This is a genomic window from Acidovorax sp. A1169, assembly GCF_030704685.1.
In the GTDB taxonomy this organism is placed as follows: domain Bacteria; phylum Pseudomonadota; class Gammaproteobacteria; order Burkholderiales; family Burkholderiaceae_C; genus Acidovorax.
The window spans coordinates 278014-333221 of the sequence record NZ_JAUZDX010000004.1 but is presented as its reverse complement, the minus strand read 5'-3'; the positions used below and the strand labels follow the sequence as shown (position 1 = coordinate 333221).

51 protein-coding genes, 2 tRNA genes and 1 pseudogene (2 of these 54 only partly in view) are annotated in these 55208 nt (G+C 67.7%); 24 read left to right on the top strand and 30 right to left on the bottom strand.

From position 1 onward, the window contains the following. The 6 genes from QYL93_RS09980 to QYL93_RS09955 all read right to left on the bottom strand — a co-directional run. Positions 1–719, bottom strand: partial view of an ABC transporter ATP-binding protein gene (locus QYL93_RS09980; protein ID WP_305743503.1) — the 5' portion only. It extends 10 nt beyond the left edge of the window; 719 of the gene's 729 nt are visible here — the first part of the coding sequence; it begins with the start codon at positions 717–719; its stop codon lies off the left edge, out of view. A gap of 1 nt (position 720) precedes the next feature. Then, positions 721–1500 (bottom strand): ABC transporter ATP-binding protein, encoded by a 780-nt coding sequence (locus tag QYL93_RS09975; RefSeq protein WP_305743502.1) that lies wholly within the window; start codon positions 1498–1500, stop codon positions 721–723. Then, positions 1493–2485 carry a branched-chain amino acid ABC transporter permease gene (locus tag QYL93_RS09970; protein ID WP_305743501.1) on the bottom strand — a complete coding sequence of 331 codons (993 nt, stop codon included), beginning with the start codon at positions 2483–2485 and terminating at the stop codon, positions 1493–1495. Before QYL93_RS09970 ends, QYL93_RS09975 begins: the two co-directional genes overlap by 8 nt. Before the next feature lie 46 nt (positions 2486–2531). Continuing rightward, entirely contained in the window at positions 2532–3395 is an 864-nt protein-coding gene (locus tag QYL93_RS09965) for a branched-chain amino acid ABC transporter permease (protein ID WP_305743500.1), read from the bottom strand. 30 nt (positions 3396–3425) lie between these two features. Next, the gene (locus QYL93_RS09960; RefSeq protein ID WP_305743499.1) at positions 3426–4064 is read right to left on the bottom strand and encodes a LysE family translocator; all 639 of its coding nucleotides are present in this window, start codon (positions 4062–4064) and stop codon (positions 3426–3428) included. A gap of 145 nt (positions 4065–4209) precedes the next feature. Continuing rightward, on the bottom strand, positions 4210–5397 hold the full coding sequence (locus QYL93_RS09955) for an ABC transporter substrate-binding protein (RefSeq protein ID WP_305743498.1): 1188 nt from the start codon (positions 5395–5397) through the stop codon (positions 4210–4212). 385 nt (positions 5398–5782) lie between these two features. On the opposite strand from QYL93_RS09955, the pseudogene QYL93_RS09950 reads away from it, so the two are divergent. The 6 genes and pseudogenes from QYL93_RS09950 to QYL93_RS09925 all read left to right on the top strand — a co-directional run. After that, positions 5783–5878, top strand: a pseudogene (locus QYL93_RS09950) (CBS domain-containing protein); the annotation flags it as partial. A 427-nt stretch (positions 5879–6305) separates the two neighbouring features. Continuing rightward, positions 6306–6554, top strand: a complete 249-nt coding sequence (infA, locus tag QYL93_RS09945; RefSeq protein ID WP_007856902.1) for a translation initiation factor IF-1 — start codon at positions 6306–6308, stop codon at positions 6552–6554. Positions 6555–6793: 239 nt separating this feature from the next. After that, positions 6794–6870, top strand: a tRNA-Pro gene (locus QYL93_RS09940). A gap of 403 nt (positions 6871–7273) precedes the next feature. After that, on the top strand, positions 7274–8104 hold the full coding sequence (imuA, locus tag QYL93_RS09935) for a translesion DNA synthesis-associated protein ImuA (RefSeq protein WP_305743497.1): 831 nt from the start codon (positions 7274–7276) through the stop codon (positions 8102–8104). Then, on the top strand, positions 8064–9596 hold the full coding sequence (locus QYL93_RS09930) for a DNA polymerase Y family protein (protein WP_305743496.1): 1533 nt from the start codon (positions 8064–8066) through the stop codon (positions 9594–9596). Before imuA ends, QYL93_RS09930 begins: the two co-directional genes overlap by 41 nt. A gap of 12 nt (positions 9597–9608) precedes the next feature. Continuing rightward, positions 9609–12872 carry an error-prone DNA polymerase gene (locus QYL93_RS09925; protein ID WP_305743495.1) on the top strand — a complete coding sequence of 1088 codons (3264 nt, stop codon included), beginning with the start codon at positions 9609–9611 and terminating at the stop codon, positions 12870–12872. 9 nt (positions 12873–12881) lie between these two features. Here QYL93_RS09925 and QYL93_RS09920 read toward each other — a convergent pair whose 3' ends face one another. The 3 genes from QYL93_RS09920 to QYL93_RS09910 all read right to left on the bottom strand — a co-directional run bounded on the left by QYL93_RS09920 (position 12882) and on the right by QYL93_RS09910 (position 16979). Continuing rightward, a complete protein-coding gene (locus tag QYL93_RS09920; RefSeq protein WP_305743494.1) occupies positions 12882–13397 on the bottom strand; it encodes a M23 family metallopeptidase in 516 nt (171 codons plus the stop codon). A gap of 96 nt (positions 13398–13493) precedes the next feature. Continuing rightward, positions 13494–15872, bottom strand: coding sequence for an AsmA family protein (locus tag QYL93_RS09915; protein ID WP_305743493.1), 2379 nt, complete (start codon positions 15870–15872; stop codon positions 13494–13496). Between the two features lie 135 nt (positions 15873–16007). Then, on the bottom strand, positions 16008–16979 hold the full coding sequence (locus QYL93_RS09910) for a YafY family protein (RefSeq protein ID WP_305743492.1): 972 nt from the start codon (positions 16977–16979) through the stop codon (positions 16008–16010). A 102-nt stretch (positions 16980–17081) separates the two neighbouring features. Between QYL93_RS09910 and QYL93_RS09905 the strand changes: the two genes are divergently transcribed. Both QYL93_RS09905 and QYL93_RS09900 read left to right on the top strand, forming a co-directional pair. Continuing rightward, positions 17082–17741, top strand: coding sequence for a LysE family translocator (locus QYL93_RS09905; RefSeq protein ID WP_305743491.1), 660 nt, complete (start codon positions 17082–17084; stop codon positions 17739–17741). Between the two features lie 51 nt (positions 17742–17792). After that, positions 17793–18704 carry an RluA family pseudouridine synthase gene (locus QYL93_RS09900; protein WP_305743490.1) on the top strand — a complete coding sequence of 304 codons (912 nt, stop codon included), beginning with the start codon at positions 17793–17795 and terminating at the stop codon, positions 18702–18704. Here QYL93_RS09900 and QYL93_RS09895 read toward each other — a convergent pair whose 3' ends face one another. From QYL93_RS09895 to QYL93_RS09885, 3 genes are read right to left on the bottom strand one after another with little or no spacing between them, the layout of a single operon-like run. Then, positions 18705–19385 carry a GntR family transcriptional regulator gene (locus tag QYL93_RS09895; protein ID WP_007856893.1) on the bottom strand — a complete coding sequence of 227 codons (681 nt, stop codon included), beginning with the start codon at positions 19383–19385 and terminating at the stop codon, positions 18705–18707. A gap of 50 nt (positions 19386–19435) precedes the next feature. Continuing rightward, positions 19436–20200 (bottom strand): glutathione S-transferase family protein, encoded by a 765-nt coding sequence (locus tag QYL93_RS09890; RefSeq protein WP_305743489.1) that lies wholly within the window; start codon positions 20198–20200, stop codon positions 19436–19438. Between the two features lie 14 nt (positions 20201–20214). Beyond that, positions 20215–21198 (bottom strand): quinone oxidoreductase, encoded by a 984-nt coding sequence (locus QYL93_RS09885; protein WP_305743488.1) that lies wholly within the window; start codon positions 21196–21198, stop codon positions 20215–20217. 131 nt (positions 21199–21329) lie between these two features. Here QYL93_RS09885 and QYL93_RS09880 point away from each other — a divergent pair, with 131 nt between their 5' ends. Genes QYL93_RS09880 through QYL93_RS09845 form a run of 8 tightly spaced genes read left to right on the top strand, consistent with a single transcriptional unit; the run spans position 21330 to position 29636 of the window. Continuing rightward, positions 21330–22373: an ABC transporter substrate-binding protein gene (locus QYL93_RS09880; RefSeq protein WP_305743487.1), complete on the top strand. Its 1044-nt coding sequence runs from the start codon at positions 21330–21332 to the stop codon at positions 22371–22373. Continuing rightward, positions 22366–24087: an iron ABC transporter permease gene (locus QYL93_RS09875; protein WP_305743486.1), complete on the top strand. Its 1722-nt coding sequence runs from the start codon at positions 22366–22368 to the stop codon at positions 24085–24087. The genes QYL93_RS09880 and QYL93_RS09875 overlap by 8 nt, the downstream gene beginning before the upstream one ends. 21 nt (positions 24088–24108) lie before the next feature. Continuing rightward, entirely contained in the window at positions 24109–25170 is a 1062-nt protein-coding gene (locus QYL93_RS09870; protein WP_305743485.1) for an ABC transporter ATP-binding protein, read from the top strand. Positions 25171–25193: 23 nt separating this feature from the next. Then, positions 25194–26390 (top strand): CaiB/BaiF CoA-transferase family protein, encoded by a 1197-nt coding sequence (locus tag QYL93_RS09865; RefSeq protein WP_305743484.1) that lies wholly within the window; start codon positions 25194–25196, stop codon positions 26388–26390. Then, positions 26387–27193, top strand: coding sequence for an enoyl-CoA hydratase (locus QYL93_RS09860; protein ID WP_305743483.1), 807 nt, complete (start codon positions 26387–26389; stop codon positions 27191–27193). Before QYL93_RS09865 ends, QYL93_RS09860 begins: the two co-directional genes overlap by 4 nt. A gap of 7 nt (positions 27194–27200) precedes the next feature. Then, the gene (locus tag QYL93_RS09855) at positions 27201–27950 is read left to right on the top strand and encodes an enoyl-CoA hydratase/isomerase family protein (protein WP_305743482.1); all 750 of its coding nucleotides are present in this window, start codon (positions 27201–27203) and stop codon (positions 27948–27950) included. 28 nt (positions 27951–27978) lie between these two features. Next, positions 27979–28941, top strand: coding sequence for a tripartite tricarboxylate transporter substrate binding protein (locus QYL93_RS09850; RefSeq protein ID WP_305743481.1), 963 nt, complete (start codon positions 27979–27981; stop codon positions 28939–28941). A 2-nt stretch (positions 28942–28943) separates the two neighbouring features. After that, complete coding sequence (locus tag QYL93_RS09845) at positions 28944–29636, top strand: glutathione S-transferase C-terminal domain-containing protein (RefSeq protein ID WP_305743480.1); 693 nt, start codon at positions 28944–28946, stop codon at positions 29634–29636. A gap of 10 nt (positions 29637–29646) precedes the next feature. Here QYL93_RS09845 and QYL93_RS09840 read toward each other — a convergent pair whose 3' ends face one another. Then, on the bottom strand, positions 29647–29859 hold the full coding sequence (locus QYL93_RS09840) for a hypothetical protein (RefSeq protein ID WP_305743479.1): 213 nt from the start codon (positions 29857–29859) through the stop codon (positions 29647–29649). Positions 29860–30058: 199 nt separating this feature from the next. Between QYL93_RS09840 and QYL93_RS09835 the strand changes: the two genes are divergently transcribed. The 7 genes from QYL93_RS09835 to QYL93_RS09805 all read left to right on the top strand — a co-directional run bounded on the left by QYL93_RS09835 (position 30059) and on the right by QYL93_RS09805 (position 37077). Then, on the top strand, positions 30059–32089 hold the full coding sequence (locus QYL93_RS09835) for a Cache 3/Cache 2 fusion domain-containing protein (protein ID WP_305743478.1): 2031 nt from the start codon (positions 30059–30061) through the stop codon (positions 32087–32089). Positions 32090–32215: 126 nt separating this feature from the next. Next, on the top strand, positions 32216–32797 hold the full coding sequence (locus tag QYL93_RS09830; RefSeq protein ID WP_305743477.1) for a DJ-1/PfpI family protein: 582 nt from the start codon (positions 32216–32218) through the stop codon (positions 32795–32797). A gap of 63 nt (positions 32798–32860) precedes the next feature. Further along, positions 32861–33226, top strand: coding sequence for a ribbon-helix-helix domain-containing protein (locus QYL93_RS09825; protein WP_305743476.1), 366 nt, complete (start codon positions 32861–32863; stop codon positions 33224–33226). Positions 33227–33259: 33 nt separating this feature from the next. After that, positions 33260–33333 (top strand) — tRNA-Gly (locus QYL93_RS09820). Between the two features lie 289 nt (positions 33334–33622). After that, on the top strand, positions 33623–34516 hold the full coding sequence (locus QYL93_RS09815; RefSeq protein WP_305743534.1) for a sulfurtransferase: 894 nt from the start codon (positions 33623–33625) through the stop codon (positions 34514–34516). Between the two features lie 77 nt (positions 34517–34593). Further along, on the top strand, positions 34594–35817 hold the full coding sequence (locus QYL93_RS09810) for a YeeE/YedE family protein (protein ID WP_305743475.1): 1224 nt from the start codon (positions 34594–34596) through the stop codon (positions 35815–35817). A 105-nt stretch (positions 35818–35922) separates the two neighbouring features. Beyond that, complete coding sequence (locus tag QYL93_RS09805) at positions 35923–37077, top strand: ROK family protein (RefSeq protein WP_305743474.1); 1155 nt, start codon at positions 35923–35925, stop codon at positions 37075–37077. Between the two features lie 3 nt (positions 37078–37080). Here the strand turns inward: QYL93_RS09805 and QYL93_RS09800 are convergent, their stop codons facing one another. The 8 genes from QYL93_RS09800 to gabT all read right to left on the bottom strand — a co-directional run bounded on the left by QYL93_RS09800 (position 37081) and on the right by gabT (position 45355). Next, positions 37081–37434: a hypothetical protein gene (locus QYL93_RS09800; protein ID WP_305743473.1), complete on the bottom strand. Its 354-nt coding sequence runs from the start codon at positions 37432–37434 to the stop codon at positions 37081–37083. 137 nt (positions 37435–37571) lie between these two features. Continuing rightward, positions 37572–37928, bottom strand: a complete 357-nt coding sequence (locus QYL93_RS09795; protein ID WP_305743472.1) for a hypothetical protein — start codon at positions 37926–37928, stop codon at positions 37572–37574. 150 nt (positions 37929–38078) lie between these two features. Then, on the bottom strand, positions 38079–39557 hold the full coding sequence (locus tag QYL93_RS09790) for an NAD-dependent succinate-semialdehyde dehydrogenase (RefSeq protein ID WP_305743471.1): 1479 nt from the start codon (positions 39555–39557) through the stop codon (positions 38079–38081). A gap of 119 nt (positions 39558–39676) precedes the next feature. Then, positions 39677–40495 (bottom strand): ABC transporter permease, encoded by an 819-nt coding sequence (locus tag QYL93_RS09785; RefSeq protein WP_305743470.1) that lies wholly within the window; start codon positions 40493–40495, stop codon positions 39677–39679. 51 nt (positions 40496–40546) lie between these two features. After that, a complete protein-coding gene (locus QYL93_RS09780) occupies positions 40547–41812 on the bottom strand; it encodes an ABC transporter permease (protein ID WP_305743469.1) in 1266 nt (421 codons plus the stop codon). 24 nt (positions 41813–41836) lie between these two features. Beyond that, positions 41837–42868 (bottom strand): ABC transporter substrate-binding protein, encoded by a 1032-nt coding sequence (locus QYL93_RS09775; RefSeq protein ID WP_305743468.1) that lies wholly within the window; start codon positions 42866–42868, stop codon positions 41837–41839. A 60-nt stretch (positions 42869–42928) separates the two neighbouring features. Next, complete coding sequence (locus QYL93_RS09770) at positions 42929–44026, bottom strand: ABC transporter ATP-binding protein (protein ID WP_305743467.1); 1098 nt, start codon at positions 44024–44026, stop codon at positions 42929–42931. A 36-nt stretch (positions 44027–44062) separates the two neighbouring features. Then, positions 44063–45355 (bottom strand): 4-aminobutyrate--2-oxoglutarate transaminase, encoded by a 1293-nt coding sequence (gabT, locus tag QYL93_RS09765; protein WP_305743466.1) that lies wholly within the window; start codon positions 45353–45355, stop codon positions 44063–44065. A gap of 193 nt (positions 45356–45548) precedes the next feature. Here gabT and QYL93_RS09760 point away from each other — a divergent pair, with 193 nt between their 5' ends. After that, positions 45549–46967 carry a PLP-dependent aminotransferase family protein gene (locus QYL93_RS09760; protein WP_305743465.1) on the top strand — a complete coding sequence of 473 codons (1419 nt, stop codon included), beginning with the start codon at positions 45549–45551 and terminating at the stop codon, positions 46965–46967. A gap of 11 nt (positions 46968–46978) precedes the next feature. Here the strand turns inward: QYL93_RS09760 and QYL93_RS09755 are convergent, their stop codons facing one another. The 9 genes from QYL93_RS09755 to QYL93_RS09715 form a co-directional block, all read right to left on the bottom strand. Continuing rightward, a complete protein-coding gene (locus QYL93_RS09755) occupies positions 46979–47659 on the bottom strand; it encodes a GntR family transcriptional regulator (protein ID WP_057203777.1) in 681 nt (226 codons plus the stop codon). A 68-nt stretch (positions 47660–47727) separates the two neighbouring features. Continuing rightward, positions 47728–48726: a TRAP transporter substrate-binding protein gene (locus tag QYL93_RS09750; RefSeq protein WP_305743464.1), complete on the bottom strand. Its 999-nt coding sequence runs from the start codon at positions 48724–48726 to the stop codon at positions 47728–47730. Positions 48727–48788: 62 nt separating this feature from the next. Next, complete coding sequence (locus QYL93_RS09745) at positions 48789–50057, bottom strand: TRAP transporter large permease (protein ID WP_305743463.1); 1269 nt, start codon at positions 50055–50057, stop codon at positions 48789–48791. Between the two features lie 20 nt (positions 50058–50077). Beyond that, positions 50078–50713, bottom strand: coding sequence for a TRAP transporter small permease (locus QYL93_RS09740; RefSeq protein WP_305743462.1), 636 nt, complete (start codon positions 50711–50713; stop codon positions 50078–50080). 142 nt (positions 50714–50855) lie between these two features. Next, entirely contained in the window at positions 50856–52172 is a 1317-nt protein-coding gene (locus QYL93_RS09735) for an FAD/NAD(P)-binding oxidoreductase (RefSeq protein WP_305743461.1), read from the bottom strand. Further along, the gene (locus tag QYL93_RS09730; protein WP_305743460.1) at positions 52169–52432 is read right to left on the bottom strand and encodes a (2Fe-2S)-binding protein; all 264 of its coding nucleotides are present in this window, start codon (positions 52430–52432) and stop codon (positions 52169–52171) included. The genes QYL93_RS09735 and QYL93_RS09730 overlap by 4 nt, the downstream gene beginning before the upstream one ends. After that, positions 52429–53547, bottom strand: a complete 1119-nt coding sequence (locus QYL93_RS09725) for an FAD-binding oxidoreductase (RefSeq protein WP_305743459.1) — start codon at positions 53545–53547, stop codon at positions 52429–52431. The genes QYL93_RS09730 and QYL93_RS09725 overlap by 4 nt, the downstream gene beginning before the upstream one ends. Positions 53548–53561: 14 nt before the next feature. Next, complete coding sequence (locus QYL93_RS09720; RefSeq protein WP_305743533.1) at positions 53562–54500, bottom strand: 4-hydroxyproline epimerase; 939 nt, start codon at positions 54498–54500, stop codon at positions 53562–53564. Positions 54501–54581: 81 nt separating this feature from the next. Continuing rightward, positions 54582–55208: the 3' portion of a branched-chain amino acid ABC transporter substrate-binding protein gene (locus tag QYL93_RS09715; protein WP_305743532.1), read on the bottom strand. It continues 489 nt past the right edge of the window; 627 of the gene's 1116 nt are visible here — the last part of the coding sequence; its start codon lies off the right edge, out of view; it ends in the stop codon at positions 54582–54584.

The window sequence follows — 55208 nt, the reverse complement described above, 5'->3', positions numbered from 1 at the left end:
AGGTGCTGCTCCAGCAGTTGCGGCTGGGAACACAGGGTCTCTGAGCTGCCTTCGAACACCACCTGGCCCTTGACCAGGATGACGTTGCGATCGGTGATCTGGGTGACGTGCTTCCAGTTCTTGTCGACGATCACGCTGCTGATGCCGCTGGCCTTGATGAGGCTGCAGATGCGCCAGATCTCGCGCGCGATCAGCGGCGCCAGGCCTTCGGTGGCCTCGTCGAGGATGAGCACGTCGGGGTTCGTCATCAGTGCGCGGCCGATGGTCAGCATCTGCTGCTCGCCGCCGCTGAGCTGCTGGCCGCCATGGCCCAGGCGTTCCTTGAGGCGCGGAAAGGTCTCCAGCACGCGCTCGTAGGTCCAGTCGCGCTGGCCGCGCGTGCCGGCGCGGGCTGCCATCTGCAGGTTTTCGACCACGCTCAGGTTGCCGAAAATGCCGCGCCCCTCGGGCACGTAGGCGATCCCCAGGCGCGCCACCTCGTAGGGTGGTCGGCCCGTGGTGTCGCGCCCGGCCACGGCCACGCTGCCCGAGCGTGGCTTCACCAGGCCCATGAGCGACTTGAGCAAGGTGCTCTTGCCCATGCCGTTGCGACCCATGAGGCCGATGGTCTCGGCCTGGCCCACGGTGAAGTCCACCCCGTGCAGGATGTGGCTGGCGCCGTAGAAGGTGTTGAGGCCGCGGGCCTCGATCAGGGGAGTGTTTTGCTGCTGCTGTGCCATGTCAGTGTTCCTCACCCAGGTAGGCGGCCTGCACGTTGGCGTCGGCGCGCACTTCGGGCGGCGTGCCGCTGGCAATGGCTTCGCCGTTGACCATCACCGTGAGGTGGTCGGCCAGGGCGAACACGGCGTCCATGTCGTGCTCCACCAGCATCATCGCGTGACCGGGCTTGATGCGCAGCAGCAGCTGCACCATGCGCTCGGCCTCGGCCACGCCCATGCCGGCCAGGGGCTCGTCGAGCAGCAGCACCTGGGGCTCGGTGGCCAGGGTCATGGCGATCTCCAGCTGGCGCTGCTCGCCATGGCTCATGGTGCCGGCCACGGCATCGCGCCGCGCCTGCAGGCCTGCCAGTTCGATGGCCCGGTCCACGCGTTCACTGCTGGCGCGGTTGTGCGCGCCCTGGTCGCGTGTGTCGCGCCACCAGCGCAGCGGGTTCCAGGGCTGCTGCGGATCGCGCGACTGGGCGGCCAGGCGCACGTTCTCGTGCACGGTGAAGGGCAGAAAGATGTTGGTCTTTTGGTAGCTGCGGCCCAGGCCCTGGCGCGAGATGCGCTCGGGCGCCCAGCCGGTCACCTCGGTGGCGCCCAGCCGTATCTGGCCGGCCGTAGGGGGCAGGTCGCCCGAGAGCAGGTTGGTCAGCGTGGACTTGCCCGCGCCGTTGGGCCCGATCACCGCATGGATGCGGCCGCGCCACAGGTCCACCGAGACGCCGTTGACGGCGGCCAGGCCGCCGAAGCGCTTGGTGATCTTGTGGGCCGACAGCAGTACGTCGTGCTCAGCCATGGTCCGTGCCTCCCTTGGCGGCGCGCAGGCGCACCAGCATGCCCAGCAGCCCGCGCGGCGCCACCAGCACCACCAGCACGATGAAGCTGCCCATCAGCAACTGCCAGTGCTTGGTGATGTCCTTGAACACATGCAGCAGGTACTCGAAGGCGAAGGCGCCGACGATGGCCCCTGCGAAATTGCCCATGCCGCCCAGGATGACCATCATGATGGCGTGCGCGCTCATGTGAAAGCCCATGAGCTCGGGGTTCACATAGCCCGTCTGCGCGCCCCACAGGTAGCCCGCCAGGCCCGCCAGGGCGCCGGCCACGGTGAAGGCCGTGAGCTTGTAGCCCTGGGTGGAAAAGCCCATGGCACGCATGCGGTGCTCGTTGACGCGGATGCCCGCCAAGGCCCGGCCCAGCGGGCTCCATAGCAGCCGGCGCAGCCCCGCGTAGACCAGCACCACAAGCGTCAGTGTGAAGTAGTAGAAGGTGCGGCGCCCTTCGAGGTCGAACGGCAGCCAGCCGAACAACGAGGCATCGGGGCGCAGGTTGATGTAGCTGCCGTCCGAGCCGCCCAGGATCTTGTTGTCGAAGAACAGGTAGAACACCATCTGCGCGAACGCCATGGTCACCATGATGAAGTAGATGCCGTGCGTGCGCACCACGAAGAAGCCGATGAACAGCGCCACCAGGGCCGAGCCCGCCACGGCCGCCGGCAGCGACCACCATAGGCTCACCGGCGCATCGGCCGGGGTCAGGAAGGCCAGCGCATAGCCGGCCACGCCGAAGTAGGCCGCGTGGCCCAGCGAGACCAGGCCGGTCACGCCCTGCAGCAGATCGAGGCTCATCGCGAAGATGGCCATGATCATCATGCGCGTGACCATCTGCACATAGAAGTCGCTGCCCACGAACGGAAACGCCAGCAGCGCGACGAGGCCCAGCACGAGCACGAACTGCACGCTGCGCGGCAGCACCTCCAGGTTGGTGCGGGGAGCGCTCATGCGGGCCTCCGGGGGGCTGGCAGGGCAAGGATCACAGGAACGACTGTCATTGTTTGAAAAGACCTTCGGGTTTCCACAGCAGCACGGCCGCCATCAGCATGTAGACCAGCATGCCGGCCACGGAGGGCAGCAGCACCTTGCCGAAGGTGTCCACCAGGCCCACCAGCAGCGCCGAGATCAGGGCCCCGCGCACCGAGCCGATTCCGCCGATGACCACCACCACGAAGCACATGATGAGCACCGAGGAGCCCATGTTCGGGTAGACGCTGGATACCGGCGCGGCCACCATGCCGGCCATGGCCGCCAGGCCCACCCCCAGCGCGAACACGATGGCATGGATGAGCTTGATGTTCACGCCCAGCGACTCGGCCATGTCGCGGTTGAAGGCACCGGCGCGGATCTTCATGCCCAGGCGGGTCTTGGAGATCAAGAGGTACAGGCCGATGGCCAGCACGATGCACACACCCGAGATGAACAGACGGTACACCGGGTAGGAGAGGGTGTCGGTGAGCGGAATCGACCAGTCCAGCAGTTGGGGGATGGCCACGCCGTGCACGTCGTCGCCCCAGAGGATGGATCGCAGCTCCTCGAAGATGTAGATCAGGCCGAAGGTGAGCAGCACCTGGTCCAGGTGGTCGCGCTGGTAGAAGTGGCGAAACAGCAGCCACTCAAGTGCCAGCCCGAAGGCCACGGCCAGCACCGCGCCGCCCAGGATGGCCAGCGTGAGGCTGCCGAAGTACCCCGACAGCGAGTACGCCAGGTAGGCACCCAGCATGTAGAAACTGCCGTGCGCAAGGTTCACCACGCCCATGATCCCGAAGATCAGCGTGAGGCCGGCGGCCAGCATGAACAGCAAGAGGCCGTACTGCACGCCGTTGAGCAACTGGATCAGGAAGGTGGCGAAGTCCATGGGGGCGTGCGGTCAGGGTTGGGTCGGTCTCTAGGCTGCTCGGCGCGTGGCCAGCAGCAGGGTGCCCATCAGGGCGAACAGGCCGCCCGAGATGCGGTTGAACCAGCGCATGCGGTTGCCCGAGCGCAGTGCCGGGGCCAGGCGCGCCACGCCCAGCGCGCACAGCGTGAGCACCGTGAACTCGAAGGCCACGAAGGTGGCGGCCAGGACCGCGAACTGCGGCGCGAAGGACAGCGTGGGGTTCAGGAACTGCGGAAAGAAGGCCGTGAAGAACAGGATGGCCTTGGGGTTGCTGCCGCCCACGATCAGGCCCTGCACGAACAGCCGGTGGGCAGGCACTGCGGGTGCTGCGGTGGCGCCCTCGGGCATCTGGTCGAACACGGTGCTCTGGCTGCGGAAGGTCTTGATGCCGAGCCAGATCAGATAGGCAGCGCCCGCTGCCTTGAGCACCCAGAAAGCGGTCTCGGAGGCGGCCAGCAGCGCGTCCAGGCCCAGGGCCGACAGCAGCATGGTGCCCAGCACCGCGGTGACGCTGCCCCCTGCGGCTGCCATGGCCTTGCGCGGGCCGTGCTGCAGCGAGGTGGTCATGCACATCAGCATGGTCGGGCCGGGCGAGAGCACCAGCAGAGCCACGGCGGCCAGGTAGAGCAGGTAGGTACTGAGGGTCATGGAAGAGGGTGATCCAAGGGGGTGGCCGCAAGGTCCGGGCGCACGAAGGACTGGCCCGCCACATCGGCAGGCAAAGTCATTGTGTCAAATCCCGCAGGCCAGGGCTGCGCAGGCAGTTGCCTGCCGCACAGCGGCCAGTGGCGTGTTACGCCATGCGGCAGCCGGCGCCGCTGTCGGACAGGGCTTTCGCTGCCACACCGACCACCTTGTTTTCCTTGTTCTCGACCACGCGCAGGTAGATGTCTTGCACGGGGTTGTGCGCCTTGCTCATGGTCCACTTGCCGCGCGGGCTGTCGATCACGGCGCCCTCCAGCGCCTTGTACAGGGCAGGCTTGGCCGCCAGGTCGCCCTTGACGGCGTTGGCACCCTGCACCAGCAGCAGGCCGGTGTCATAGCCCTGCACGGCATACACGTCGGGCTGGCTGCGGAAGGCCTTGGCGTATTCCAGGCGGAACTGCTTGTTGCGCGGCGTGTCCAGCGAGTCGCTGTAGTGCATGGTGGTGATGATGCCATCGGCCGCAGGGCCGGCCGCATCGAGCACGCCTTCGGTCAGGAAGCCCGAGCCATACAGCGGAATCTTGTCCTTGAGGCCGGCCGCCGCATAGTCCTTGATGAACTTGGCGGCACCGCCACCGGCGAAGAAGCAGGCCACGGCATCGGGCTTGAGGGCCGCGATCTCGGTCAGCAGCGCCTGGAACTCCACGTTCGGGAACGGCAGGCCCAGCTCCTTGACGATGGTGCCGCCGGCTGCGGTGTAGCTCTGCTTGAAGCCTTCGAAGGCCTCCTCGCCTGCGGCGTACTTCCAGGTGATCCACACGGCCTTCTTGTGGCCCTTGTCCACCATCGCCTTGCCCAGGGCCAGCGTGGGCTGGGAGTTGCTGAACGAGGTGCGGAACACGTTGGGCGCGCACAGCCCGCGGGTGGCGGCATGCACGCCGGCATTGGGGATCAGGTTGAGCACGCCGGTGTCGCGCGCCACCTTCTGGATGCCCATCTGCACGCCCGAGTGCACGGTGCCGATCAGCACGTCCACCTTGTCGCGCTGCACCAGCTTGCTGGCGTTTTCGACGCCCTTGCTGGGCTCGGACTCATCGTCCACCTTGAACCATTCGATCTCGCGCCCGCCGAGCTTGCCGCCCTGCTGGTCGATGGCCATGCGCACGCCGTTCTCGATGGCCACGCCCAGCTGGGCGAAGGTGCCCGTATAGGGGAGCATGAAACCCACGCGCACCTTGCCGCTCTGGGCGCGCACGATGGAGGGCAGCAGCAGGCCGGTGGATGCGGCGCCGACGAGGGCTGCGCTGCGGCTGATGACAAGGCGGCGAGTGGTCATGGGGAGTGTCTCCTTTGTTTAGGCTTAAAGTAATTTAACCCCAAGCCCCTGTGTGAAAACCTATGGCTTACCCGTACCGGCACTGACTGCTGGCGTCCTTCACAGGTTCACGGGTATGTTCCGGGAGGGCTTGTTTCGGGCCCTCTATGGCGACAACGAGTGTGAAGTAAACTGCATCCAATGCGGTGTACATGCAGTATAGAGCATGTTTTCTGGGCCGTGTACAGCGGTTTGAGGGGGAACGATAGGTAGTTTCGAGCATAGTGCCCACCTTGGCAGCAGCGAGCGCCATTTCTGGTCGGCCGCGCTGGCATCGATGGTCGCGAGCGCCTGCGCTTCAGGTGCTGGACGTGAGCCGCACCGACCTGAGAGGCATGCTGCGGCTGGCGGGCACCACCACATCCCTATCGTCGTCGAGGGCGGGCACCTGGTGGGCATCATCACCCAGACCGATCTGGTGCGTACCCTGGCGGGTGGCTGAGCAGGGCCAGGATCCTGCTGGGTGAAGTGGCTCTGGGGTCCTCTGGGGAGGCTCTGGCGCCGTCCCGCGACACTGCTGCGCCCGTGACATAGGCAAGCCCCGGTACATCGCGGTACAATCTACAGGCTATGCACAGCGCTCTGCCTGTCCATTGATACGGATTTGCCTTTAACCGTGAGCGATAGTTGGTTCGCCTTGCCGTGCTACAGCACGGTCTGCGGCTCCCGCCTAGCGATACGATCAAATGTAAATCCGTATGAAGCCGTCTCCCCGGCCCTCTGCCTGATCTGCGCCCCGGGTGCAGCGACTCCCACCGCCTGCAACGCACCGTGTGTCGAGCCCGACCACGCTGCATCGGCCGTGGTGGATGCCCCAGCGTTCAGGCGCCGATCACCAGATTTTTTGATTTTTGAAAAGACAAGAGAACATGGCCAAAGAAGAACTGATTGAAATGCAAGGCTCCGTGACCGAAGTGCTGCCCGACTCGCGCTTTCGCGTGACGCTGGACAACGGTCACCAGCTGATTGCCTACACCGGCGGCAAGATGCGCAAGCACCACATCCGCATTCTGGCGGGCGACAAGGTCTCCCTGGAAATGTCGCCTTACGACCTCTCCAAGGGCCGCATCACCTTCCGCCACCTGGCCGGCCGCGGCCCAGGTCCGTCGAGCCGCTGATTGCTGGCCACCACGCGGCCACGATGTGGTCGCGCGCTGTTGCCTGCTTGCTGGTTCTCCGTGGTGTCTTCCCCGTTGGTTGGTTGATTGAGTTTCCCCCGTCGCCGCAGTTTGCATCGCCCTGGATGCATGACAGCACTGCCGATGGAACCCTGGTCCGGTGCAGTCGCTGCAAAAAATTCAAAAAAAGCGCGCATTTGGTCAGAACCCGAAATTTCCCGGGTTAGAATACGAGCTGTCGGAGCGTAGCGCAGCCTGGTAGCGCATCTGCTTTGGGAGCAGAGGGTCGCGAGTTCGAATCCCGCCGCTCCGACCATTATTGGCAAGGCCTGCAGAAGCAATTCTGCAGGCCTTTTGTCATTTCCGGGTCGTCATTGGCACGCGAGTGTGTTCGCGCTGACCCTGCCAGCGATGGTGCAACTGCTTGCCATCGCTGATCTCCCCGCATCATCCTTTTCCCCGAGTTTTCTGCCGTTGTGGGTCATGAAGCCCGCGCAGCCTGGACCAGCGCTCTGGCGGGTGCCAATGACCTGCAGGAATGCTCTGAAAAGCCACCACGCGACCCGGAATCGGGTACGATAACTGGATGAAAACACAGTATCTGACTTTCATCCCGGGCTCCATGCACAGGCATGCCCTGACCAGGGCCCTGGTGCGTCCGCAGCGGTTTTCCGCCGTCGCCTGACCTCTGCGCATGTCCCCACTCGTTTGCCCCTCCCATGTCCGCTGTCCCCCTCCGTTCTCTGGCTGCCAGCGCAGCACCACGTCTGGCAGGCGTGTGGCTGGCCGACCAGTTGGGCACAGCGGCCATGGCACGGGTGCAGGCCACGGGGCATGCGGGGCTCGATGCGCAGTTGCCGGGCGGGGGCTGGCCCGTGGGTGCCATGACCGAGGTGCTGCAGCCGGCGGCGGGCCTGCATGTATGGCAACTGGTTCTGCCAGCCCTGGCCCAGGCCACGGCTGCGCGGCCGGGGGCCGTGGTGCTGGTGGCGCCGCCCTATGAACCGTTTGCACCGGCCCTGCGTGCGGGTGGTTTGGATGCGGCGCGGCTGTGCCGTGTGCAGACCGTTTCGGCCGCGCAGGCCCTGTGGGCGGCCGAGCAGGCCCTGCGCTGCCGCGATGTGCAGGCGGTGCTGGCCTGGCTGCCGCAAGCTGCCCCTGAATCGCTGAGGCGGCTGCAGCTGGCGGCTGCGCAGATGGGGCAACTGCTGTGGGTGTTCCGCCCGGCCAGGGCGCGCCAGCAGGCCTCGCCCGCGCCGCTGCGGCTGTGGGTCGAGGCCGTCGATGGCTCGGGTGGCGCGCAGATACAGGTGCAGGTGCTCAAGCGCCGTGGGCCGCCCATGGAGCAGCCCCTGGCGCTGCCTGCCAGCCAGGCGGCCCTGGCTCGGGTGCTGGCGGCGTCGGCAGCGCGCGGGGAGGGGCGGCGTGCCCCACAGCAGCCAGCACGGCCTGCCGTAGTGCTGCCATTGGCGGCGTGGCGGGATCGCCTGCCAGGAGGGGGTGTGCAGCATGCACTGGATCGCATGGCCGTTGCCGCCAACCCCCACTGACAGCGACGTCAGCCCTGGCGTGGCATTGCCGTCGGCCACAGCAACAGCCACAGCCGGGCCGCGCCAGCCCTTGCCGCAGGCCCCGCATGAGCACTGGTGGGCGCTGCAGTTCACGCCGCGCGTGGCGAAGGTGGAGAGCGAAGCTTTGTTGCTGGAGGTCTCGGGCACCGAACGCCTGTGGGGCGGGCGCGAGGCATTGCTGGCGCAATTGCAGCTGCGCAGCCCCCCATGGCCCGCCGATCCGCCGGCGGCAACGGGTAACCCATCGCAAGGACCTGTGCAGCAGGAATGCCCTGCCGCCAGATGCCCAACCCCTTTTGCCGAGGCGTCCACCTCGCTGCAGGCCCTGGCCTTGCTTCGTCTGCAACTGGCAGGCCAGCCTATGCCTCGGCTCTTGCCCGATGGCCTGCCGTTGCACACCCTGACGGCGCTGCACCCGCACCTGCCGAGCCTGGCGCGCATGGGCTGCCGCACCTGGGGCGCCTTGCGCGCATTGCCGCGCGACGGCGTGGCCCGGCGCCTGGGCGCGGCCGTGCTGCTGGCGCTGGACCGGGCTTATGGCGACATCGCCCACAACCACGCCTGGGTGGAGTTGCCCGAGCGCTTCGAGCTGACGGCCGAGCTGCCCGCGCTGGCCACCTCGGCCGATGCGCTGCTGTGGTCCGCCAGCCGCCTGCTCTCGGCCCTGCAGGCCTGGCTGCAGGCACGCCAGCAGGGTGTGCTGGCACTCGAGCTGGCCTGGCGGCACGACCTGCGCCGGGTCGATGGCGTGGCCATCGCACCCTGGCATGCACTGCCCGTGCGCACGGCCCAGCCCACGCACGAGCTGGCCCACCTGCGCCGCCTGCTGACCGAAAACCTGGCGCGCACGCCCCTGGCTGCGCCGGCCAACCAGATCACGCTGCGCGCGCTGGAGACTGCGCCCTTGCCCCATGCCAGCACCAGCCTGCTGCCGCCCGACGGATCATCGGCTGCGGATGGGGAGGGCGAGGCCTGGCACCAACTGGTCGAGCGCCTGTCGGCCCGCCTGGGGGCTGGCCAGGTGCAGTCCGTTACCCTGCTCGCAGACCACCGGCCCGAATGCATGCAGCGCTGGCAGCCCATGGCGGCCAGCGCGCCGGGGGGCGCGCTGGCCAAAGTGCTGCAGGGCGAGCATGCGCCCGAGGCCGTGCTGTGGCCCACCTGGCTGCTGCGCACGCCACAGCGCCTGGCCATGCAGGGCCACCGGCCGTGCTACCAGGGGCCGCTGGGCCTGCTGGCCGGGCCGCACCGCTTCGATGCCGCCTGGTGGGAGGAGGGGAGCTGTGCCCAACAAGCGGATCGGGTTGATGACGGCCAAGGTTTGCAAGGCCGCAGCGGACTGGTGCAGCGCGACTACTTCGTGGCCCTGAGCCCTGCGGCCGGACGCGTCTGGATCTTTCGTGAACGGTTGGCGCATGCGCCTACCGGGGCGTCGCGCGACCGCTGGTTCCTGCAGGGCCTGTATGCGTGATGGAAATGCACCATGACCCACATCCTTCCTGATCGTCCACCGGCCAGTCCCGCCGCACCACTGGTCTTGCCGGACTATGCCGAACTGCACTGCATCTCCAACTTCAGCTTCCAGCGCGGCGCCTCGCAGCCCCAGGACTTGGTGGAACGCGCGGCCGAGCTGGGCTACCGTGCCCTGGCGCTGACCGACGAATGCTCGGTGGCCGGCGTGGTGCGGGCCCATGGCCCGGCCAAGGAACTGGGCCTGCAGTTCATACCGGGCAGCGAGTTCGCCTACCCCGGGTTCCGGCTGGTGGCGCTGCCGCGCAACATCGAGGGCTGGGGCAACCTGTGCGAGTTCATCAGCGCCGCACGTCGCACCGCGCCCAAGGGCGCCTACGAACTGGGGCCGGTGTCCGAGGTGGCACAGCTGCAGGACTGCGAGCTGTTGCTCATCCCCGACCGCAGCGTGCAGCATGCAATGGACACCGCTGCACTGCTGGCCTGCGTGGAACAGGCGCAGGCCAGCTTTGGCCAGCGCTTCTGGCTGGGCGTAGAGCTGCTGCTCGGGCCCGACGACGACCTGTGGCTGGCCACCTTGCAGCAGGTGTCGCGCCAGACCGCCGTGCCCCTGGTGGCGGCAGGCGACGTGCACATGCACCTGCGCTCGCACAAGCCGCTGCAGGACGTGATCACCGCCGTGCGCCAGGGCTGCACCGTGGCCGAATGCGGCTTTGCCCTGCAGCCCAACGCAGAACGGCATCTGCGCCAGCGCGTGCGCCTGGCCGGTATCTATCCGCCGGAGTTGCTCTCGGCCACGCTGCAGATCGCGGCGCGCTGCACCTTCAGCCTCGACGAGATCAAGTACCAGTACCCCTTGGAGGCCGTGCCTGAGGGGATGGCGCCGGCTGAAGGCTTGGCCTGGCTGACCTGGGAGGGCGCGCGAGGCCGCTACCCGCAGGGCGTGCCGGACAAGGTGGTGGCGCAAATATTGCGCGAGCTCGCGCTGATCGCCGACTGCAAGTACGAGATGTACTTTCTCACCGTGCACGACATCGTGCGCTTTGCGCGCAGCAAGGGCATCCTGTGCCAAGGCCGGGGCTCTGCCGCCAACTCGGCCGTCTGCTATTGCCTGGGCATCACCGAAGTGGACCCCGAGCGCACCAAGCTGCTGTTCGAACGCTTCATCAGCAAGGAGCGCAAGGAGCCGCCCGACATCGACGTGGACTTCGAGCACAACCGGCGCGAGCAAGTCATCCAATATGTCTACACCAAGTACGGCCGCGACCGCGCCGCCATCGCTGCCGTGGTCACCAGCTACCGCACCCGCAGCGTGCTGCGCGACGTGGGCAAGGCGCTGGGCGTGCCTGCGCAACTGGTCGATGCCTTTGCCAAGGACCACCACTGGTTCGATGAGGAATTCGCGGCGCACCGCCTGCAGGAGATGGCGCAGGACATGGGCGAGCACCTCGGCCTGCACACGGCCGAGCTGTGGCTGCAGCTGTCGGCCCAGCTTAAGGGCTTTCCGCGCCATCTGAGCCAGCATGTGGGCGGCTTTGTGCTCACGCAGGGGCTGCTCACGCGCATCGTGCCGGTAGAGAACGCCGCCATGGTCGACCGCTCCATCATCCAGTGGGACAAGGACGACCTCGACGACATGGGCCTCATGAAGGTGGATGTGCTGGCCCTGGGCATGCTCAGCGCGCTGCGCCGCTGCCTGGACCTGCGTGCCGATCTGCGCGGCGAGCGCTGGTCGCTGGCCCAGGTGCCGGCCGAAGACCCTGCCACCTACGACATGATCTGCGCCGCCGACACCGTGGGCGTGTTCCAGATTGAAAGCCGCGCCCAGATGAGCATGCTGCCGCGCCTGCGGCCAAAGGTGTTCTACGACCTGGTGGTGGAGGTTGCCATCGTGCGGCCGGGGCCCATCCAGGGCGGCATGGTGCATCCCTACCTGCAGGCACGCGAAAAGCAGCGCAAGGGCGAGCCCTTGAAGCTGGAGAGTAAAGAGCTCGGTGAGGCATTGGAGCGCACGCTGGGCATTCCCATCTTCCAGGAGCAGGTGATGCAGATCGCGATGATCGCCGCCAAATTTTCCGCATCGGAGGCCGATGCGCTGCGCCGGTCCATGGCCGCATGGAAACGCACGGGCGGGGTGCACCATTTCGAGAAGCGGCTGATCGACGGCATGGTGGACAACGGGTACAAGCTGGATTTCGCCCAGCGCGTCTTCAAGCAGATGCTGGGCTTTGGCGAGTACGGCTTTCCCGAAAGCCATGCCTTCAGCTTTGCCCTGCTGGCCTACAGCAGCAGCTGGCTCAAATGCCATGAGCCTGCGTGCTTTCTGGCGGCGCTGCTCAACTCGCTGCCCATGGGCTTTTACACCGCTTCGCAACTGGTACAGGACGCGCGGCGCCATGGCGTGCGCGTGCTGCCCATCGATGTGACCTGCAGCGACTGGGAGTGCACGCTGGAGGGCACGCCCGAAATGCTGCAACCCGCCAAGGGCCTGCCCGCACCACCGCTGCCCCAGCCCGCAGTGCGCCTGGGCCTGCGCCTGGTGAGCAGCCTGGAGACAGCGGCGGCGGAACGCTTGGTCGAGGCCCGTGTGCAGGGCGGCCCCTTTGCCAGCACCGAAGACCTGGCCCTGCGCGCGCGCCTGAACCACCAGGACATGCAGGTGCTGGCTGCGGCCGACGCGCTGGCCCGCTTGTCGGGCCACCGGCGCCAGCAGATGTGGGACGCCTGCGCCCAGCACACCGCACCGGCCCTATTGCGCGACGTGCCCGTGCACGAGGCCCCGCTGCAGCTGCCCGAGGCGCCTGAAGGCGAGGAGATTCTGTTCGACTATGCGGCCACCGGCCTCACCTTGCGCCGCCACCCGCTCTCGCTGCTGCGCAACCGGCTTGCGCGCTGGCGCCTGCTCACGGCGCTGCAGCTGCGCAACGTGCCCGATGGCCGGCTGGTGCGCGCCTGCGGCATCGTCACCGTGCGCCAGCGGCCGGGTTCGGCCAAGGGCACCATGTTCGTCACGCTGGAGGACGAAACCGGCCCCGTCAACGTCATCGTCTGGCCGGCCATGGTGGAGCAGTGGCGCGACGCCATCCTGCGCTCACGCCTGCTGGCCGTGCAGGGGGTGTGGCAGTGCAGCCGGCATGGGGAGGATGAAGAAAGAGGGAAAGACGTCGCAGGCGAAGCCTTCGTGGTGCGCCACTTGGTGGCCCAGCGCTTCAAGGACCTGACGCCGCTGCTGGGCCGCATGGCGAACGCACTCGATGGCAGCCGGGACTTTCATTGAGCGCTGCGGCTACGGCTCTTTCAGGTAAGCCCCTGGGTCAATGAAGAAGGCTTTCTTGTACCCCTGGGTCGCCCCATCGATCTTCCACGGCGCAGGCAGCAGCCGCACGATGGAATAGTGCAGGTGCGGCGGCTTGCCCTGGGCATTGCCGCTGGCCCCCAAGGTGCCGATAGGGCTGCCCGACGCCACCGGCGCCAGCGCATGGGTGCTGATGCGGTCCAGGTGGGCGAAGTAATGAAGCCGCCAGCGGGGGCCGAGCACCAGCACCACCTTGCCGCCCTTGGCGATCTCGCCGGTGAAGAGCACGATGCCATCCGTGGTGCTGAGCACCGGCGTGCCCGCCTTGCCGAAGATGTCGATGCCCTTGTGCACGCCCGAAGTGCCCCAGGGCTCGAACCAGAACGACTGGGCATTCCAGTCCTTCGTGGAGGCTCCGGCCACGGGAATGCGGATGCGTTCAGGGGCGATCAGGCCAATGAACAACAGCCCGAGCAGGGCCAGGCCCACGGATTGGAGAGTCTTCATGCAGAGGGATGTGCACCGCATCGACCATGCAGCGCCCCGGTGAGCAAAAGGGAGGATTATTCCCGCACTGCGCCTGTCCAGACACCGTATGCGGGCTCAGCGCGCTGGCCGCTGCCGGCTGGCGGCATCCCGTGCGGGCTGCGATGCCGTACCTGAAGCGCCCTCGGCACCCGGCTTCACAGGCTCCTTGGCCAGGTCCAGCAGCGGCTTGCAGTAGGTGTCGTCATCGGCGGCTGGTACGGTGACCGGTATCAGCGCCAGGGCCACCGGTGCCGCTACCGCCGCCACCACCGCAGCGCCCGCGCGCAGCAGCAGCGGTCCGGGTTCCACCCCTACATCGGGGTTGCCAAAGGTGCCCTTGACATAAAGCGGCGTGCGCAGCGAGAAGAACTTCCACTCCAGCGATTCGGGCTTGATGCGCAGGTTCATGGCTTCCGTACCCAGGTCAATGGTGCCGGTGGCCTCGATCACTGCATCGTCGGTGCTCATCTTCACCACGCGCGTCTGCGCCAGGCCATCGACCACGGTGAAGTCGGCCACCGCACAGCGCAGGCGTACCTCCTTGTCATCGCCGAACAGCTTGCCCACGATGATGCTGCCCACGTTCAGGGAAGCCAGGTCCAGCATCTGCTTGCTCAGCGTGCCCTCGCGCACATACAGGCGCGCCTCTCCCGTGCCCTTGCCCAGGAGGTCGGCCACGTTGTTGCCGCTGCTGCGCAGTGCCACGGCGCCATCCATGCGACCAAAGCTTTTTTTCATCAGTTCCACCTTGGGGAACAGTGCGGACAGCTGAAGTCCTTCGACCTTGCCGCGTATCTGTGCCTTGAGGGGGGGCGTGCGGCCATCGATGATGACCTCTGATTCGATCTTGCCCTTGGCCACGCCAAAGGTCAGCGGCGCGAGCCTGAGTTGCGCGTTGTCCATCACCGCCCGCAAACTCAGGTCTTCCAGCGGCAGGCTTTCGGATCGGATGATGTGCTCTCCCTTGAACGCGATGTCCATGTCCATGGCACTCCAGCGCTCGGCCGCAAAGTTGGCGTCCGGCAGCACCTTGCCATCGGTCTTGCCACGGTGGGTGTTGCTGGCCTTGGCGGTACCCAACGCCGGTCCCAGGTCCGCCAGGCGCAACTGGCTGGATGTGACTCTGCCCATGAGTTTGGGTCGCGGCTTGCCCGAGGTGTATTTCAGGTCGCCCTGCAGATCGCTCTGGCCCACCTTGCCCCGAAAGTCGCTGTAGCTCCACACGGCGCGTTCGGGTTCCAGGCTGCCGGTCAGGCGCCCGCGCGTTTCGAACGGCGGCGTGCTGGGCAGCACCAGGCCCGTTACCTCGTACAGGTCGGCCATGCTGTAGGCCTTGAGCATCACGTCGAAGTCCATGCCCGACAGCGCCCCGGGGTTGGCCAGAATGCCTTCTGCCGACAGCGCCGCGCTGCCTGCGGTGGCTTCGATCTGCAGCGGGTAGTTGACCACCTTGTCGCGCAGGCTGATCACCTGGCCGGCCCGGCCGCTGCCCTCAACCTGTGCCTTGGCAATGCGGCCCTGCAGCTTGAATTGCAGACCATAGGGCACGGACGTGCCGCCGCTCGCGCTGCTCTGGCTGGCCACCACATCGCGCGACGCCGCAGCTTCGGCCGAGGAAGCCGCCGCCGACGCGGGAAGGATGGATGCCTTGGCCGCCTTCGCGCTGCCTGCCTGTGCAGGATCCACCGGCTCCGTGGTGTTCACCTGGGCCTGCAGGTCCACGTCCTTCTGGGCATCGGCATAGGCCAGCAGCCCCTGGTTGACCACCAGCCGGCCCACGTCGAAGGTCCAGGGGCTCTTGGGGTCGTCTTCGTCCTTGTGCTTGAAGGTCCAGTTGTTGCTGCCGTCCTTGGTGCGGGCCAGGGCGATCTCCGGGTCGGTGAGGGCCACGGTGTCGATGGCCAGGTGGCGCGAGAGCAGCGGCAGCAGGCTGATGGAAGCGCTGACGCTGCCGATGTGGGCCATGGTCGCGGTGCCGGGCAGGGTGGCCGGGGGCGGCGCTGTGGATGCCGATCCCTCCGATGCAGCACTGGCAGGGGCTCGTGCCGCAGTGGTGCTTGCCCCCTTGTCCTTGCCTTTATTCTTGTCATCGCCACTGAACGGGGGCTCGAACCCTGCCGGGTTGTCCATCACCAGGCGCTCGGCCTTCACCGTTACGCCAGGCACCCAGCGGCGCCAGCCTTCTTCCAGCGGCTGCGGCCAGCGCCAGGCGGCCGACAGGTCGCCTTCGATCTCGAAGCGCCGGCCCGCGGCCTCGCTGACCTTTTCATTGACCAAAGGCTTGTAGCGGTTCCAGTCCATCAGCGACATCACCACGCCGACAAGGACGGCCAGGCCCACGAGCAGGCCTGCCAGCACAAGCACCCACTTCACCGCCCGGTGCAAGGGCATGCGGGCAAGGCGGCCGGCCGGCGGAGGCGGGTTGGGCATGTCGGTCGATGGCGTGGCGGGCATGGGGGCAGGTGTCATCCAAAAGCGCGAAGATCGGAGCACTTGCTGCAGGCCAGCGGCCTGTTGGGTGCGATTGGGGCGATGCTAGCCCGCAACTGCCTTGCCAGGGCACCCGCGTAACCAACTGCAGCCCTTGTCCTACAGCCCTGGCGCGGCGCTGCCAGCCCCTGCCTTGCGCAGCAAGGCATGGGCGCATTCGGCCAGCGCATCGCGCAGGGCCGGCGGGTGCAGCACTTCAAAATCGAAGGACAGGCGTGCCAGTTGCCGTGCATACCAGGCGAGGTCGTCGACCTGGCTGTGCAGCAGCACGCCACCTGCCTGCGGCGCAAACAGGCCGATGGCATCGAACAGCTCTTCACGCGCCGTGGCCAGGTCGGTGTGCAGCAGCACCTGCACGCTGAACGCGCGTGGCAGCGACGCCACGCCCAGCGCCAGGTGGCGCACAGCATCGAAATCCTCGGGCACGCCAAACGATGCGGGTAGCGGCTGCACGCCCTGCATGCGGTCGAGCCGGAACGAGCGCAGCCCGCCGCGCAGATGGCAATGCCCCACGGCATACCAGCGCCCGCCGCGCCAGGCCAGGCCATAGGTGTCGAAGGCGCGCTCGGTCAGCTCGCCCTGGGGCGTGCGGTAGGCCAGTTGCACGCGCTGGCGCGCATGGGCCGCTGCACTCAGGGTGAACAAAGCCTGGTTGTCGGCTGGCACGTCGGGGTGCGCCAGGTCCAGCTGCACTGTGTCGCTCAAGGCGCGAATGCGGCGGCGCAGCGGCTCGGGCATCACGCGCTCGAGCTTGGCGCGGGCGCTTTCCACGGCCGGCGCCGCCTCGGCCAGGCCCAGGCGGCGCGCGGCCAGCAGGCCCACCGACAGGGCCAGCGCCTCGTCGTCGGTGAACACCATGGGCGGCAGTTTGAAGCCTGGCATCAACCGGTAGGCGCCATATCGCCCGCGCTCAGCCACCACCGGTATGCCCAGGTCTTCGAGTTTGCGGATGTAGCGGCGCAGGGTGCGGCCATCCACCTCCAGCCGCTGGGCCAGCTCGGTACCGCTCATGGCGCCGCGCGCCTGGAGCAGCTCCAGCACGCTGAGCACGCGGGTGGTGGGAGAGGTCATGGGGCGATCATGCAACCGAATCAGGGCCGATTGTGTCCTGATTCATCCCTACATTGGCCCACAGGCGGCTCCGCATCCGGGGCTGGATGGGAGGGTTTGGCAATGGACTGGGCAATCGATTCTCTGGCGCTGCAGCACACGGCGCACCTGTGGCTGTTCTTCGTGGTGCTGCTCGGCGTGGTGGCGCTGCCGGGGCTGGACATGGCCTTCGTCATGGCCAGCTCGCTGGTGGGCGGGCGCCGCGCCGGCCTGGGTGCCGTGGCAGGCATCGTGGCCGGGGGCGCCTGCCACACGGCCATGGGGGCGCTGGGAGTGGGGGTGGTGCTCAGGCTGTTCCCGACCGCCTTCAACGCGCTGCTGTTGGCGGGCGCAGCCTACGTGGCCTGGATGGGGTTGGCGCTGCTGTGCAGCCGCTCGGCCTTCGATGGCGCGGTGCACACCCGCCAGCGTCCGCTGGCGGCCACCTTCGGCAAGGCGGTGCTTACCTGCCTGATGAACCCCAAGGCCTATGTCTTCATGCTGGCCGTGTTTCCGCAGTTCCTGCGGCCCGAGCACGGCCCCATCTGGGCCCAGGCCCTGGTGATGGGGCTCATCATCGCCGCCACCCAGGCCGGGGTTTACGGCGTGGTGGCGCTCGGTGCGGCCCAGGCCCAGCGCAGCCTGCAAGGCAACCCGCAGGCCAGCGTGTGGACGGCGCGGGCCGTGGGTGCCTTGCTGCTGGTGGCCTCGGCGTGGACGGCATGGGAAGGCTGGCGGCTGTAGCCTGCCAACAGCCGGGCCGCGCGGGGTGGATGCCTTCTAGAATGCGCCACCATGCACAGCCTCCACCATCCCTTTGCCCCGCCCATGCGCGACGGCGTGGGCGCCAGTTGCGTGGTGCTGCCCACCCACGGGCAGGGCAGCATGCTCGACTTCCTGGCCCAGCGCCTGCCCGCGGTGGACCGCGCCGCATGGCAGGCCCGCATGCAGGCCGGCGACGTGGTGGACGAGCGTGGTGCCCTGGTCGAACCCGCCCGCCCCTTCGAAGGCGGGCTGCGTGTGTACTACTACCGGCACCTCGACGACGAGCCCGAGGTGCCATTCACCGAAACCGTGCTCTACCAGGACGAGCATCTGCTGGTGGCCGACAAGCCGCACTTCATGCCCGTCACGCCCTCGGGCCGCTACCTGCAGCACACGCTGCTGGTGCGCCTCAAGCGCCGCCTGGGCCTGCCCGAGCTGTCGCCCCTGCACCGCATCGACCGCGACACGGCCGGGCTGGTGCTGTTCTCGGTGCAGCAGCGCACGCGCGGCGCCTACCAGGCGCTGTTCCGTGACCGCACCATCACCAAGCACTACGAGGCCGTGGCACCCTGGCGCGGGGACCTGGACTTTCCGCGAGAGCACCGAAGCCGCATGGAAGAGAGCCCCCAGTTCTTTCGCATGCACGAGGTGCCGGGCGAGCCCAACAGCCACACCCACATGGAAGTATTGGAGAGGAGGGGCGACTGGGCGCTGTACCGCCTGTCGCCCATCACCGGCAAGCGCCACCAGTTGCGCTTGCACATGGCGGCGCTGGGCCTGCCCCTGCGCAACGATGCGTTCTATCCGGTGGTCAACGACCCGCCCGAGGGGGACTACTCGCGCCCGCTGCAGTTGCTGGCACGCTCGCTGGAATTCACCGATCCGCTCACGGGCGATGGCCGGCAATTCGCCAGCCGGCTGCAGCTCAATACACTGGATTGATCAGCCGCGCGGCACGCTGCCCCGGGCCACGGCATCCACGTAGACGTTGCCGCCGCTCGAGATGTGCCGGCACATGTGGCGGTCGGCCGCATCCTCGTCACCGTCGAGGATGGCCTTCATGATGTCCTGGTGCTCGGCTAGCGAGTTGCGCACCCGGTTGGGCCGGTCGAACAGAGAGCGCTGCGGGTGCCGCATGCGCAGGCGCATCTGTCGCAGCTGGCGCGCCAGCACCTCGTTGAGGCTGCCGTCGTAGATGGTCTGGTGGAACCAGCGGTTGGCCTCTTCATAGGCCACGGAATCGTCCTTGGCGGCCGCGGTCTCGCAGGCCTGGAAGGAGGCCTGCAGGTCCCGGCGCAAGGCCGCCGGCATGCGCCGCGCCGACAGGCGCGCGGCCAGGCCTTCGAGCTCGGTGAGCATCTCCAGCATGGCCACGTACTCGGTCAGTGAAAGGGTCGCGACCACCGCGCCGTGGCGCGGCACCATCTCCACCAGGCCGGCGGTGGCCAACTGCTGGATGGCCTCGCGTGCCGGGGTGCGCGAGACCTCGAAGCGCTCCATCAGTTCCTGCTCGTCGATGCTGCAGCCGGCATAGAGCTTGCCGGAGATGATCTCTTCCTCCAGGGCCTCGCGGATCTTGTCGCTGAGGTTGACGCGGGGCGGTGTTGTGGTAGTGGTGGCCATGTTCGTAGAGGCCGAATGATAATGCGCGGGCGGCGGCATCTTGGCCTGGCTCAGGTGCTTATGGTGGCCGCGCGTTGCCGCTCCTGCAGCACCTCGCCAAACAATTGCAGGCGCGCTGCGGTAAACGCCGGGCGCTGCTGCATGGCCTGCCACCAGCGGTGCACGAGCGGGTGGGAAGATTCGGCCAGCGCTGCGGGCTCGATCTCCGCAATGCGCGCGATGAAGGGCGCGGCGGCAATGTCCGCCAGCGAGTAATTTGCGCCCATCAGCCACGGCGAAGAGGGTGCCAGCATGCCTTCCATGCGGTCCACCAGCAGCAGCAGCTTGCGCAGGGCCTCGGCCTTTTCCTCCTCGGTATAAGGCTTGCGGGCAATACGCACCCAGGCCTCGCGCCGCTCGGCCGTGGGAATGCGCGCCAGCTTGTCCTGCAGCTCCTGGTCGCTCCACTGCTGCGCGGTGGACTGCAGCATCAGGCTCCAGTTCAGGATCAGCAGGTGGGGCAGCGATTTCTCGTCGGTCCAGCGCACGAAATTGCGCATCTGTGCCAGTTCGTAAGGATCGGCGGGGCGCAGCGGGGGCTCTGGGGCAATGTCGTCCAGGTACTCGCAGAGGGTCGAGCTTTCGTGCAGGAAGCGGCCGGGCGATATTTCAAGCGCCGGCACCACCCCATTGGGGTTCATGGCCAGGAATTCGGGTGCGTGCTGTTCCTGTTTGCTCAGGTCCACGGCCACGCTCTCGTAGGGGATGTTCTTTTCGGCAAGGCACAGGCGCACGCGGCGCGAGGCGCTCGACAGCCAGGCATGAAAGAGTCTCATGGTGTTTCGGTGCTTCAAGGGATGAAAACGGGTGCGCCGGTGGTGGCGCGGCTTTCCAGGTCGCGGTGCGCACGCTGCACCTCGGCCAGCGGGTAGCGCTGGCCTATTCCCAGCCGCACATGGCCGTCGCGCACGGCATCGAAGAAGGCCTGGGCCGACGCGCGTAGCTCGGCCGGGTCGGCCACGAAGCTGCGCAGGGTGGGGCGGCACACGCTGAGCGATTTCGCATGCAGGATCTGCAGGTCGAAGGCTTCCACGTCGCCCGAGGCCGTGCCGTAGTTGACGGCCAAGCCGCGCGGGCGCAGGCACTGCAGCGAGGGCAGGAACACGTCCTTGCCCACCGCGTCGTACACCACGCCCACCCCCACGCCACCGGTCAGCTCCAGGGTGCGCGCCACGAAGTCCGCGCGGCGGTAGTCGATCACGTGGTGGCAGCCATGCGCCAGCGCCACCTCGGCCTTGGCGGCCGAACCCACGGTGCCGATCACCGTGGCGCCCAGCGCGCGCGCCCACTGCGACAGGATGAGCCCCATGCCGCCTGCGGCCGCATGCACCAGAACCGCCTCGCCGGGGCGCACCACGTACAGGCGGCGCAGCAGGTACTCGGCCGTCAGGCCGCGCAGCAGGTTGGCGCCCGCAATGTCCTCGGGTATCCAGTCCGGCAGCGCCACCACGCGGTGTGCCGGCACGTTGCGCGTGACCTGGTAGGCCCCCGGATGCAGGTAGGCCACTGCCTGGCCCGGCGCGAAGGCCGTGACGCCCGGGCCCACTGCCTCCACCACGCCTGCCCCTTGAGCACCGGGGGTGATGGGGAAGGGCGTGGCCGAGTGCGGGCCGTGGCCGCCGCGGCGCTGGTAGATGTCCGCGAAGTTCAGGCCGATGGCCGTCTGGCGGATCTGGACTTCGCCCGAGGCGGGTGCGGGAACGTCGACTTCCACGGCTTCAAGCACGTCGGCCTCGCCGTGGCGGTGGAAATGGATGGAGGGGCTTTTTGACATTGCAGCGCCATTAGAGCTTTTGAATCGGTCGTAAAAAATACATACAAACCATTAGTGTATTTTTATAAATGTTCTGTGCATACTGAAAAAAGGCCGACACCGATCGGTCACCAACGATCAGGAGACAACCCATGTTCTTGCGCAGACGAGAGTTCGGTGTGATGGCGGCCAGCGCACTGGCCTTTCCCGCGATAGTCCGGGCGCAGGCACCCGCCCTGGCAGCCCTGCACGATGCCGCCCGCAAGGAGGGCGAGCTCACCTGGTACACCGTGCCCCAGACCTCCGAGGTCGCCGAGAAGATGGGCCGCACCTTCACGGCCAGCTACCCGGGTGTGAAGGTCAACGTGGTGCGCACCACGGCGCAGGTGGCCTACCAGCGGCTCAACCAGGATCTCAAGGCCGGCACGCCCAACTGCGACGTGTTCACTTCCACGGACCTGGCGCACTACGTGGACCTCAAGGGCCGCAACCTGCTGCTCAAGTTCCTGCCGGCCGCCGTCGCCCGCCAAGACAAGCGCGTGCAGAACATGGACCCGGACGGCTACTTCCACGCGTCGAGCTGCTTCATGATGGGCCTGGTCTACAACACCCAGAAGGTCTCGGCCGCCGCTGCCCCCAAAAGCTGGGCCGACCTGCTCGACCCGAAATGGAGCGGCGCTGCCCTGGTGGCGCACCCCGCCTACAGCGGCGCGGCCGGTGCCTGGTGCATCGAGATGCGCAAGCTCTACGGCGACGACTTCTTCAAGAAACTGGCAGCCAACAAGGCGCACGTCAGCCGCTCCACCATCGACGCGGTGACGGCGGTGATTTCCGGCGAGTCATCCGTCTCCGCCGGTCCGATGAGCCTGGCCGCGCGGTCGGCCTCCAAGGGCAACCCGGTGGCCACGCTGGTGCCCAAGGAGGGGCCGGTGCTGATCCTTTCGCCCACGGGCATCCTGGCCAACACGCGCCGGCCCAATGCCTCCAGGCTGTTCATGGAGTGGATGCTCGGCAGCGAAGACACCGAACGCATCTCGGTCGAGGAGTTCAGCGTGCCGCTGCGCGCCAACGCCAAGCCCGCGCCCGGCGTGATCGGCCTGGGCGACGCCAATCCGCTGCTGGCGCCCACGCCGCCGCAGATGGTCGCGCAGATCCCCAAGGTGATCGATGCCTGGCGGGAGGCCTTCGGTGTCTGACGCCATGGCGCTCCATCCACCCGCCGTGCGCCGTGCCGCCGGCCGCCTGGGCGATCCTTCGGTCTGGCTGTTCGGTGCCCTCATCGTGGTGCTGGTGCTGCTGGTGGCCAACCCCATCCTGCGCCTGGTGTGGGACAGCTTCCACACCGCAGACGGTCAGTGGTCGCTACAGAGCTACGTGCAGGCACTGGGCCGCGGCCGCCATCTGCAGGCACTGCTCAACTCGCTGTACCTGGGGATTGCCGTCACGGCCATCGCGCTGGCCCTGGGCGTGCCGTTGGCGCTGGCCGTCTCGCGCACCAACATGCCTGGCCGCGGCTTCACGCACCTGAGCGTGCTGGCGGCGTTCGTCATGCCCAACTTCCTCGGCGCCATCGCCTGGATCCTTCTCGCTGGCCCCAATGCCGGCTGGCTCAACCGCCTGGTCGTGGAGCTGACCGGCGTGCTGAAGGGGCCGTTCAACATCTTCAGCTTCTGGGGCCTGGCCTTCGTCATCGCGCTCTACACCTACCCGCTGATCTACGTGTTCACCAAGTCGGCGCTCGACCTGGTGTCCACCGAGCTGGAGGATGCGGCGTCGATCCACGGGGCCGGCAAGTTCCAGACCATGGCGCGCGTCACCTTGCCCTTGGTGCTGCCGTCCATCATCGGCGCGGCCATCCTGATCTTCCTGGAGGCGATTGCCCTGTACGGCACGCCCGCGCTGATCGCGATCCCCGCGCGCATCAACCTGGCCACCACGCAGATCGTCTCCTTCTTCCAGTACCCGTTGCAGGTGGAGCAGGCGGCCGCGTTCTCCATGCCCATCCTGCTGCTGACCATCGTGATGCTCATGCTGCAGCGAAAGCTGCTGGCGCGGCGCGGTTATGTCTCGGTCTCCGGCAAGGGCGGCGAGCGGCGGCCTTTCGACATCGGCTGGTGGAAGTGGCTGCTGCTGGCGTACTCGGGGCTGGTGGCCCTGCTCTCGGTGGTGATGCCGCTGGCCATCCTCCTGCTGGCATCGGTGTCCAAGGCCTGGGGCAAGGGCCTGGCGCTGGACAACCTCACATGGGACAACTTCTACGGCATCTTCTTCGAGCAACTCACGGTGCGCTCGGCCATCGTCAACACGGTGCTGTACTCCGGCGCCACGGCACTGGTGTGCGTGGGCATGGGCATCTGCATCGCCTATGCCACGCAGCGGCGCATCACGCCGTTCCCGGTGCTGGTGCAGTTCCTGGCGTTGGCGCCCGTGGCCGTGCCGGGGCTCATCCTGGCCATCGGTCTCTATGCCGCGTATGCCGGCCCGCCGTTCTCGCTGTATGGCATGGGGGTGCTGATCGTGATCGCCTTCACCACGCGCTTTTTGCCCATCGCGGTGGCGGCCAGCTCGGCGGGGGTGCGCGCCCTCAACCCCGAACTGGAAGAGGCCGTGCGCATCCTGGGCGGCAGCCGCATCACCGTGCTCACCCGGGTGGTGGCGCCACTGCTCAAGAAGACGCTGCTGGGTGCATTCGTGCTCGTGTTCGTAATCTGCACCAAGGAGCTGTCCACGGCGGTGTTCCTCACCGGGCCGGGCTCGCGCGTGGTCTCGGTGCTCACGCTGGACCTGAGCGAGCAGGGCAACTACGAGACGCTGGCCGCCATGGGCGTGGTGCTGGTGGTGATCGTCACCGTGGTCGTGGCCATCGGCATGAAGCTCGCCGGGCGCGACTTCATGCTGCGCCGGGGCTGATGAACTGAGGAATCAAAAAATATGTCCAAACTCGAACTCAAAGACCTGCGCAAGAACTACGGCAGCGCGTCCGTGGTGGATGGCGTCTCGCTGCAGCTGCGGCGCGGCGAACTCGTCACCTTGCTCGGCCCCTCGGGCTGTGGCAAGACCACCACCTTGCGCATGATCGCCGGCTTCATCGAGCCCAGCGCCGGTGCCATCCTGGTGGACGGGCGCGAGATATCGTCGCCCACGCGTTCGGTGGCGCCCGAGCACCGCGGCATGTCCATGATCTTCCAGAGCTATGCCATCTGGCCCAACATGACCGTGGCCGAAAACGTCGGCTTCGGCCTGCAGGTGCGCAAGACGCCTGCCGCCGAAACCGCGCAGCGCGTCAAGGAGATGCTCGACGTGGTAAAGCTCGGCCCCTACGCGCAGCGCTACCCGGCCGAGCTGTCGGGCGGGCAGCAGCAGCGCGTGGCTCTGGCCCGCGCCATGATCGTGCGGCCCGAGGTGCTGCTGCTCGACGAGCCGCTGTCCAACCTCGATGCCAACTTGCGCGAGGAGATGGCCGCGGAGATCCGCCGCCTGCACGACGAGTTCCGCTTCACCACCGTTTACGTCACGCACGACCAGACCGAGGCCATGGCCATTTCCGACCGCATCGCCGTGCTGCACCAGGGCCGCCTGGAGCAGATCGACACGCCCTGGAACCTCTACAACCGCCCGCAGACGCCCTTCGTCGCGGGCTTCATCGGCAAGACCAACCTGGTGCAGGGGGCGGTGCAGGGCGGGCACATGCGGCTCGACGGCCTGCCCGACGGCATTCCCCTGCAGGCCGGACTGGAGGGCGACCGCGCCAGCCTACAGGCCTCCATCCGCCCGCAGTCGTTGTACCTGGGCTCCGGGCCCGATGGCGCCGTGCCGCTGGGGGCCGTGTCGGTCGTGGGCCGCACCTACCTGGGCGAGTACTGGCACTACCTGGTGCAGCCCAGCGCGGGCGGCGCGCCGCTGAAGGTGCACGCGGCGCCGTCCCTGGTGCTGGAGATCGGGCAGCAGTCGATGGTGTACGTGGACCCCCACGCCGTGGCGGCGGTGCAGTGATGTCTTCGAGAAACGAATTGCCCATGCAAGCCAACCCTGCCAATACCGCCTTGCCGCTGTCGGGCTACCGCGTGCTCGACCTCACCATCGCGCGCGCCGGCCCCGTGGCCGTGCGCCTGCTGGCCGACTGGGGCGCCGACGTCGTGCGCATCGACCCGCCCGACCGCAAGCCCACGCTGGGGCCGCGCCGCGGCTCCGACGAGCAGAACCTGCACCGCAACAAGCGCAGCCTGAGCGTCAACCTCAAGACCGCCGAGGGCATGCGCGTTTTGCGCCAACTGGTGGAGCGCAGCGACGTGGTGGTGGAGAACTTCCGCTCCTCCGTCAAGGAGCGCCTGGGCCTGACCTACGAGGCCCTGTGCGCCGTGAACCCGCGCATCATCCTGGCCAGCATCTCGGGCTTCGGGCAGACCGGCCCGTATGCCGAACGGCCGGGGCTCGACCAGATCGTGCAGGGCATGAGCGGGCTGAGTTCCGTCACCGGCGAGCCCGGGCGCGGCCCCTACCGCACCGGCATCGCCATATCGGACACCACGGCCGGCATGTTCCTCGGCCAGGGCATCCTGCTGGCGCTGCTGCACCGCGAGCGCACGGGCCAAGGCCAGTGGGTGCACACCTCGCTGCTCGAAGCCATGCTCAACAAGCTCGACTTCCAGGGCGCGCGCTACACCGTGGACGGACACGTGGCGCGCCAGGAGGGCAACTCGCACCCCACGCTGGTGCCCATGGGCACCTTCGAGGCGCGCGATGGCCAGGTCAACATCTGCGGCCCGGGTGCCGCGATGTGGACCAAGCTGTGCGACTTTCTGCAGGCACCGCACCTGGCGCAGGACGAGCGCTACAAGGACCAGCCCTCGCGCCTGGCCCACCGGCGCGAGCTGGAGGAGGCCATCAGCGCGATCACCCGCCAGTTCGGCGTGGCCGAACTCGTGGAGCGCCTGAACCAGGCCGGCGTGCCCTGCGGGCCGGTTTACGACATTGGCCAGGCCTTCGAGGACGCGCAGGCAAGGCACCTGCGCATGACACGGCCCGCGCTGCATGCCGAGATGGGCGCGCTGCAGCTGCTGCGCTCGCCCATCAACCTGTCGGCCTGCGCGCATGCCGAGGCCTTCCACCGCGCCGCGCCCGATGCGGGGGAGCACACCGACGACGTGCTGCGCGAGCTGGGCTACACCGATGAGTCGATCAAAGCCCTGCGCAGCGAAGGGGCCGTAGCATGAGCACGATGGACCTGGGAACCCCGCGCATCCTGGCCGAGGTGCAGGGTGGCGTGGGCTGGATCACCTTCAACCACCCCGAGCGGCGCAACGCCATGTCGCTGGACATGTGGCAGGGCCTGGGCATCGCTGCCGAGGCCTTCGAGCGCGACCCGGCCGTGCGCGCCGTCGTCATGAAGGGCGCAGGCGGCAAGGCCTTCGTCTCGGGCGCCGACATCTCGGAGTTCGAGCAGCACCGGGCCGACGCGCAGCAGAAGCAGACCTACGACGCCATCGCCGCGCGCGGCCATGCGGGCCTGGCGGCGCTGAGCAAGCCGCTGATTGCGATGATTGACGGCTACTGCGTGGGCGGCGGCCTGGCGATCGCGCTCGCGGCGGACGTGCGCTTTGCTGCCTCATCCTCGCGCTTTGCCATCCCCGCCGCCCGGCTGGGGCTGGGCTACGACTACCGGGGCGTGGCCGCGCTGGCGCGCCTAGTGGGGCCGTCCACCGCCAAGGACATCCTCTTCAGCGCACGCTTTCTGGAGGCCGACGAGGCGCTGCGCGTGGGCCTGGTCAACTTCGTGGTGGATGCCGAACTGCTTGGCGAGCGCGTGGCCGCCTATGCCGCACAGATCGCCGCCAATGCGCCTCTGACCGTGCATGCGGCCAAACAGGCGCTGCAGGCTTTCGAGCACTATTCCGATGCGGCCGAAGGCGCCGATGCGGTGGCCGCCCTGGTGCTGCACTGCTTCGACAGCGAAGACTACCGGGAGGGACGCCGCGCCTTCCTGGCCAAGCGCGCTCCCCAATTCCAAGGCCGATGACATTCCGATGAACGCACTTCCCGAACTCACCACCGACGGCGCGGTCGCCACCATTACCCTGCGCCGGCCCGAGCAGGCCAACCGCCTCACGGCCGATGACCTGGAACACCTGGCCGCGCTGATCGAACAAGTCAACCAGCGCCCCGACATCCTGGTGCTGCAGTTGCGCAGCACCGGCAAGTATTTTTGCAGCGGCTACGACATCGGCAGTATCGGCGCCCCGCGCAAGATCGACTTTGCCGGCATGGTCGATGGGCTGGAGATGGCGCGGCCCGTGACCATCGCCGTGCTGCACGGTGGCGTCTACGGCGGGGCCACCGACCTAGCGCTGGCCTGCGACTTTCGCGTGGGCGCCGAGGGCATCGACATGTTCATGCCCGCCGCGCGCCTGGGCCTGCACTACTACCGCTCGGGCATGGAGCGCTACGTGAGCCGGCTGGGGCTGGACCATGCCAAGCTGCTGTTCCTCACGGCACGCAAGATCGGTGCGGCGCAGATGCTGCGCATCGGCTACCTCACGCAGCTGGTGGAGGCGGCGCAGCTGGAGGAAGAGGTGGCTGGCCTGGCGCGCGACTGCGCCAGCATGGCGCCGCTGGCCCTGGTGGGAATGAAGCGCCACCTCAACCGCATGGCCCGGGGCACGCTGGACGTGGACGAACTTAACGCCGACATCCTGCGCGCCTACCAGTCGGCGGACCTGCGTGAGGGCCAGGCAGCCTGGGCGCAAAAGCGCCCACCCCAATTCACGGGCCAGTGATGAGCCGCCGGCACAGGAAACCACCGCCATGAAACTGCACTGCATCGCAGGGGCCCTGCTGCTGCTCGGACTGGTGGCCCCCGCACAGGCCAGCGACTACCCTGCCAAGCCCATCCGCCTCATCGTGGGCTACTCGCCATCGGGCGCAGGCGACGGCATCGCACGCATCGTCGCCGAGGCCATGGGCAAGGAACTGGGGCAGGGCATCGTCGTGGACAACAAGCCCGGGGCGGGCAGCACGCTGGCCTCCACGCTGCTCTCGCGGGCCCCTGCGGACGGCTACACCATAGGCCTGGCCACGGGCACGCTGTACGGCATCGACCAACATCTGTACAACGTGCGCTACACCCCGGCAGACTTCACGCCCATCAACCGCCTCACCGTTTCGCCGCTGGTGCTGGCAGTCAGCCCCAAGAGCGGCATCACCCAGCTCAAGGACCTGGTGGCCACGGCCAAGGCGCGGCCGGGCCAACTCAACTACTCGTCGTCCGGCATCGGCGGTTCGCCGCACCTGGCGGCGCTGACCTTCGAGAGGGCCATCGAGGCCACCATGGTGCACATCCCCTTCAAGGGCGGCGCTCCGGCGCTGCAGGCCGTGGCCACGGGCGAGGTGGACCTGTCGTTCGGCACGGCAGCCTCGGTGCTGCCCCTGGGCCGCCAGGGCGTGGTGAAGATGCTGGGCGTGACCACGCAGCAGCCATCGGCCGTGGCACCCGGCGTGCCCACGCTCGACTCGCAGGGGCTACCCGGTTTTGAGTTCTCGTTCTGGTTCGGGCTGTTCGGCCCGGCGAAGCTGTCCCCTGATGTGTATGCCCGGCTGGTCGCTGCATCCAACAAGGTGCTGGCCGATCCGCAGGTGCGGGAGAAGCTGCTGGCCACCGGCAACGAGGCCGCGCCGTTTGCCACGCCGGCCGCATTCAATGCCTGGGCGGCCGATGCCGGCAAGGCGCAGCTCGAGCGCGTGAAGAACGCCAATGTGAAGGTGGAATAACAATGATCGACGTCTATTCCTGGGCCACGCCCAATGGCCACAAGGTCCACATCCTGCTGGAGGAGTGCGGCCTGGCGTACCGCGCCCACCCCGTGAACATCGGCGCAGGCGAACAGTTCCGCCCCGAGTTTTTGGCCATCAGCCCCAACAACAAGATCCCCTCGATCCTCGACCCCGAAGGGCCGGACGGCCAGGCCATCACGCTGTTCGAGTCAGGGGCCATCCTGCTGTACCTCGCAGGCAAGACCGGGCGCTTTTTGCCACCCGATGACCGGGGCCGCTACGAGGTGCTGCAGTGGCTCATGTTCCAGATGGGCGGCGTGGGCCCCATGCTCGGGCAGAACCACCATTTCAGGCTGTATGCGCCCGAGAAGATCCCCTACGCCATCGATCGCTACACCAACGAGGCCCGGCGCATCTATGGCGTGATCGAGCGGCGGCTGGCCGACAGCCCCTGGCTGGGCGGCGAGGACTACTCCATTGCCGACATGGCCGTCTGGCCCTGGCTGCGCAACTGGGAAAAGCAGGGCATCACCCTGTCGGACCACCCGCACCTCGAACTCTGGTTTGCTGCCGTGGGCAGCCGCCCCGCGGTGCAGCGCGGCATCGCCGTGCTGGCCGACCTGCGCAAGCCCGCACACGATGCGCAATCGCGCGAGGTGCTGTTCGGGGCGCAGCAGTACGCCAGGCGCTGACCGGTCGCGCTCAGGTAAAAATCACCGACAGCCGCGACAGCGGCGCGTCGAAGTCCGCGCTCCAGCGCTGGCGGGCCTGCGCAGGGCAGGCGCGCAGTTCCTTCAGAAAGTAGTGCAGGGCGCTCAAGGGGCCGGCCAGCACGTTGGCGCCTTTGCCCTGCTTCATCACCCCCCCGTCGCGCAGCAGCATTGCAAGGTCAGGCAGGCTGAATGCGGGCTGCATAGCGCTTGCTGCAGTGTGTGCATGCTGCGCAATGCTGTTTGCACGCTTGCGGAGCTGGCCTTTATGCGTCACAAAGACGCAAGATGCAGACAGATGGCCCCAGGCCATGCCGGGCCAATGCCAGCGGATGGTCGTCGACGATTACATTTGGATAGATAAAAACACCTATTGACATTCGATTTTTTGAGGGATTCGTGCCATGACATCTTTTGCCTCCCGATCCATAGCTTTCAAGCTGTCCTTCGTGGCACTGGCCAGCCTGCTGGTCGTCTTGCTGACCACCATGGCACTGGTGAGCAGCATGGTGTGGAGCAGCTTCGGCGCAGCATCGCGTGGCGATGCGCGGCAATATGCGTCCCAGGTCAGTACCCTGGTGAAGACCATGGACGAGTCGGCGCAGCAACTGGCACGGCGCGACTTCGGGCTGCTCAAGGCCAATTTTCCGGGGGCCTTCAGCCTGGCCGAGCAGCCGGGTGCGGACGGCAAGCCCGAAGCCGTGCTGAGCTTTCAGGGTGTGCCGGTCAATGGTGACTTTGAGGTGGTGGACCGTTTTTCCGCAGATGCCAAGGGGGCGGTTGCCACCATCTTTGCCCGCACGGGTGACGATTTCATCCGTGTCACGACCTCGCTCAAGAAGCAGGACGGTGAGCGCGCCTTCAAGACCCTGCTCGACCGCAAGCACCCCGCCTATGCCCTCATGGCCGAAGGCAAGCCCTACATAGGCCGGGCCAACCTGTTCGGCCGGGACTACATGACCGTGTACGAACCGATTCGGGAGGGCAACCGCACCATCGGCATCATGTTCATCGGCTCTGACATCGCGCCCATTCTGGACGGGCTGGGCAAGCTGATGGCAGGGCAGAAGCTGTTCGACACGGGTGCCGTCTACGCGGTCGACGTCTCTTCAGGGCCGGCGCGTGGCCGCATCGCGGGCCTGGGGGGCTCTGGCCCGGCACTGGTCGTTGACGAAAAGGTCGATGAGGGCAAAGCCTGGCTGGCGGCGCTCACCAGCTCGGAGCAGGCCAGCGATTTCGAGGCCACCTGGTCACCGCGCCCCTCCGGCGAAGCCGCTGCACGCCGCTTTGTCGCTGTGGAGCGCTACAAGCCCTGGAACTGGGCCATCGTGGCCGAAGCGCCGGTGTCCGAGCTCATGGGCGAGGCACGCAGCGCACTCACCTGGCTGTGGCTGGGCGTGCTGGTGGCGCTGGTGCTGCTGGCCGTGGTGCTGGTGCTGGCCACGCGGCGCCTGGTGGGTGCGCCGGTGCAGCAACTGAGCACCGCGCTGGGCTACCTCGCGCAGGGCGACCTGACGCAGGGTGTCAGCATCCGGTCCCGCGACGAGATAGGCACGCTGGCGCAGGCCATGGAAGGTTTCCGCGTGCGCTTGCTGGAGAGCCTGGGCACGGTGCGCGCCAGCGCCGAGAGCGTGTCGGCAGCCAGCTCCCAGATCGCCCATGGCAACCAGGACCTGTCGGCCCGTACCGAAAGCCAGGCCAGCTCGCTGGAGCAGACCTCGGCCAGCATGGAAGAGCTGGGCGGCACCATCCGCCACAACGCGGACGGTGCCGCCCAGGCCAACCAGTTGGCCGTGCGTGCCAGCCAGGTCGCGACCGATGGCGGCAAGGTGGTGGCCCAGGTGGTCAGTACCATGCATGGCATCAACACCAGCAGCCAGAAGATCGCCGACATCATCGGCGTGATCGATGGCATCGCCTTCCAGACCAACATCCTGGCCCTCAACGCCGCCGTGGAAGCGGCGCGTGCCGGCGAGCAGGGCCGCGGCTTTGCCGTGGTGGCCGCCGAAGTGCGCAACCTGGCACAGCGCACCGCCGCTGAGGCCAAGGCCATCAAGGAACTGATCGTCGCCAGCAGTACCATGGTGCAGCAGGGTTCGGTGCTGGCCGACCAGGCCGGCTCCACCATGCAGGAGGTGGTCCAGTCCATCGGGCGCGTGGCCAGCATGGTCGCGGAGATCAGCGCCGCCAGCAGCGAGCAGACCGCCGGCGTGGGCCAGGTGGGCGAAGCCGTCACCCAGCTCGACCAGGCCACGCAGCAGAACGCCGCCCTGGTGGAGGAAATGGCGGCCGCCGCCAGCAGCCTGCGCAGCCAGGCCGAGCAGATGGTCGGGGCCGTGGCGCAGTTCAACCTGGGGAGCAGTGGCACGCATGCGGGCACGCCAGCACCGGCATTGCGTGCCAAGCGCCAGGCGCGCCTGGTTGCAACACGTTAGCGGGCGGCCACCGGCTGCAGTGGCAGCAGCCATGTCGCATGCCGGGTATGTAGTAGCCGGCTAACACCCACCGCCGGCGCCGCAGTCCAACAATGAACTCCCCATACCCCTGAGGAGACAAAAGACATGGCTGCGAAGAAGATACTCATGCTGTGCGGCGACTACTGCGAGGACTACGAGACCATGGTGCCGTTCCAGGCCCTGCTGGCCGTGGGCCACACCGTGCATGCCGTGTGCCCCGACAAGAAGGCCGGCGACCACATCAAGACGGCGATCCACGACTTCGAAGGCGCGCAGACCTACAGCGAGAAGCCGGGCCACAACTTCACACTGAACGCCACGTTTGAAGGCCTGGACGTGGCCAGCTACGACGCGCTGGTGATCCCCGGCGGGCGCGGCCCCGAGTACCTGCGCACCTACCCGGCGGTGGTCGCTGCCGTGAAGCACTTCTTCGACACCAACAAGCCCGTGGCAGCGGTGTGCCACGGCGCCCAGTTGCTGGCCGGCGCGGGGGTGCTCAAGGGGCGCACCTGCTCCGCCTACCCGGCCTGCCGGGCCGAGGTCGAGATTGCAGGCGGCACCTATGCCGAGATCGCCATCGACGCCGCCGTGACCGAGGGCAACCTGGTGTCCGCCCCGGCCTGGCCGGCGCATCCGGCCTGGATCGCGCAGTTCCTGGCGCTGCTGGGCACGCGCATCAGCCTGTAGGCACCGTTTGACGCCGCAGGGGCGGTCTTCCATGATGGAGGCCGTTCTGAAAGGCGAATTCTCATGTGCCAGGTATTCATCAGCGCCGACCCCGCCCTGTACGAAAGCCGCGCCCGCTCCGTGCGCTTGCACGGGGTGGCCACCAGCATCAAGCTGGAAAACCTGTTCTGGCAGGTGCTGCAAGAGATCGCCCAGCGCGACGGCATGGGCGTGCCCCAGCTGTGTGCCCGGCTGTACGACGAACTGGTCGCGGAGCGCGGCGAGGTGGACAACTTTGCCTCGTTCCTGCGCGTCAGCTGCGGCCGCTACCTGGCCTTGCAGCTGTCGGGCGGCATACCGCAGGACGCCTCCATCTCCATCCGCAGCCTGAATGCCCGGCAGGTGCTTGCCACCGAAGGGCGCAGCCGCGTGTTGGCCAGGGCCGCCTGACGGGCCCGGCAACCCCCTATAATCCGGCGCACTGCGGGTGTAGCTCAATGGCAGAGCTGTTGCTTCCCAAGCAACTGACGAGGGTTCGATTCCCTTCACCCGCTCCATCCCCCTGCGCCATCGCGCAACGCTTCTTCATCTTCTCTCCCCCGTCTTTTGTGCCTGCTGATGCCCTGGGCTGGGGCAACCGCGCCGTTTTTCGCATAACGATCCACGTTTTGCTTTGTTCCCCGGATGGCGCGGCGCCTCTAAATTCTGTCCATCGGTTGCCGCAACGGTTGCAGCACCGGCCACCCGACGACAAGGATGACCCGCATGAGCCAGCAGCACACGACGACGATCCACCCCGCCAAGCCCCTGGGCCGGCTCCTGTGCGCATGGGTGCTGGGGGCAGGCATGGCACTGGGCGCATCGCTGGCCTTAGCTGCCACGCCCATCCCGGCAGGTCCTCTGGTCAGCACCGAGTGGCTGGCGCAGAACCTCGACAACACCCAGGTGCGCATCGTCGAGGTCAGCGTGAACCCGGGCCTGTACGAGCGCAGCCATGTGCCCGGTGCCGTGAACTTCTCCTGGCACCAGGACCTGAACGACAAGGTGCGCCGCGACATCGTCAGCAAGGAAGCCTTCGAAGCGCTGCTGTCCAAGGCCGGCGTGGCGCCCGACACCACGGTGGTGCTCTACGGTGACACCAACAACTGGTTTGCCGCCTGGGGCGGCTGGGTGTTCGACATCTACGGCGTGAAGAACGTCAAGCTGCTCGACGGTGGCCGCAAGAAGTGGGAGGCCGAGAACCAGCCGCTCAACAACCGCGTGCCAGAGTTCGCAGCTACCAGCTACAAGGTCACTCAGGTCAACACGCAGCTTCGCGCCCGCCTCACCGACACCCTGGCCGCCGCCGAGGGCAAGAGCAACGCCAAGCTGGTGGACATCCGCTCGGCCGACGAATACTCCGGCAAGATCTTTGCGCCGGCCGGCGTGCCCGAGCTGAGCATCCGCGCCGGCCATATCCCTGGTGCCGCCAACGTGCCCTGGGGCCAGGCGGTCAAGGAAGACGGCACCTTCAAATCGGCAGAGGACCTGAAGAAGCTCTATGCCAACGTGGGCATCGACGGCAGCAAGCCCGTCATCACCTACTGCCGCATCGGCGAGCGTTCCAGCCACACCTGGTTCGCGCTGTCCAAGATATTGGGCTACAGCGTGAAGAACTACGACGGTTCGTGGACCGAATACGGCAACGCCGTGGGCGTGCCCATCAACAACCCGGCCGGCACGGTCTGGGCCGCCAAATAAGGCGTACCGAGTTTTTTGGTAGGGGGTCTCTTTACAGCCCGCTTCGGCGGGCTTTTTTTCGCTCCGGCGCGCCAGACATGACGACGACAACGACAAGCAAACAGCCGTTCCAATTCCTTTCGCCCCTCGCCGCCGTGGCCCTGCTGGCCGCGCTGGCCCTGTCCACCCGCTGGATCGAGGGCCTGGCCGGCGGGCGCACGCTGGTCTTTGCCCTGGTGACCGGCGCCGTGCTGGGCCTGGTGCTGCAGCGCTCGCGCTTTTGCTTTTACTGCCATGCGCGCGACTGGTTCGAGGACGGCAACCCGCGCGGGCTGCTGGCCATTGTGCTGGCGCTGGCCGTGGGTCTGGTGGGCACCACCGCGGTGCTGGGCGGCTGGTTGCCGGTGCCGCAGCCGGGCAAGCTGCCGCCCGACATCCACATCGGCCCGGTGAGCTGGGTGCTGGTGGCCGCCGGCCTGTCGTTCGGTGCCGGCATGGTGGTCTCGGGCTCGTGCATCAGCGCGCACTGGTATCGGCTGGCGGAGGGCTCGGCGGTATCGCCCTTTGCGCTGCTGGGATCGGCCCTGGGCTTCATCCTCGGGTTCAAGACCTGGAACGGCCTGTACAGCCTGAGCGTGGCCGATGCACCCGTGGTCTGGCTGCCCGCGCACCTGGGCTACGGCGGAGCGCTGCTTGCGCAACTGGCGGTGCTGGCCGCAGTGGCGGCTTGGCTGTGGCGCGGCTTTGCGCGCGAGCCGGTGGGCGAGGGCGTGCGCGGGGTGGGCGTCCCTGGCCTGCGCGCCGTGTGGCTGCGGCTGTGGGCCGGGCGCTGGAGCTACTGGGTGGGGGGCCTGGCCGTGGGGCTGATCGGCGCGCTGGCCATCGTGCGCATGCGGCCATTGGGCGTGACGGCCACCCTGGGCAGTGCGGCGCGCCAATGGGCGCAAGGCCAGGGTTTGGTACCGGACCGGCTCGACGGGCTCGATGGCTTTGCCGGCTGCGCCACGCTGCCCCAGTCCACCTGGCTCACACCCAATGCGCTGCTGCTCGCGGGGCTGGTGGCCGGCGCCTTCATCGCCGCGCTGGCCAGCTGCCAGTTCGCGCCGCGCTGGCCCACCTGGCGCGATGCCGTGCGCGGACTTTCGGGCGGCGTGCTGCTGGGCTGGGGCGCGATGACGGGGCTGGGCTGCACCATCGGCACGCTGCTGTCGGGCGGCATGGCTGGGGCGCTTTCGGGCTGGGTGTTCGCCGCATCTCTGTTCTTCGCCGTATGGGCCGGGCTGCGCGGCAAGACCTTGTTCAGCAAGACCTCAAAGACCTGATCGGCGTGGGGCCATCTCAAGGCGTTGGCTGACGCCGCTGAGTCACTGTATGGGGCACGATGCCCATTCAGCCCCGTGTGCGGGCCCCATTGCATGAGGGAATGAATGGCTTCCAAGGACAAAGACAAGGACACGAAGGCCAACAAAGCCACGCCCGACAAGCCCAGTGCGGCGCAGGAGGAAAAGGAGGCCAAGGCCCGGCGCGAGTTGGGCATCCTCGGCCCGCATGGTGACATGCGCCTGGCCTCGGTCGTCATCGAGGGCTACAGCCTGGAGCTGCGCGACGGCGACGGCTTCGTGGGCGACGTGGCCAGCCGCACGGCGTTTCGCCACATGCTCGACGCCTGGCGCAAGCTCTTCACGGACATGGATGGCAAGGACCCGATGGGGCGCAAGTCCACGCGCGAGCTGAGCAAGCACCAGCTCGACGCCATGCTGGAGAAGGATGGCATTGCCGCCCAGGCCATCGTGGCCGCGTCGGAAGACTATGCACTGCAGCTGGCCCATGTGGTGCAGCGTTTTCTGAAACACAAGACCTGGAAGGGTGTGGAGCGCATCATCGTCGGCGGGGGCTTCCACCAGAGCGAGGTGGGTGGCCGCTCCATTGCGCGCGCCGGCAAGATCCTCAAGGCCGAGAAGGTGCCCGTGGAGTTGCGCACCCTGCACCACCACGCAGACGAAGGCGGGCTGATCGGCTGGGTGCACCTGGCGCCGCCGGCCCTTCTGCAAAGTTACGACGCCATCCTGGCGGTGGACATCGGCGGCACCAACGTGCGCTGCGGCATCGTGCAGACCCACCTGCACCGCGCGCCCGACATGTCGCAGGCCGAAGTGGTGCGCCGCGAGAAGTGGGCCCATGCCGACGACGAGCCCAAGCGCGACGAGCTGGTGGAAGGCATCGCCACCATCCTCGAAGACCTGATCGCCTATGCCGAGAAGAAAGAGATCCGCCTGGCCCCCTACATCGGCGTGGCATGCCCCGGGCTGATCGTGGAAGACGGCTCGCTGGCCGGCGGCACGCAGAACCTGCCGGGCAACTGGGAGAGCACGCGCTTTCACCTGCCGCGCGACCTGTGCGAGCGGCTGCCGCACATCGGCGATGGCCGCACCCAGGTCTGCCTGCACAACGATGCAGTGGTGCAGGGCTTGTCGGAGATGCCCTTCACCAACGATGTGGAGCGCTGGGCCATCCTCACCGTGGGCACGGGGCTGGGCAATGCCAGCTTCACCAACCGGCGCGATGCGCCGGGCGACAAATGAGGGTCAGAAGCAGTTCATGCCCGACGTACGGGGAATCAGCTTGCAGTTGAACGCCATGCTGCGCGCCACGCCCGTGCCGTAGTTGCGCTGGAACTCGGCCAACTGGTTCTCGCGGTAGCGCGGGTGGAAGGGCCAGCCCGTGGGCTTGTCCAGGCTGTCGGCCCATACCATCACGGTGCAGACGCTTTCGCCGCCACAGGCCTTCAGGGCGGCGTCCTCGATGTACCGTGTGTCGCGCGCCTTGTCGGTGGGCACCATGACGTACTGCATGCTGCCATTCTTCTCGAAGACGGTGGTCTGCGCGTGGGTGACGGTTGCCGTGGCTACGGTCAGCAGCGCCAGGATCAAGGCTTTCATGGTGATGTCCCTCTGGTGTGCGCAGTCGGCAGGCAACTCGGCGGCTGCCTATGGCGGGAGGCACGCAACCCACCGTGGGTTGCGCTTTTGCCGACCGGACGGGGGGATTCTGCGCCAGTTTCCCCCCGGTTGCCGTGCTACTGCTGGTAGCAGCGGCTGGCTCCGGGCACCAGCTTGCAATTGAACCGCATGCCATCCGCCCCGCCATAGTTGCGCAGGTATTCGGCCAGCCTGTTCTCGTCATAGCGTGTATGGAAGGGGTTGCCCGTGGGCTTGTCCAGGCTGTCGGCCCAGATCATCACGCGGCAGCTGCCCTTGTTCTGGTCCTGGCAGAACCTGTATGCCGCGTTCTCCATGTACTGGGTGTCCCGGGCCTTGTCGGTAGGCACCATGGCGTAGTGCATGGTGCCGTGCGATTCAAAGACGGTGAGGGCGGAGTTTTGCGCGTGCGCGGCGCTGGCCACGGTAAGCAGCGCAAGGATCAGTGCTTTCAAAATGGTTTCCCTCGGTGAACATGCGGCCGGTGGGCTGCCCTGGAATGGGCGCCTCTTGGTGGTGGAGTCGCCGGCCGCACGGCGGGCATTCTGCCCCAACCCGGGCCGTTGCCGGGCGAGGTTCTTCAACGCCTTCTGGCGCTGCGCCGCCTACTTCTGGATGTCGCCCAGGCAGAGGTACTTGATCTCCACATAGTCGTCGATGCCGTGGTGCGATCCCTCGCGCCCCAGGCCCGATTGCTTGACGCCGCCGAAGGGCACATGCTCGGTGGCCAGGATGCCCACGTTGATGCCCACCATGCCGTACTCCAGCGCCTCGGCCACGCGGAAGATGCGGCCCACGTCGCGGGTGTAGAAGTAGCTGGCCAGGCCGAATTCGGTGGCGTTGGCGGCGTCCACCGCTTCCTGCTCGGTCTTGAACTTGAAGACCGGGGCGAAGGGGCCGAAGGTCTCCTCGCGCGCACACAGCATGTCGGGCGTGGCGTTGGCAATCACCGTAGGCTCGAAGAACTGGCCGGCCAGGCGCTTGCCGCCGGCCACCACGGTGCCGCCCTTGGCCACGGCGTCGTCCACATGGCGCTGCACCTTCTCCAAGGCGGCCTCTTCGATCAGCGGGCCCTGGTTCACACCGTCCTCGAAACCATTGCCCACCTTGGCCGTCTTCACCTTGGCGGCGAACTTGGCCACGAACGCGTCGTACACACCCTCCTGTACGTAGAAGCGGTTGGTGCACACGCAGGTCTGGCCAGCGTTGCGGTACTTGCTGGCAAAGGCGCCTTCCACGGCGCTGTCGATGTCGGCGTCGTCGAACACCAGGAAGGGCGCGTTGCCACCCAGCTCCAGCGACATCTTCTTCACGGTGGGCGCCGACTGCGCCATCAGGATGCGGCCCACCTCGGTGCTGCCCGTGAAGCTGATGTGGCGCACCACGTCGCTGGCGCACAGCACCTTGCCGATGGCAATGGAGTTGTCGCTGTCGGCCGGCAGGATGTTGAACACACCCGCCGGGATGCCTGCGCGGATGGCCAGCTCGGCGGCGGCCAGTGCGGTCAGCGGCGTCAGCTCGGCCGGCTTGATGACCACCGGGCAGCCGGCGGCCAGTGCGGGCGCCACCTTGCGCGTGATCATGGCCAGCGGGAAGTTCCACGGCGTGATGGCCGCGCACACGCCGATGGGCTGCTTCAGGACCATCAGCCGGCGGCTGTTGTCGAACTGGGGCAGGGTCTCGCCGTTGATGCGCTTGGCCTCTTCGGCGAACCACTCCACGAAGCTCGCGCCATAGGCCACCTCGCCCTTGGCCTCGGGCAGGGGCTTGCCCTGCTCGGCCGTCATGATGCGGCCCAGGTCATCCTGGTTGGCCATGAGCAGGTCATACCACTTGCGCAGGATGATGCTGCGCTCCTTGGCGGTCTTGGCCTTCCAGGCGGGCCAGGCGGCGTTGGCGGCGGCAATGGCCGCCTCGGCGTCCGCAGGGCCCAGGTTGGCCACGCTGGCGAGCGTGAGGCCCGTGGCCGGGTCGTTCACATCGAAGCGGCTCGCGCCCGCCACCCACTGGCCGTTGATGAGGCCGTCGGTCTTGAGCAGGCTCGGGTCCTTGAGCAGGGAAAGGGGCGAAGTCTTCATGTCCATGGTGATGTCTCTGTGGGATGGTCAGGTGTGGTGAGCGCACTGCCGCAGGGCAAGCATAGCGGCAGGGTGAAAGGTATGGGTGTCTCGGGTGTATCAGTGGTTCGCGCGTGTGTTCGTGCTCAGGCCCTGCGCCCGCGCAGCCATTCCAGCACCAGCAGCAGGCTGGTGGTGAACAGGATGAGCAGCGTGGCCACGGCGGCAATGGTGGGCGAGATGTTTTCGCGGATGCCGTTGAACATCTGGCGCGGCAGGGTGGCCTGGTCGGCCCCTGCCAGGAAGAGCGTGACCACCACCTCGTCGAACGAGGTGGCGAAGGCGAACAGCGCCCCCGAGACCACACCGGGTGCGATCACCGGCAGCGTGATGCGAAAGAAGGTCCTGAACGGGGTCTCGCCCAGGCTCAGCGATGCGCGCACCAGGTTGTGATTGAAGCCCGCGAGGGTGGCCAGCACCGTGGTCAGCACGAAGGGCGCGCCCAGCGCAGCGTGCACGATGATAAGACCCGCATAGCTGTCGGCCAGGCCTAGCGGCGCGAAATACAGGTAGGTGGCCACGCCGACCACGACGATGGGGACCACCATGGGTGCGATGAGCACGCCCATGAGCAGCCCCTTGAAGCGAAAGTCCGCCCGCGACAGGCCCAGTGCTGCCAGTGTGCCCAGTGCGGTGGCGATCAGCGTGGCCGCCGGAGCCACGATGAAGCTGTTGCGCGTGGCGCGGGCCCATTCGGCCGACTCGAACAGGTTGCGGTACCACTTGAGGGACCAGCCAGTGATCGGGTAGGCCAGGAAGGAGCTTTCCGAGAACGACAGCGGCACCATCACCAGGATGGGTGCCAGAAGAAAGGCCAGGACCGCCACGCACAGGGCGCGCAGCAGCCACCAGAGCGCCTTGTCGGCCAGGGTGGCATAGCGGGGGAATACGGGCAGTCGGAACATGGGAGGGGCCTTGGGTCAGCGGGGCGTTGGCGTGGGTGGGGAGGGCGCAGGTCAGCCCAGGCTCAGTTCGGCCTTGCCGATGCGGCGGTACACGCCATACAGCACCAGCGTGGCCGTGAGCAGCACGGCACCCAGGGCGCAAGCCATGCCCCAGTTCACCTCGACGTTGGTGTAGCGGGCGATGTAGTAGCTGAGCATCTGGTCGTCGGCACCGCCGAGCAGCGCGGGGGTGACGTAGTAGCCGATCGAGAGAATGAACACCAGCAGCGCACCCGCGCCGATGCCCGGGTAGGTCTGCGGCACGTACACGCGCAGGAAGGCGGCCAGGGGCGGGCTGCCCAGCGAGACGGCAGCGCGCACGTAGGTCGCTGGCACGTTCTTCATCACGCTGTACAGCGGCAGGATCATGAAGGGCAGCAGGATGTGCACCATGGCAATCACCACGCCCGTGCGGTTGAACAGCAGGGCCAGCGGTTCGCTCACGAGGCCCAGCCCCATCAGACCGCGGTTGACCAGGCCCTCGGACTGCAGCAGCACGATCCAGGCGGCCACGCGCACCAGGATGGAGGTCCAGAACGGCACCAGCACCAGAATCATCAGCACGTTGGCTGAACGCGCCGGCAGGGAGGCCAGCCACCAGGCCAGCGGGTAGCCGATCAGCAGGCAGATGAGGGTGACCACCAGGCTGATGTGGAAGGTGCGCAGCAGGATGCTGCCGAACGCGCGCTGCTCTGCGGGCATGCGTTCCACCTCGCCCTGCGCATCGCGCTGCAGGTCGATCGAGGCCAGCAGGTAGTCCGGCGTCCAGCGCGCGCCGTTGCGGGCAATGGCGTGCCACAGCGGTGCCTCGCTCCAGCGGGCATCCTTGCCGATCAGCCGCTCGCGGATCGACTCGAGGCTGCCCTCCATGGGGACGAAGCGGTACGCGCCCATGATGAGCGAGCGCGCGCCGGGCACATCGGAGTTGAGCCGGCGCGCCAGCGCCCCGGCGTCCGCGCTGTCCGGCAACTGCGCCAGGTCCTTCATCAGCGCAGCGTACGCGGCGGGGCCGGGCGCCTCCTTGCGGTCCCAGCCATCCAGCGCGGCGATGGTGGCCGGCAGTGCGTTGGCGACCTCGGGGTTCTCGATGGCGCGCTGGAGCAAGGCCGCAATGGGCACCAGCAGGGTGAACAGCAGGAACACCAGCAGGGGCAGTGTGAGCGCGAACGCCCGCCACTTGCGCCGCGCCTCGGCGCGCGACAGCGCCTTGCGCAGTGCTCCGGGGGCGCTGGCGTCCAGTGCCTGTGCGTGGGGGGCGGTGGCAACAATGGCTTGCATGGTGTCCTGTGCTCCGGCTGCGGCTTACTGCGTGGCCCAGGCGGCAAAGCGTTTTTCCAGCGCCTCGCCCTGGTCGGCCCAGAAGCCCACGCTGAACTGCAGCGCTTCCTTGGCGTTGGCGGTGGAGGTGGGCAGGTCGTCCAGCACCTTCTTGTCCAGCTTGGCCAGCGCCTTGGTGTTGGCGGGGCCGTAGGCAATGTTCTGCGCATAGGTCGCCTGGTTGGCCGTCTGCATCGTGAAGGCGATGAACTTCACGGCAGCGTCCTTGTTCGGCGTGCCCTTGGGGATGGCCCAATAGTCCAGGTCGTAAATGCCGCCGGGCCAGTAGATCTTGAGGTTGCGGCCTTCGCGGTTCGCCGCGTCGATGCGGCCGTTGAACACCGTGGTCAGCACCACGTCACCCGCCACCAGGAACTGCGGCGCCTGGGCGCCGGCTTCCCACCACTGGATGCTGGGCTTGAGCTCGGTCAGCTTCTTGAAAGCCCGGTCAGCACCTTCCTTGGTGGCCAGCACCTTGTACACGTCGGTGGGTTTTACGCCATCGGCCAGCAGCGCGAACTCCAGGTTGTAGCGCGCGCCTTTGCGCATGCCGCGCTTGCCGGCGATCTTCCTGGTGTCGAAGAAGTCGGCCCAGCTGGTGGGCGGGGTCTTGAGTTTGTCGCCGTTGTACGCCATGACGGTGGACCACACAAAGATGCCCACGGCGCAGTCGGTCACCGCTGCGGGAAGCAGGTCGGCCTTGTCCACGATCTTGCTGTAGTCGAGTTTTTCGAACAGGCCTTCATCGCAACCGCGCGCTGCGTCCGGCGATTCGAGCTCCACTACGTCCCAGGTCACCTTCTTGGTCTCGACCATGGCCTTGATCTTGGCCTGCTCGCCGTTGTACTCCACGGCCACGATCTTGTTGCCGGCCTTCTCGTAGGGCTCGTAGAACGCCTTCTTCTGGGCATTGGCATTGGCGCCGCCGAAGTTCACGACGGTGATCTGCTGTTGTGCCAGGCTGGGCAGGGCCACGCAGGCAGCAAGGGTTGCGCAGGCGATCAGACTTCTTTTCATGGTGCAGTTTCCTTGGAAGGGACGTTGGGAAAGGGAGGTCGAAAACAGGGGGCCTGCGCGTCAGACCGCATAGATGCGGGTGGACTCCGGCGGGAACTCCAGCAGCACGTTCTGCCCCGGTTGGGGGCAGGCCGATGCGTCGGAATGGGTGAGGGCCAGCTTGATGGTGGCCTGCTCCTGGCCGTGGCCCAGGTCGCACATGAGGCGAAGGTGGTCGCCGTAGTAAATGGTGCGCGCCACCGTGGCCGGAACGGCCGAGCCCCGGGGATAAGCGGAGTAGGGGTGCAGCACGATGCGCTCGGGCCGCACGCAGGCCTGCACGCGGGCGCCCAGGGCGGCACCGTTGACGTTCACGCCCGGCAGCAGGTAGCCGCCGGGCAACTGGATGGCCGTGCCGTCGCCAGCGCCCTGCAAGGTGCCGCTGAGGACGGTGTTGTCGCCCACGAAGCCCGCCACGAAGCGGTTGGCGGGGCTTTCGTACAGGTCTTGCACGCCGGCCAGTTGCTGGATGATGCCTTCGTTGAACACCGCCACCCGGTCGCTCATGGTCAGGGCCTCGCCCTGGTCGTGGGTCACGTACACGAAGGTCACGCCCAACTGGCGGTGCAGCTCCTTGAGCTCGATCTGCATGTGCTCGCGCAGCTGCTTGTCCAGCGCGCCCAGGGGCTCGTCCATCAGCACCAGCTGCGGGTTGAAGACCAGGGCCCGCGCCAGCGCCACGCGCTGCTGCTGCCCACCCGACAGGCGTGCGGGCAGGCGCTCGCCCATGCCGGCCAGGCGCACCATGTCCAGCGCCTTGCGCACCCGCTCCTGCTGCTCGGCACGGGGCACCTTGCGCACGGTGAGCGGGTAGGCCACGTTCTGCTCCACCGTGAGGTGCGGGAACAGGGCATAGTTCTGAAACACCATGCCGAAGTTGCGCTTGTGCGGCGGCGTGCCGGTGATCTGACGGCCTTCGAGCAGGATGTCGCCCGCCGTGGGCGACTCGAATCCGGCCAGCATCATCAGCGTGGTGGTCTTGCCCGAGCCCGAGGGGCCCAGCAGGCTCAGGAACTCTCCGCGCTGGATGTCCAGGTCCAGCGAACGCACGACCAGCTGTTCGCCGTCGTAGCTCTTTTGCACGCCGCTGAAGCGGACCAGGGGTTCGTCGGGGTTCATGGTGTCTTCAGGGTGGGAAAGGGGTTGCGGGCCGGCTCAGGCAACGGCCGCGAAGCTGTCGGCCAGGATGGCCAGGCCTTCCTCCAGCAGTTCGTTGGAGGCCGTGAGCGGCACCAGGATGCGGACCACGTTGCCATGCGTACCGCAGGACAGCAGGATCAGCCCCCGGCGCGCAGCCTCGGCCACCACCTTCTTCGTGAGGGCCGCATCGGGCCGGGCGAGGTCGCCGCCCTCGAACAACTCGATGGCCACCATGGCCCCCAGGCCGCGCACGTCGCCGATGGCGGGCACTTTGGTAGCCATATCCTTGAGCGCTCGCACCAGCAGGGCGCCCATGTCCTGGCTGCGCGCCAGCAGGTTTTCCTTCTCGAACGCCTCGATCACGGCCAGTGCCGCCGCGCAGGCCACGGGGCTGCCGGCATAGGTGCCGCCCAGGCCGCCCGGCGCGGGGGCATCCATCACCTCGGCGCGGCCCACCACGCCCGCCAGCGGGAAGCCGCCCGCCAGCGACTTGGCGGTGGTGATGAGGTCGGGGGCCACGGGCCACTGCTCGCTGGCGAACCAGGTGCCGGTGCGGCCGGCACCGGTCTGCACCTCGTCGGCGATCAGCAGGATGCCGTAGCGGTCGGCCAGCGCCTTGAGGCCGCTGATGAACTCGCCGGGGGCCACGTAGAAGCCCCCTTCACCCTGCACGGGCTCGATGATGAAGGCCGCCACGCGCTCGGGCTCGATGTCGTTCTTGAAGATCAGCTCTACCGAGTGCAGGGCATCCTGAACGCTTGCGCCGTGCAGCGCATTGGGGAACAGGGCGTGGTAGACCTCGCCGGGGAAGGGGCCGAAGCCGATCTTGTAGGGTGCCACCTTGCCCGTCAGGCCCAGCGTCATGTTCGTGCGGCCGTGGTAGCCGCCGGTGAAGGCGATCACGCCGGGGCGGCCGGTGTGGGCGCGGGCTATCTTGACAGCGTTTTCCACGGCTTCGGCACCGGTGGTCAGCAGCAGGCTCTTCTTGGCGAAGGCGCCAGGGGCCAGGGTGTTCAGGCGCTCGGCCACTTCCACATAGGGCTCATAGGCCACCACCTGGAAGCAGGTGTGGGTGTACAGGTCGAGCTGGGCCTTGACGGCGGCGATCACGCCGGCATGCAGGTGGCCGGTGTTCAGCACGGCGATGCCGCCGGCAAAGTCGATGTAGCGGCGGCCTTCCACGTCCCACAGTTCAGCGTTCAGGGCCTTCTGGACGAAGATCTCGTGGGCCTGGCCCACACCGCGGGCAACGGCGGCGTGGCGGCGGGTGACGAGGGCGGCGTTGGTGAAGTGGCGGTCTTGTTGCATGGCGTCGGGTGGGTTCTATGAACAACCGGAGATGAAGGAATGGAACGGATTCTGGAAGCCGCGCCACGGCCCGTCCATGTACAGCGGTACGCCGTTGGCCGCGCACTGTGCAGGTCTAGAATCCTGTACAGGCATTCCCTGATCTGGTGTGTGCCAACACGGTGCACAATTCGCTCCCTTTTTTGCTTTCCTGATGCTCACTCTCAGCCCGGACCTCCAGACACCTCTGGTCAGCCAGATCGTCGACGGTCTGCGAGGCCTCATCGTCGGGCAGGTTCTCAAACCCGGCAGCAAGCTCCCCTCGATCCGCGCGTTCGCGGTCGCCCACGGCGTCAGCGTGTTCACCGTGGTGGAGGCCTATGACCGCCTGGTCGCCCAGGGCTGGCTGGTCTCGCGCGCGCATGCGGGCTTCTTCGTCAAGCGCCGCGGTGACGAGGGCTCCGCGCTCGCAGGTGGGGCACGGGAGCGGCCGCTGCCCCGTTTTGATGCACGCTGGTACCTCAAACAAATTTTCGAAAACCGCAACCTGCCGATGAAGCCGGGGTGCGGCTGGCTGCCCCACGACTGGTTGTTTGGCGACGCGGTGCGCCGCAGCATGCGCCAGCTGTCATCGGACGGTCCCGAACTCGATGGCTATGGCCTGCCGCATGGCCACATGGCGCTGCGCATGGTGGTGGCCGAATCGCTGGCCGAGCAGCACCTGGCGGTGGACCCCGACCAGGTGCTGCTGACCCAGGGCTCCAGCCAGGCGCTGGACCTGGTGGCGCGGCTTCTGCTCAAGCCCGGGGACGTGGTGCTGGTGGACGACCCCGGCTACCCCAACCTGCTGTTCATGCTGCGCTTTGCCGGGGCCCATCTGGTCGGCGTGCCGCGCACGGCCACCGGCTACGACTTGCCCGCGCTGGAGGCGCTGCTGGCGCAGCACAAGCCCAAGGCTTTCTTCACGCAGCCGCGCCTGCAGAGCCCCACTTGCTCCATGGCCTCGGTGGCGCACCTGCACCGGCTGCTGCAACTGGCCGAGCAGCACGGCTTCGCCCTGGTGGAAAACGACATCTACGTCGACATGGACAGCAGCGTGCGCCCCTCGCTGGCGAGCCTGGACCAGTTGAGCCGCGTGATCTACGTGGGCAGTTTTTCCAAGACCATCTCGCCCAACCTGCGCACGGGCTACGTCGCGGCAAGGCGTGACGTGCTGGACGAGCTGCTGCAGCTCAAGATGGTCTCGGGCCTCACCTCGTCGGACATCACCGAGCGCATCACCTTCGGTGTGGTGACGGACGGCCGCTGGCGCAAGCACCTCAAGTCCTTGCGCGAACGCCTGGCCGAGGCGCACCGCAGCGTGGGCCGCAGGCTGCAGGTCCTGGGCTTCGAGCTGTTCCATGAGCCCGAGGCCGGGATGTACCTGTGGGCACGCCATCCCGACTTGCCCGACAGTGCCGAGCTGTCCAAGGAAGCCACCGGTGAGGGCATCATGCTCGGGCCGGGCCAGCTGTTCCTGGTGGATCCGCGGCCCACGGGGTGGCTGCGCTTCAACGTGGCCTTCAGCCAGGACGAGCGCCTGTGGCGTTTTCTGGAGCAACGCATCCAGCTGGGGCAGCAGGCAGCGCAGTAGGGCCTGTGCCATCACCGGTCGATGATGCGCCGCGCGAACTGTTCCAGGTAGTCCATGAGCTGGTTGGCGCCGGCCACGGCGTGTGCCTCGTCGCCGCTGGCGATGCCTTGCGCCAGGTGCATGTGGGCGCGCGCGCCCTCGGTCACATCGCCCTCGTGCTGGTAGGCGTACCAGAAGCGGCGGCACTGCACGATGAGCGGCGCCACGGATTTGACGGCCGACTGGTTCTGGCAAGCCAGGTGCACGATCTGGTCGAGCCCATGGTCGGCCAGCATGTAGCCATCGAGCTCGCCGCGCTCGGCAGCGCGCACCATCTCTTCGGCGCAGCGCACGATGGCCTGGCGCTGCGGCGCGGTGGCGCGGCGCGCCGCGCAGGACGCGATCAGCCGCTCCAGCACGCGGCGCGTCTGGATCACGTCCAGGTGGTCCGCCAGGTCGATGTTGGAGACCTGCAGGCCCCGGCGAGGCTGCTGCACGATGAGCCCGATGGACACCATGCGCAGCAGGGCCTCACGCACCGGCGTGCGGCCCAGACCGGTGCTCTCTGCGATCTCGGCCTCCACCACCGGGCTGCCGGGCTGCAACTGCAGGGTGGAGATCATGGCCTCGATGGCGTCATAGGCCACGTCCGCCGCGCGCCGCTTGGGGCCGGTGTCTTTGCGGGGGGCGGGGCTGCTGCTGCTCGTTGTCATCGGGGGAAAGGTGCTTGGTAGGTCATGGCCCCCGGGCTGGGGACCATGGGGTCTGCACCCATCTTAAATCAGAGGCTGGCACCGGCCTTGCGCAGCTCGGCGATCTGCGGCGCCTTGGGCAGCCACAGCTTGTCGAACTCCTGGATGGTGGCCTCGGGGTTGAACGACGACGCGGTCTTGAACGCGATGGAGGTGCCCTTGAACTTCTCGATCAGACCCGCCTCAGTGCTCACGATGTCGTTGATCTGCGCGTCCAGCGACTGGGCGGTCAGCTTGCGGATCAGGTCCTTGTCCTTGGCATCGAGCCCCTGCCAGATGCGGCCCGACACCAGTGGAGCGAAGGGCATGAACAGCGCGTTCATCTGCAGCAGGGTCTTTGCGACCTTGTCGAAGCGCTGGTTCCACGAGAACTCGATGTCTGCCTCCAGCCCGTCCACCTGGCCGTTGCTCATGGCGTCGAACACCTGGGGTGTCGGGATGGGCGTGGGCGCGGCGCCCAGCATCTGGTAGAAGTCGCGGTACACCGGGGTGGGGTTGATGCGCAGCTTCATGCCCTTGAGGTCGGTGGGCACGGAGATGTCCTTGGTGGAGAACACCGCGCGCATGCCGGTGATGCCCCAGCCCAGGCCGATGGTGCCGGTCTCGCGCGGCAGCACTTCCAGCAGTTTGGTGGCCGCCGGATGCTTGACCAGCTTGGCCACGGCGGGCGTGGAGCGCACGAGGTAGGGCGCATTGATGGCGGCGATGCTGGACACGCGCGAGCCCAGTTCGGCCGCCTGGATCCAGCCCATGTCGAGGGCGCCCGACTGCAGCTGCTGCATCATGGCTGCCTCGTTGCCGAGCTGGCCCGAGTGGAAGACGGTCAGGCTCAGGCGGCCATCGGTCTCCTTCTTGAGCGCCTCGCCGAACTGCAGCGCGGCGCGGTTCCACGAGTGGCCTGCGGGGGTGATCAGGCCCAGGCGGAATTCCTTGGCGCCTGCACCCTGTGCGAACACGAGCGGGGCGGCAAGGGTGGCGGCAGCGGCCACGGCGTGGCGCTGTACGAACTGGCGGCGGGTGGTGGTCATGGTGGACTCTCCTGGGTCGGGGAAGGGGACGGACGGGAACGGGACGGAAAAGGGGAGCGGCGCTATTCGAGCAGCGCCAGCGACAGGCTCGGGAACAGCGACAGCAGCACCAGCGCCACGCAGCTGATGATGAAGAAAGGCAGCGTGACGACGAACATCTTTCCGGGCTTGGCCCCGGTGACCGCCGAGGCGACGAAGAAGCTCAGGCCCACGGGCGGCGTCATCAGGCCCAGCACCAGGTTGACCACCACCACCACACCGAAGTGGCGCGGATCGATGTGGTAGACCTCGGTGGCAATCGGCAGCAGGATGGGCACGGTCATGATCAGCCCGGGTATGCCGTCGATCACCGTGCCGATGACCAGCAGGATCACATTGGCCAGCAGCAGGAAAGTGACGGGGTCGTGCGCCACGGTCTGTATCCACGCCGCCACCATCTGCGGCACCTTGCCGTAGATCAGCAGCCACGAGAACACGGCGGCGGCGGCCACCAGGAACAGCACCACGGCCGAGTAGATTGCCGAGCGCAGCAGGATGGCGGGCATGGCCTTGAGCTGGAACTCCTTGGTGACGTAGCGGCCCACAAGCGCCGAGGCGAGCGCACCCACGGCCGCAGCTTCGGTGGGGTTGGCCAGGCCACTGAGGATGGAGCCGACGATCACCAGGGGGATCAGCAGCGTGGGGCTGGCATGCACGATGGTGCGTGCGCGCTGGGCCAGCGTGCGCTTTTCACTGCGCGGGTAGTCGTAGACGAAGAAGCCCATGAGGGCGATCACGACGAAGAACAGCAGCGTGAGCAGCACGCCGGGGATGATCCCGGCGATCAGCATGTCGCCCACGGCCACCTGGGCGAGCACGCTGAACACCACGAACATGACCGAGGGCGGGATGATGGGGCCGAGCATGCCGCCGTACACCGTGAGGCCGGCGGCAAAGGTCTTGTCGTAGCCCTGCTTTTCCATCTCGGGCACCATCACCTGCGACATGATCGCCACCTGCGCGGTGGCCGAGCCGATGATGGACGACACCAGCATGTTCGCCAGGATGTTGACGTAGGCCAGACCGCCCTTGACCGAGCCGATGAAGGCCATGGACAGGTCCACCAGCCGGCGCGTGATGCCGCCGCTGTTCATGATCTCCCCGATCAGGATGAACAGCGGGATGGCGATGAGGCCATAGCTGTCCACCCCCGCGAACATCTGCATGGGGAACGACTGGAACAGCACCGTGCCCCCGGTGGCGAAGATGTAGACGATGCCCGACAGGCACAGGCACACGCCGATGGGCACACCCACCAGCAGCGCAACGAGGAAGAAGAGGGAGGTGATCATGGAGGGGCCTTCGGGAGTCTTCAGTTCACGGCGTCGGCGTTGACCACGTCGAAGCCCGGGTGCGTGCGCCGCTCGGCCGCACCCAGGTCTTCGAGCAGGTTGGCCAGCGCATGCACGCTGAAGGTGGCCGAGAAGATCGGCAGGATCAGCTGCAGCACCCAGGTGGGCCAGTTGAGCGTCTGCGTGCGCTCGGTATAGAGAAAATTGAAGCTCTCGGCCGCGTACTCCCTGGCGTCGAAGCCATAGCGCGCGATGCCGATCGGGTCCATCCACTGCCAGCACATCCACAGCATGGCCGCGCCGAACAGCAGTACGCACGCCGTGGCCACGCCTTTGATGGCCTTCGCGGCGCGCGCGCCCAACTGGTCCGTGAGCATGGTCACGGCAAAGTCCATGCGCAGCCGCGTCATGACCGAGGCGCCCACAAAGGTCAGCCAGACCACCGTATACACCGCCGCCTCGTCGATCCAGTAGATGGGCATGCCGCTGTAGCGCGTCACCACGTTGAGCAGGATCAGCGCCACCAGCAGGGTCATGAGGGCGGTGAGCAGGTGGCGCTCCATGCGCAGCAGCCAACTGGAGAAGTCCAGCAACCAGCGGATGGGGGCGCGTGGTGGCGCCACGGGAGGGGTGGCAGAGGTGGAAGCGGATGGCATGGTGGGTGGCTCTGTTGGAGTGGTTATGGAGGAGGGATCGACGGCACCAAAATAAATATCTTCTTAATATATGTAGAAGCAAGATGAGTGCCCGTGCCAGAAGGCGCGAACGCCCTGATCGGGTGCTTCCTGCAGCGGGGGCTCAGCCGGAGGGGGCGTCGTCGCCAGCCGCCGCCAGTGTGGCGATGCGTGCCGGTGCCAGCAGATGGCGCGGCGGCGCCGGCGTCCAGCCGAACAGGTGCTGCGTGGCGGCGCTGCAGATGCGCCCTTGGCAGGCACCCATGCCGCAGCGCGTGTGCAGCTTGGCGTCGACCCAGCCGGTGCGGTCTGCCAGTTCGGCGTGCGACACGTCCTCGCAGCGGCACACCAGGGTGTTGGGCCGGGCCAGGGTCTTGAGTGATTCGTTCAGTGCGAAGGACTGCTGCAGGGCCTGGGCAAAGCCTTCCCAGCGGCGCAGCGTGGTCTGCAGCGCGTGCACCGGGGTGGTGTTGCCTGTAGCGGCATGGCCGGCGATGGCGCCCTGGGCCAGTGCACGCTCGCTGCCGCCAAAGCCGGTGCACTCGCCAGCGGCATAGACCCCGGCCACGCTGGTGCACATCTGTGCATTGACCTGCAGGCCCAGGCCGCCACTCAAAGGGCCGCCCAGGGCGCAGCCCAGCAGCTGTCCCAGGTGCGTGTTGGGCGCCAGGCCAAAGCCGCAGGCCAGGCGCTCGCAGGCAATGGTTTCTTCGCCACGCCCCGCGCGCAGGCGCACGGACTGCACCTGGCCGCCACCGGTGGCTTCGAGCACATGGCTGCCTGCGCGAAGTTGCGGGTGCAGCAGCGTGAATGCCTGCACGGCCTTGGCGGGCCAGCGCGACAGCTGCGTGGCAAAGCCTGCGAGCGCACGCCAACGGGCCTGCTCGGCCACCCGCACCACCTGGGCGCCGGCCTGGGTGGCTGTGGCTGCGGCGGCCAGCAGCAGTGGGCCTGTGCCCGCGATCACGATGCGCTGGCCCCGCACCGGCAGCCCGGCCTTGATGAGGGCCTGCAGGGCGCCTGCACCGGTGACGCCCGGCAGCGTCCAGCCCGGAAACGGCAGCAGCAGTTCGCGCGCACCGTTGCACAGCACGATGCGGTGGCTGTGCTGGGTCCAGCCCCGGCCGGCGTCTTCGAGCAGCAGTGCCGGGGCATGGTCGGCCCGTTGCCGCTCGCCCAGGCCCACCACGCGCGTGCCGCACAGCAGCCGGATGTTGGCGTGCCGCGCCAGCGCCTCGCGGTGCTTGCGGGCCAGGGGCGGCAGCGTGGCACCGGGGCCGTCGCGCCAGATCTGGCCGCCGGCTGCGGGGTTGTCGTCCACGATGGTGATGGCCGCGCCGCTGGGCGCTGCGGCCAATGCGGCGGCCATGCCTGCAGGGCCGGCACCGACGATGAGGATGTCGCAGTGCGCGTGCGCCTGCATGGGGCCGGGTGTGTTCATGGGCATGGCCTGCCGGTATCGGTGTGGACCTGCATGCCCTCGGTGCACACGGTCTGGCAGGCCAGGCGCGTGCGGCCGTCGATGCGCACCCGGCACTCGTGGCACACGCCCATGCCGCACAGCGGTGCGCGCGGCTGGCCGGTGACGGAAGTGCGAGTTCTCCCGGGCGGTACTTGGGCCAGGGCTGCGGCCACGCTGGTGCCCGGGGCCACCTGCAGGGGCGTGCCATCGGCGTGGATCCGTACCGTAGGGGCAGTCATGCAATCAGGCTCCCGGAAAAGCGCTCGGGCGAGTAGGGGGTGGGATCAAGCGGCAGCGCGGCGCCCGTGATCTGCGCAGCCAGCAGCTGGGCCGTGGCCGGCGCCGTGGTCACGCCCAGGCCCTCATGCCCCACGGCCAGCCACAGGTCGCTGTGGTGCGGGTGGCGGCCGATGATCGGCAGGCCGTCGGGCGTGGCCGCGCGAAAGCCGGTCCAGGTGCGGATGGCGTTGAGCTCGGCCAGCCCCGGAACGTAATCGAGCGCACGGCGCAGCATGCGCGCCAGCACGGCGTTGTCGATGGCAGGGTCGGTGGTGTCGAACTGGCGCGACGAGCCGATGAGCAGTTGCCCCGTGGGCCGCGGCTGCAGGTTGAAGGCGACCGAGGTGCCGTCGCTCTGGTGGGCGTTGGTGATGTAGCCCAGCTCCACCAGTTGGTGGCGCACCGTGCCCGGGTAGCGGTCGGTGATGGCCAGGTGCCCCTTCTTGGGGCGTATCGGCAGGCCCGGGCACAGTTCGGTCGCGTGGATGCCCGCGGCCAGCAGCACGGCGCCGCTCTCGCGCACGCTGCCGTCGGACAGGTGCACGCGCCGGCCCTCGATGCGTGCCACCTGGGCATGCTCGACGGGGATGGGGCTGGCCGCGTGCGCCAGCAGCCATTGTGCGGCATTGGGGGCATAGACCACGCTGTCGCCACCGACCTTGAGCGCGCCGTGCAGGCCGGTGCGCAGCGCGGGCTCCAGCCGGGCCAGCGTGGGGGCGTCCAGCAGCTCGCAGGCGATGCCGTGCGCGCGCAGGCCGGCGGCCTTGGCCTCGGCGCCGGCCATTTCCTCGGCATTGGCCGCGATCCAGAGCGTGCCGCAGTTGGCGTACGCGCAGCCGGGCAGATCGGCATTCATGCGCGGGCCCCAGGCGTGCCATTGGTCGAGCGAGGCCTGACTCAGGGCCAGCTCGGCCGCGTTGTCGTCCATCACCACCAGGTGGCCCATGCCGGCCTGCGTGGCGCCGCCGCGGCGCGCATCGATCACCCGCACCGACAACCCGGCGTTGGCCAGCAGGTGGGCGCAGGCGGCACCCACCATGCCGGCACCGATGACGATCACATCCGCAGCTTGCATGGGGTGGCTGGGGCTTAGAGGCGGATGCCCCAGGCAAAGGGGTCGTCCTGCGCGATCAGCAGCGTGGCCTCGGCACTCATGTGGGCTGTACCGCGCAGGGTGGGGATGATCCGGCCGGGCGTGGCATCGGGCTCATAGCGCGCCTCGAAGCTGCTGCCGATGATGCTGGCCTGGCGCCACACCTGGCCGGGCTGCAGCTTGCCGTCGGCCGCCAGGCAGGCCAGCTTGGCGCTGGTGCCGGTGCCGCAGGGCGAGCGGTCGTAGGCGCCGCCGGGGCAGAGCACGAAGTTGCGGCTGTCGGCCACCTTGTCGTCGGAAAACAGCTCGATGTGGTCGATCTCGCCGCCGTTGTCGCCGCGGATGCCCTGGTCCTTGAGGGCCTGCTGCACGGCGCTGGTGTAGGCGGTCAGCGCCTGCAGGTTGTCGCTGGTAACGCGCTGGCCATGCGCGCTCATCAGAAAGAACCAGTTGCCGCCCCAGGCCACGTCGCCCGTGACGGTGCCTATGCCCGGTACCTCAAGCGACAGGCCCTGGTGCAGCCGGTAGGCGGGCACGTTGCGCACGCTGACCGATCCATCCGCGTGCAGGGTGGTCATCACCGTGCCCACGGGCGTCTCGATGCCGTGCTCGCCGGGCTGAATGCGCCCGAGGTAGGCCAGCGAGGCCACCAGGCCGATGGTGCCGTGGCCGCACATGCCCAGGTAGCCGGTGTTGTTGAAGAAGACCACGCCCGCCGCATTCGCCGGGTCCTGCGGCGCGCACAGCAGCGCGCCCACGATCACGTCGTTGCCACGCGGCTCCAGCACCGTGGCCGCGCGCCAGGCATCGTGCTGGCTGGCCAGCAGGGCGCGGCGCTCGGCCATGCTGCCCGTGCCCAGGTCGGGGAAACCGCCCACCACCAGGCGCGTGGGTTCACCCCCGGTGTGGGAGTCGAGGATCTGTATGCGTTGCATGGCACTGTCGTGGGTCATGGTGGGTCGCGTAGGTTGGGGTGCGAGGATCGTAGCGGGAGCCCCGCCGAGATCTCAGCAGTGTCAGTAACTGGCCAGTGGCACGGGGGCGGCGTTCCTGAACGTCAGCACCGTGATGGGCGCCTGCTTGAGGTTGCCCTTGTCGTCGTAGGCATAGGTACCCGCCACGCCCTGGTGGCTCAGCTGGCCCATCTGCGCGCCCACCTTGGCAGGTTCCACGGACTGCGCCTTCTGCATGGCCTCGGCCATGAACATCACCTGGTCGTAGTACGAGGCCGCATAGGCATCGGCATCCAGCTTGAAGCGCGCCTTGTACTTGGCCTTGAAGGCTGGGCCGCTGGCGGCCTTGTCGAGCATGGTGCCGCCCTGGGCGCAGAACACGGTGTCGTTGACGGCCTCGCCGCCGAGCTTGCCGACCTCGGGGCTGCACAGCGTGTCGCCGCCCAGGAGCTTGGCCGAGATGCCCAGTTGCTTCATCTGCCGCGCCATGGGCGCCGCCTGCGGCGCATAGCCACCAAAGAAGATGGCCTGCGGTTGCTTGCCCTTGAGGCTGGTGAGGATGGACAGGAAATCGGTGGACTTGTCGGTGGTGAACTCCTGGCCGACCACGGTGAGGCCCTGCTTCTTCGCCTCCTTGGTGAACTGGTCGGCCACGCCCTGGCCGAAGGCGGTGCGGTCGTCGATCACCGC

Excerpts from the sequence above, each read along its gene's own strand:
- QYL93_RS09900 (WP_305743490.1), top strand. The coding sequence starts at position 17,793 with ATGCACAGCCTCCACCATCCCTTTGCCCCGCCCATGCGCGACGGCGTG.
- QYL93_RS09790 (WP_305743471.1), bottom strand. The coding sequence starts at position 39,557 with ATGGACATGAAGACTTCGCCCCTTTCCCTGCTCAAGGACCCGAGCCTG.
- QYL93_RS09750 (WP_305743464.1), bottom strand. The coding sequence starts at position 48,726 with ATGACCACCACCCGCCGCCAGTTCGTACAGCGCCACGCCGTGGCCGCT.
- QYL93_RS09880 (WP_305743487.1), top strand. The coding sequence starts at position 21,330 with ATGTTCTTGCGCAGACGAGAGTTCGGTGTGATGGCGGCCAGCGCACTG.
- QYL93_RS09870 (WP_305743485.1), top strand. The coding sequence starts at position 24,109 with ATGTCCAAACTCGAACTCAAAGACCTGCGCAAGAACTACGGCAGCGCG.
- QYL93_RS09845 (WP_305743480.1), top strand. The coding sequence starts at position 28,944 with ATGATCGACGTCTATTCCTGGGCCACGCCCAATGGCCACAAGGTCCAC.
- QYL93_RS09830 (WP_305743477.1), top strand. The coding sequence starts at position 32,216 with ATGGCTGCGAAGAAGATACTCATGCTGTGCGGCGACTACTGCGAGGAC.
- QYL93_RS09960 (WP_305743499.1), bottom strand. The coding sequence starts at position 4,064 with ATGACCCTCAGTACCTACCTGCTCTACCTGGCCGCCGTGGCTCTGCTG.
- QYL93_RS09745 (WP_305743463.1), bottom strand. The coding sequence starts at position 50,057 with ATGATCACCTCCCTCTTCTTCCTCGTTGCGCTGCTGGTGGGTGTGCCC.
- QYL93_RS09965 (WP_305743500.1), bottom strand. The coding sequence starts at position 3,395 with ATGGACTTCGCCACCTTCCTGATCCAGTTGCTCAACGGCGTGCAGTAC.
- QYL93_RS09865 (WP_305743484.1), top strand. The coding sequence starts at position 25,194 with ATGCAAGCCAACCCTGCCAATACCGCCTTGCCGCTGTCGGGCTACCGC.
- QYL93_RS09720 (WP_305743533.1), bottom strand. The coding sequence starts at position 54,500 with ATGCAACGCATACAGATCCTCGACTCCCACACCGGGGGTGAACCCACG.
- QYL93_RS09770 (WP_305743467.1), bottom strand. The coding sequence starts at position 44,026 with ATGAACCCCGACGAACCCCTGGTCCGCTTCAGCGGCGTGCAAAAGAGC.
- QYL93_RS09970 (WP_305743501.1), bottom strand. The coding sequence starts at position 2,485 with ATGAGCGCTCCCCGCACCAACCTGGAGGTGCTGCCGCGCAGCGTGCAG.
- QYL93_RS09895 (WP_007856893.1), bottom strand. The coding sequence starts at position 19,385 with ATGGCCACCACTACCACAACACCGCCCCGCGTCAACCTCAGCGACAAG.
- QYL93_RS09755 (WP_057203777.1), bottom strand. The coding sequence starts at position 47,659 with ATGACAACGAGCAGCAGCAGCCCCGCCCCCCGCAAAGACACCGGCCCC.
- QYL93_RS09930 (WP_305743496.1), top strand. The coding sequence starts at position 8,064 with ATGCACTGGATCGCATGGCCGTTGCCGCCAACCCCCACTGACAGCGAC.
- QYL93_RS09785 (WP_305743470.1), bottom strand. The coding sequence starts at position 40,495 with ATGTTCCGACTGCCCGTATTCCCCCGCTATGCCACCCTGGCCGACAAG.
- QYL93_RS09815 (WP_305743534.1), top strand. The coding sequence starts at position 33,623 with ATGGCACTGGGCGCATCGCTGGCCTTAGCTGCCACGCCCATCCCGGCA.
- QYL93_RS09780 (WP_305743469.1), bottom strand. The coding sequence starts at position 41,812 with ATGCAAGCCATTGTTGCCACCGCCCCCCACGCACAGGCACTGGACGCC.
- QYL93_RS09860 (WP_305743483.1), top strand. The coding sequence starts at position 26,387 with ATGAGCACGATGGACCTGGGAACCCCGCGCATCCTGGCCGAGGTGCAG.
- QYL93_RS09850 (WP_305743481.1), top strand. The coding sequence starts at position 27,979 with ATGAAACTGCACTGCATCGCAGGGGCCCTGCTGCTGCTCGGACTGGTG.
- QYL93_RS09760 (WP_305743465.1), top strand. The coding sequence starts at position 45,549 with ATGCTCACTCTCAGCCCGGACCTCCAGACACCTCTGGTCAGCCAGATC.
- infA (WP_007856902.1), top strand. The coding sequence starts at position 6,306 with ATGGCCAAAGAAGAACTGATTGAAATGCAAGGCTCCGTGACCGAAGTG.
- QYL93_RS09840 (WP_305743479.1), bottom strand. The coding sequence starts at position 29,859 with ATGCAGCCCGCATTCAGCCTGCCTGACCTTGCAATGCTGCTGCGCGAC.
- QYL93_RS09725 (WP_305743459.1), bottom strand. The coding sequence starts at position 53,547 with ATGCAAGCTGCGGATGTGATCGTCATCGGTGCCGGCATGGTGGGTGCC.
- imuA (WP_305743497.1), top strand. The coding sequence starts at position 7,274 with ATGTCCGCTGTCCCCCTCCGTTCTCTGGCTGCCAGCGCAGCACCACGT.
- QYL93_RS09955 (WP_305743498.1), bottom strand. The coding sequence starts at position 5,397 with ATGACCACTCGCCGCCTTGTCATCAGCCGCAGCGCAGCCCTCGTCGGC.
- QYL93_RS09910 (WP_305743492.1), bottom strand. The coding sequence starts at position 16,979 with ATGACCTCTCCCACCACCCGCGTGCTCAGCGTGCTGGAGCTGCTCCAG.
- QYL93_RS09915 (WP_305743493.1), bottom strand. The coding sequence starts at position 15,872 with ATGCCCGCCACGCCATCGACCGACATGCCCAACCCGCCTCCGCCGGCC.
- QYL93_RS09805 (WP_305743474.1), top strand. The coding sequence starts at position 35,923 with ATGGCTTCCAAGGACAAAGACAAGGACACGAAGGCCAACAAAGCCACG.
- QYL93_RS09800 (WP_305743473.1), bottom strand. The coding sequence starts at position 37,434 with ATGAAAGCCTTGATCCTGGCGCTGCTGACCGTAGCCACGGCAACCGTC.
- QYL93_RS09730 (WP_305743460.1), bottom strand. The coding sequence starts at position 52,432 with ATGACTGCCCCTACGGTACGGATCCACGCCGATGGCACGCCCCTGCAG.
- QYL93_RS09905 (WP_305743491.1), top strand. The coding sequence starts at position 17,082 with ATGGACTGGGCAATCGATTCTCTGGCGCTGCAGCACACGGCGCACCTG.
- QYL93_RS09920 (WP_305743494.1), bottom strand. The coding sequence starts at position 13,397 with ATGAAGACTCTCCAATCCGTGGGCCTGGCCCTGCTCGGGCTGTTGTTC.
- QYL93_RS09890 (WP_305743489.1), bottom strand. The coding sequence starts at position 20,200 with ATGAGACTCTTTCATGCCTGGCTGTCGAGCGCCTCGCGCCGCGTGCGC.
- QYL93_RS09825 (WP_305743476.1), top strand. The coding sequence starts at position 32,861 with ATGTGCCAGGTATTCATCAGCGCCGACCCCGCCCTGTACGAAAGCCGC.
- QYL93_RS09925 (WP_305743495.1), top strand. The coding sequence starts at position 9,609 with ATGACCCACATCCTTCCTGATCGTCCACCGGCCAGTCCCGCCGCACCA.
- QYL93_RS09735 (WP_305743461.1), bottom strand. The coding sequence starts at position 52,172 with ATGAACACACCCGGCCCCATGCAGGCGCACGCGCACTGCGACATCCTC.
- QYL93_RS09810 (WP_305743475.1), top strand. The coding sequence starts at position 34,594 with ATGACGACGACAACGACAAGCAAACAGCCGTTCCAATTCCTTTCGCCC.
- QYL93_RS09885 (WP_305743488.1), bottom strand. The coding sequence starts at position 21,198 with ATGTCAAAAAGCCCCTCCATCCATTTCCACCGCCACGGCGAGGCCGAC.
- gabT (WP_305743466.1), bottom strand. The coding sequence starts at position 45,355 with ATGCAACAAGACCGCCACTTCACCAACGCCGCCCTCGTCACCCGCCGC.
- QYL93_RS09775 (WP_305743468.1), bottom strand. The coding sequence starts at position 42,868 with ATGAAAAGAAGTCTGATCGCCTGCGCAACCCTTGCTGCCTGCGTGGCC.
- QYL93_RS09835 (WP_305743478.1), top strand. The coding sequence starts at position 30,059 with ATGACATCTTTTGCCTCCCGATCCATAGCTTTCAAGCTGTCCTTCGTG.
- QYL93_RS09855 (WP_305743482.1), top strand. The coding sequence starts at position 27,201 with ATGAACGCACTTCCCGAACTCACCACCGACGGCGCGGTCGCCACCATT.
- QYL93_RS09740 (WP_305743462.1), bottom strand. The coding sequence starts at position 50,713 with ATGCCATCCGCTTCCACCTCTGCCACCCCTCCCGTGGCGCCACCACGC.
- QYL93_RS09975 (WP_305743502.1), bottom strand. The coding sequence starts at position 1,500 with ATGGCTGAGCACGACGTACTGCTGTCGGCCCACAAGATCACCAAGCGC.